Source organism: Paenibacillus chitinolyticus NBRC 15660 (assembly GCF_000739915.1).
GTDB lineage: Bacteria > Bacillota > Bacilli > Paenibacillales > NBRC-103111 > Paenibacillus_F > Paenibacillus_F chitinolyticus.
In genome coordinates, this window is sequence record NZ_BBJT01000003.1 from 111,870 (window position 1) to 169,540 (window position 57,671).

At 42.0% G+C, this 57,671-nt stretch carries 57 protein-coding genes (2 of these 57 cut by a window edge); 36 read left to right on the forward strand and 21 right to left on the reverse strand.

Translation table 11 applies throughout. From position 1 onward, the window contains the following. From PCH01S_RS06065 to PCH01S_RS06115, 11 genes are all read left to right on the forward strand, one after another. On the forward strand, positions 1–481 hold the 3' portion of the coding sequence (locus tag PCH01S_RS06065) for a hypothetical protein (protein WP_042227702.1). Its footprint begins 56 nt before the window's first position; the window shows 481 of its 537 coding nt (coding positions 57–537); its start codon lies beyond the left edge, outside the window; the stop codon is at positions 479–481. 37 nt (positions 482–518) lie between these two features. Beyond that, positions 519–1,511, forward strand: a complete 993-nt coding sequence (locus tag PCH01S_RS06070) for a hypothetical protein (protein WP_042227704.1) — start codon at positions 519–521, stop codon at positions 1,509–1,511. Positions 1,512–1,579: 68 nt separating this feature from the next. After that, the gene (locus PCH01S_RS06075; RefSeq protein ID WP_042227706.1) at positions 1,580–2,068 is read left to right on the forward strand and encodes a hypothetical protein; all 489 of its coding nucleotides are present in this window, start codon (positions 1,580–1,582) and stop codon (positions 2,066–2,068) included. Positions 2,069–2,081: 13 nt separating this feature from the next. Further along, on the forward strand, positions 2,082–2,540 hold the full coding sequence (locus PCH01S_RS06080) for a hypothetical protein (protein WP_042227708.1): 459 nt from the start codon (positions 2,082–2,084) through the stop codon (positions 2,538–2,540). Next, positions 2,540–3,766: an Ig-like domain-containing protein gene (locus tag PCH01S_RS06085; RefSeq protein WP_042227710.1), complete on the forward strand. Its 1,227-nt coding sequence runs from the start codon at positions 2,540–2,542 to the stop codon at positions 3,764–3,766. Before PCH01S_RS06080 ends, PCH01S_RS06085 begins: the two co-directional genes overlap by 1 nt. Positions 3,767–3,784: 18 nt before the next feature. Further along, positions 3,785–4,273, forward strand: a complete 489-nt coding sequence (locus tag PCH01S_RS06090; protein WP_042227712.1) for a hypothetical protein — start codon at positions 3,785–3,787, stop codon at positions 4,271–4,273. Next, entirely contained in the window at positions 4,273–4,992 is a 720-nt protein-coding gene (locus tag PCH01S_RS06095) for a hypothetical protein (RefSeq protein ID WP_042227714.1), read from the forward strand. Before PCH01S_RS06090 ends, PCH01S_RS06095 begins: the two co-directional genes overlap by 1 nt. A 43-nt stretch (positions 4,993–5,035) precedes the next feature. Continuing rightward, positions 5,036–5,770 carry a hypothetical protein gene (locus PCH01S_RS06100; RefSeq protein WP_042227716.1) on the forward strand — a complete coding sequence of 245 codons (735 nt, stop codon included), beginning with the start codon at positions 5,036–5,038 and terminating at the stop codon, positions 5,768–5,770. A 164-nt stretch (positions 5,771–5,934) separates the two neighbouring features. Then, the gene (locus PCH01S_RS06105; protein WP_042227718.1) at positions 5,935–6,468 is read left to right on the forward strand and encodes a hypothetical protein; all 534 of its coding nucleotides are present in this window, start codon (positions 5,935–5,937) and stop codon (positions 6,466–6,468) included. Further along, positions 6,452–6,877 (forward strand): hypothetical protein, encoded by a 426-nt coding sequence (locus PCH01S_RS06110; RefSeq protein ID WP_042227720.1) that lies wholly within the window; start codon positions 6,452–6,454, stop codon positions 6,875–6,877. The genes PCH01S_RS06105 and PCH01S_RS06110 overlap by 17 nt, the downstream gene beginning before the upstream one ends. 12 nt (positions 6,878–6,889) lie before the next feature. After that, entirely contained in the window at positions 6,890–7,873 is a 984-nt protein-coding gene (locus tag PCH01S_RS06115) for a tyrosine-type recombinase/integrase (protein ID WP_042227722.1), read from the forward strand. Positions 7,874–8,154: 281 nt separating this feature from the next. Here PCH01S_RS06115 and PCH01S_RS06120 read toward each other — a convergent pair whose 3' ends face one another. Next, positions 8,155–8,706 (reverse strand): hypothetical protein, encoded by a 552-nt coding sequence (locus PCH01S_RS06120; RefSeq protein ID WP_053228663.1) that lies wholly within the window; start codon positions 8,704–8,706, stop codon positions 8,155–8,157. A 127-nt stretch (positions 8,707–8,833) separates the two neighbouring features. Here PCH01S_RS06120 and PCH01S_RS06125 point away from each other — a divergent pair, with 127 nt between their 5' ends. The 16 genes from PCH01S_RS06125 to PCH01S_RS06195 all read left to right on the forward strand — a co-directional run bounded on the left by PCH01S_RS06125 (position 8,834) and on the right by PCH01S_RS06195 (position 27,895). Continuing rightward, complete coding sequence (locus tag PCH01S_RS06125) at positions 8,834–15,160, forward strand: phage tail tape measure protein (protein WP_053228664.1); 6,327 nt, start codon at positions 8,834–8,836, stop codon at positions 15,158–15,160. Between the two features lie 45 nt (positions 15,161–15,205). Further along, complete coding sequence (locus PCH01S_RS06130; RefSeq protein ID WP_042227724.1) at positions 15,206–16,060, forward strand: hypothetical protein; 855 nt, start codon at positions 15,206–15,208, stop codon at positions 16,058–16,060. Positions 16,061–16,071: 11 nt separating this feature from the next. After that, the gene (locus PCH01S_RS06135) at positions 16,072–17,250 is read left to right on the forward strand and encodes a DUF5048 domain-containing protein (protein WP_042227726.1); all 1,179 of its coding nucleotides are present in this window, start codon (positions 16,072–16,074) and stop codon (positions 17,248–17,250) included. 12 nt (positions 17,251–17,262) lie between these two features. After that, positions 17,263–18,606: a hypothetical protein gene (locus PCH01S_RS06140; protein WP_042227727.1), complete on the forward strand. Its 1,344-nt coding sequence runs from the start codon at positions 17,263–17,265 to the stop codon at positions 18,604–18,606. Positions 18,607–18,624: 18 nt separating this feature from the next. Further along, on the forward strand, positions 18,625–19,632 hold the full coding sequence (locus PCH01S_RS06145; protein ID WP_042227728.1) for a fibronectin type III domain-containing protein: 1,008 nt from the start codon (positions 18,625–18,627) through the stop codon (positions 19,630–19,632). Positions 19,633–19,636: 4 nt separating this feature from the next. Continuing rightward, entirely contained in the window at positions 19,637–20,254 is a 618-nt protein-coding gene (locus tag PCH01S_RS06150; RefSeq protein ID WP_042227729.1) for a hypothetical protein, read from the forward strand. 1 nt (position 20,255) lies between these two features. Then, entirely contained in the window at positions 20,256–20,585 is a 330-nt protein-coding gene (locus PCH01S_RS29635) for a hypothetical protein (protein WP_042227730.1), read from the forward strand. Further along, positions 20,582–22,162 carry a hypothetical protein gene (locus PCH01S_RS06160; RefSeq protein ID WP_042227732.1) on the forward strand — a complete coding sequence of 527 codons (1,581 nt, stop codon included), beginning with the start codon at positions 20,582–20,584 and terminating at the stop codon, positions 22,160–22,162. The genes PCH01S_RS29635 and PCH01S_RS06160 overlap by 4 nt, the downstream gene beginning before the upstream one ends. 16 nt (positions 22,163–22,178) lie before the next feature. Further along, positions 22,179–22,463 carry a hypothetical protein gene (locus tag PCH01S_RS06165; RefSeq protein ID WP_042227733.1) on the forward strand — a complete coding sequence of 95 codons (285 nt, stop codon included), beginning with the start codon at positions 22,179–22,181 and terminating at the stop codon, positions 22,461–22,463. Between the two features lie 21 nt (positions 22,464–22,484). Next, on the forward strand, positions 22,485–22,625 hold the full coding sequence (locus PCH01S_RS29640) for an XkdX family protein (RefSeq protein ID WP_084706542.1): 141 nt from the start codon (positions 22,485–22,487) through the stop codon (positions 22,623–22,625). An 80-nt stretch (positions 22,626–22,705) separates the two neighbouring features. Next, positions 22,706–23,107 carry a phage holin family protein gene (locus PCH01S_RS06170; RefSeq protein WP_042227734.1) on the forward strand — a complete coding sequence of 134 codons (402 nt, stop codon included), beginning with the start codon at positions 22,706–22,708 and terminating at the stop codon, positions 23,105–23,107. A gap of 13 nt (positions 23,108–23,120) precedes the next feature. Then, positions 23,121–23,909: a peptidoglycan recognition protein family protein gene (locus PCH01S_RS31265; RefSeq protein ID WP_053228665.1), complete on the forward strand. Its 789-nt coding sequence runs from the start codon at positions 23,121–23,123 to the stop codon at positions 23,907–23,909. 1 nt (position 23,910) lies between these two features. Next, positions 23,911–24,546: a hypothetical protein gene (locus PCH01S_RS06180; RefSeq protein ID WP_042227736.1), complete on the forward strand. Its 636-nt coding sequence runs from the start codon at positions 23,911–23,913 to the stop codon at positions 24,544–24,546. A gap of 205 nt (positions 24,547–24,751) precedes the next feature. Continuing rightward, on the forward strand, positions 24,752–25,861 hold the full coding sequence (locus PCH01S_RS06185) for a tyrosine-type recombinase/integrase (protein ID WP_084706543.1): 1,110 nt from the start codon (positions 24,752–24,754) through the stop codon (positions 25,859–25,861). Between the two features lie 1,008 nt (positions 25,862–26,869). Further along, the gene (locus PCH01S_RS06190; RefSeq protein ID WP_042227738.1) at positions 26,870–27,205 is read left to right on the forward strand and encodes a DUF3139 domain-containing protein; all 336 of its coding nucleotides are present in this window, start codon (positions 26,870–26,872) and stop codon (positions 27,203–27,205) included. A gap of 285 nt (positions 27,206–27,490) precedes the next feature. Next, a complete protein-coding gene (locus PCH01S_RS06195; RefSeq protein ID WP_053228666.1) occupies positions 27,491–27,895 on the forward strand; it encodes a C40 family peptidase in 405 nt (134 codons plus the stop codon). A 301-nt stretch (positions 27,896–28,196) separates the two neighbouring features. Here the strand turns inward: PCH01S_RS06195 and PCH01S_RS06200 are convergent, their stop codons facing one another. Together PCH01S_RS06200 and PCH01S_RS06205 are read right to left on the reverse strand one after the other, a co-directional pair. Continuing rightward, a complete protein-coding gene (locus PCH01S_RS06200) occupies positions 28,197–28,574 on the reverse strand; it encodes a hypothetical protein (RefSeq protein WP_042227739.1) in 378 nt (125 codons plus the stop codon). A 558-nt stretch (positions 28,575–29,132) separates the two neighbouring features. Further along, entirely contained in the window at positions 29,133–29,792 is a 660-nt protein-coding gene (locus PCH01S_RS06205) for a hypothetical protein (protein WP_129112482.1), read from the reverse strand. Between the two features lie 258 nt (positions 29,793–30,050). Here PCH01S_RS06205 and PCH01S_RS06210 point away from each other — a divergent pair, with 258 nt between their 5' ends. Further along, the gene (locus PCH01S_RS06210) at positions 30,051–30,527 is read left to right on the forward strand and encodes a hypothetical protein (RefSeq protein ID WP_042227743.1); all 477 of its coding nucleotides are present in this window, start codon (positions 30,051–30,053) and stop codon (positions 30,525–30,527) included. A 242-nt stretch (positions 30,528–30,769) separates the two neighbouring features. On the opposite strand, the gene PCH01S_RS06215 is transcribed toward PCH01S_RS06210, so the two are convergent. Next, on the reverse strand, positions 30,770–31,210 hold the full coding sequence (locus tag PCH01S_RS06215; RefSeq protein WP_042227745.1) for a hypothetical protein: 441 nt from the start codon (positions 31,208–31,210) through the stop codon (positions 30,770–30,772). A 191-nt stretch (positions 31,211–31,401) separates the two neighbouring features. Then, entirely contained in the window at positions 31,402–31,983 is a 582-nt protein-coding gene (locus tag PCH01S_RS06220) for an SUKH-4 family immunity protein (protein ID WP_042227747.1), read from the reverse strand. A 580-nt stretch (positions 31,984–32,563) separates the two neighbouring features. Between PCH01S_RS06220 and PCH01S_RS06225 the strand changes: the two genes are divergently transcribed. Together PCH01S_RS06225 and PCH01S_RS30300 are read left to right on the forward strand one after the other, a co-directional pair. Further along, a complete protein-coding gene (locus tag PCH01S_RS06225) occupies positions 32,564–33,007 on the forward strand; it encodes an OsmC family protein (protein ID WP_042227749.1) in 444 nt (147 codons plus the stop codon). A 536-nt stretch (positions 33,008–33,543) separates the two neighbouring features. Next, positions 33,544–33,930 (forward strand): hypothetical protein, encoded by a 387-nt coding sequence (locus tag PCH01S_RS30300; RefSeq protein WP_129112481.1) that lies wholly within the window; start codon positions 33,544–33,546, stop codon positions 33,928–33,930. 335 nt (positions 33,931–34,265) lie between these two features. Here PCH01S_RS30300 and PCH01S_RS06235 read toward each other — a convergent pair whose 3' ends face one another. Both PCH01S_RS06235 and PCH01S_RS06240 read right to left on the reverse strand, forming a co-directional pair. After that, on the reverse strand, positions 34,266–34,961 hold the full coding sequence (locus PCH01S_RS06235; protein WP_042227752.1) for a metallophosphoesterase family protein: 696 nt from the start codon (positions 34,959–34,961) through the stop codon (positions 34,266–34,268). 18 nt (positions 34,962–34,979) lie between these two features. Next, positions 34,980–35,354 carry a hypothetical protein gene (locus tag PCH01S_RS06240; RefSeq protein ID WP_042227754.1) on the reverse strand — a complete coding sequence of 125 codons (375 nt, stop codon included), beginning with the start codon at positions 35,352–35,354 and terminating at the stop codon, positions 34,980–34,982. A gap of 319 nt (positions 35,355–35,673) precedes the next feature. Here PCH01S_RS06240 and PCH01S_RS30305 point away from each other — a divergent pair, with 319 nt between their 5' ends. Continuing rightward, entirely contained in the window at positions 35,674–36,120 is a 447-nt protein-coding gene (locus PCH01S_RS30305; RefSeq protein ID WP_129112480.1) for a hypothetical protein, read from the forward strand. Between the two features lie 68 nt (positions 36,121–36,188). Here PCH01S_RS30305 and PCH01S_RS31270 read toward each other — a convergent pair whose 3' ends face one another. The 7 genes from PCH01S_RS31270 to PCH01S_RS06270 form a co-directional block, all read right to left on the reverse strand. After that, positions 36,189–36,314 (reverse strand): hypothetical protein, encoded by a 126-nt coding sequence (locus tag PCH01S_RS31270; protein WP_255246830.1) that lies wholly within the window; start codon positions 36,312–36,314, stop codon positions 36,189–36,191. A 17-nt stretch (positions 36,315–36,331) separates the two neighbouring features. Beyond that, complete coding sequence (locus PCH01S_RS06245; protein WP_042227755.1) at positions 36,332–37,360, reverse strand: LCP family protein; 1,029 nt, start codon at positions 37,358–37,360, stop codon at positions 36,332–36,334. A gap of 38 nt (positions 37,361–37,398) precedes the next feature. After that, complete coding sequence (locus tag PCH01S_RS06250) at positions 37,399–38,070, reverse strand: SGNH/GDSL hydrolase family protein (protein WP_053228667.1); 672 nt, start codon at positions 38,068–38,070, stop codon at positions 37,399–37,401. Between the two features lie 42 nt (positions 38,071–38,112). Beyond that, the gene (locus PCH01S_RS06255) at positions 38,113–39,237 is read right to left on the reverse strand and encodes an acyltransferase family protein (protein ID WP_042227757.1); all 1,125 of its coding nucleotides are present in this window, start codon (positions 39,235–39,237) and stop codon (positions 38,113–38,115) included. A gap of 210 nt (positions 39,238–39,447) precedes the next feature. Next, on the reverse strand, positions 39,448–40,587 hold the full coding sequence (locus PCH01S_RS06260; protein ID WP_042227759.1) for a hypothetical protein: 1,140 nt from the start codon (positions 40,585–40,587) through the stop codon (positions 39,448–39,450). Next, the gene (locus PCH01S_RS06265) at positions 40,584–42,047 is read right to left on the reverse strand and encodes a HAMP domain-containing sensor histidine kinase (RefSeq protein ID WP_042227760.1); all 1,464 of its coding nucleotides are present in this window, start codon (positions 42,045–42,047) and stop codon (positions 40,584–40,586) included. The genes PCH01S_RS06260 and PCH01S_RS06265 overlap by 4 nt, the downstream gene beginning before the upstream one ends. Before the next feature lie 5 nt (positions 42,048–42,052). Further along, a complete protein-coding gene (locus tag PCH01S_RS06270; RefSeq protein WP_042227761.1) occupies positions 42,053–42,742 on the reverse strand; it encodes a response regulator transcription factor in 690 nt (229 codons plus the stop codon). Positions 42,743–43,085: 343 nt separating this feature from the next. Between PCH01S_RS06270 and PCH01S_RS06275 the strand changes: the two genes are divergently transcribed. Continuing rightward, a complete protein-coding gene (locus PCH01S_RS06275) occupies positions 43,086–44,285 on the forward strand; it encodes a DUF418 domain-containing protein (protein WP_042227762.1) in 1,200 nt (399 codons plus the stop codon). A gap of 783 nt (positions 44,286–45,068) precedes the next feature. On the opposite strand, the gene PCH01S_RS06280 is transcribed toward PCH01S_RS06275, so the two are convergent. Continuing rightward, complete coding sequence (locus PCH01S_RS06280) at positions 45,069–45,446, reverse strand: winged helix-turn-helix transcriptional regulator (RefSeq protein WP_042227763.1); 378 nt, start codon at positions 45,444–45,446, stop codon at positions 45,069–45,071. Positions 45,447–45,702: 256 nt separating this feature from the next. On the opposite strand from PCH01S_RS06280, the gene PCH01S_RS06285 reads away from it, so the two are divergent. The 4 genes from PCH01S_RS06285 to PCH01S_RS06300 all read left to right on the forward strand — a co-directional run bounded on the left by PCH01S_RS06285 (position 45,703) and on the right by PCH01S_RS06300 (position 50,207). Then, positions 45,703–46,242 (forward strand): NAD(P)H-dependent oxidoreductase, encoded by a 540-nt coding sequence (locus PCH01S_RS06285; RefSeq protein WP_042227764.1) that lies wholly within the window; start codon positions 45,703–45,705, stop codon positions 46,240–46,242. Between the two features lie 215 nt (positions 46,243–46,457). Further along, a complete protein-coding gene (locus tag PCH01S_RS06290) occupies positions 46,458–48,002 on the forward strand; it encodes a spore germination protein (protein WP_042227766.1) in 1,545 nt (514 codons plus the stop codon). Continuing rightward, positions 47,983–49,086, forward strand: a complete 1,104-nt coding sequence (locus tag PCH01S_RS06295) for a GerAB/ArcD/ProY family transporter (protein WP_042227768.1) — start codon at positions 47,983–47,985, stop codon at positions 49,084–49,086. Before PCH01S_RS06290 ends, PCH01S_RS06295 begins: the two co-directional genes overlap by 20 nt. Continuing rightward, positions 49,083–50,207: a Ger(x)C family spore germination protein gene (locus tag PCH01S_RS06300; RefSeq protein WP_042227770.1), complete on the forward strand. Its 1,125-nt coding sequence runs from the start codon at positions 49,083–49,085 to the stop codon at positions 50,205–50,207. The genes PCH01S_RS06295 and PCH01S_RS06300 overlap by 4 nt, the downstream gene beginning before the upstream one ends. Positions 50,208–50,320: 113 nt before the next feature. Here PCH01S_RS06300 and PCH01S_RS06305 read toward each other — a convergent pair whose 3' ends face one another. The 6 genes from PCH01S_RS06305 to PCH01S_RS06330 all read right to left on the reverse strand — a co-directional run. Continuing rightward, complete coding sequence (locus PCH01S_RS06305; RefSeq protein ID WP_042227772.1) at positions 50,321–51,598, reverse strand: Gfo/Idh/MocA family protein; 1,278 nt, start codon at positions 51,596–51,598, stop codon at positions 50,321–50,323. 113 nt (positions 51,599–51,711) lie between these two features. Continuing rightward, complete coding sequence (locus PCH01S_RS06310) at positions 51,712–53,388, reverse strand: response regulator transcription factor (protein ID WP_042227774.1); 1,677 nt, start codon at positions 53,386–53,388, stop codon at positions 51,712–51,714. A gap of 13 nt (positions 53,389–53,401) precedes the next feature. Continuing rightward, the gene (locus PCH01S_RS06315; protein WP_042227776.1) at positions 53,402–55,132 is read right to left on the reverse strand and encodes a histidine kinase; all 1,731 of its coding nucleotides are present in this window, start codon (positions 55,130–55,132) and stop codon (positions 53,402–53,404) included. A gap of 36 nt (positions 55,133–55,168) precedes the next feature. Next, positions 55,169–56,035 carry a carbohydrate ABC transporter permease gene (locus PCH01S_RS06320; RefSeq protein ID WP_042227778.1) on the reverse strand — a complete coding sequence of 289 codons (867 nt, stop codon included), beginning with the start codon at positions 56,033–56,035 and terminating at the stop codon, positions 55,169–55,171. Positions 56,036–56,065: 30 nt separating this feature from the next. After that, entirely contained in the window at positions 56,066–56,971 is a 906-nt protein-coding gene (locus PCH01S_RS06325; protein WP_042227779.1) for an ABC transporter permease, read from the reverse strand. 110 nt (positions 56,972–57,081) lie between these two features. Next, positions 57,082–57,671, reverse strand: the final stretch of a protein-coding gene (locus PCH01S_RS06330) for an extracellular solute-binding protein (RefSeq protein WP_042227780.1). It continues 1,036 nt past the right edge of the window; 590 of the gene's 1,626 nt are visible here — the last part of the coding sequence; its start codon lies off the right edge, out of view; its stop codon occupies positions 57,082–57,084.

Here is a 57,671-nt window from a genome sequence, read left to right on the forward strand (position 1 = left end):
AGCAGTTAAAACAGGTGAAATTAAAGCTCAATTCCCTTTGAATACAACTGATTTTGCATCTACACCAGCAGAAAATGGCATGCTATTAATCGTTGACGAAGTAATTGAAGACATCAAAAAACCAACTGGAATCACTAACTATGTCTATCTTCATGCTTCTGTAGAAAAAGACTACGAAGGCAAAGGGCGCAAACACTTCAGTGTAAAACCCGGTGAATTTCTTCCTAAATTGTTGAAATTGAAAAGAGGTGACACTTTCGAGACAAACAGCTTTGAATATGACACAGCGACCTATGCCAACTATGTGGCCATCACTGCGGCCATTAATAGCACTACAGTTTACGGAATTCCTTCTACATCTGGATACATTCGCATTGTTGCATCCCCCGGTGGTACCGAGGCAGTAACTCTAAAAGTTGTTAAAGGTGTTACTCTTCCCAACGGTGAACTCGGTCTTAAATTTGTCGTAGATAAAGGGTAGTAAATAAAAACTTAAAATACTAGGAGGATAATACACAATGGCAGATATGACAATTAAACAACTTGCGGTCGCTGTTTATAAAAAACAAGCCCCCACTAACTTCTCTTTGAATGATATGGAAGGCGCATTGCGCGATAAATTCCGCGAACTTGCTTCAGATTTTAATACTTATCGTCGTAATAAAATTGAGATTTTTGAACTCATTGAGCAAGTAATCGATGAAGTCGCACCTAAAAAAATTATCGAAGCAATTGGTATGTTCGCAGAAGTCAAAACTTATGGTCAAGGTGAGCGCGCGCGCTTCAAACGTAAGCTTGGTCGTAATAATGTTAGACGCTTCATCACACGTGTTGGACTTGGTGGAATTTACGAACGTGTACGCTTGGATAGCGATTATGTAGACGTTGCCACACATGCTTACGGCGGGGCTGCATATGTGGAATTCGAACAATTCCTAGATGGAACGATGGATTTCACCGATTTGGTCAATCTCATCATCGATGGAATTGAATATAAAATTTTAGAAGAAGTACAAGCAGCACTCATCGCTACTTTTAATGGCCTTCCCGCAGCCAATAAAGCATCGGGTGCAGCTTTTGATGCGGCAGAAATGAGACGCTTGATTACAACTATTAAGGCATATGGCGGTAATGCGAACATCATTTGTACACCAGAATTCGCCGGTACAATTACGCCTGCATCTGGATTTGTCGGTGACCCAGACAAGGCAGATATGCGCAATCAAGGATATATTGGCCGTTTTGAAGGTGCGAATGTAATCGTACTTCCACAATCCTTTACTGATTCCAGTAACACAACCAAAGTTCTCAATCCTCAATTTGCTTTCATTGTACCTACCGGTGGTACAGAAGATGAAAAAATTGTAAAAGTGGCTCTTGAGGGGCAGACAGTTGTAAAAGAAGTACAAAATGCCGATGATTCCATGGAATTCCAAGCATACAAAAAAATCGGTAGCAATATTTTGTTCACTAATTACTTTGCGGTTTATAAGAACACGGCTCTACAATAACATCCATTTTTGAGGACGGATAATCCCGTCCTCTATTATTAAATTATAAAGGGAGCGAATATTTCAATATGGCAAATCGAAAACTAACTGATAAAACTATGGTCTCAGTCTTTAATAATAACGGCGGTGTTGTATTCTATTATTCTGAACTCAATAGAGTAAAACGAAGATGGGATAAGCCAAACGTAGACAAGAAAATATCTCTTGAAGAATTGAAAGAACTAGTAAATACCGCGGGTGGTTATGAACTTCTACGTGATGACCTTTTAATCACAGACATTGATGTGCGCGAAGAATTAGGTCTACCCGTAGAAAAAGAATATATGCTTGATGATCAAGGAATCAAAGAATTGCTCTGTAGATCACAAGAAGATTTGGAAGAAGTTCTTAGTAATGCTTCAGACGCAATCAAAGAAAAAATTGCACATGTTGCGATACTAATTCAACTTGCCGACTTGAATAAAATTGAAGTCATAAAGGCCAATACTGGCATCGATATTCTTTCTGCAATCCAACAAGGAAAAGAAGATCAAAAAACAGGCGTAAAGACTAAATAAAGGAGAGGTATGCTTGCCCACTCCATTTTCTAAGGTGTTTTCTATTTTCACTGGTAAAATTCAAGATGACCTCTACTCTATCCTTTCTGTAGAGGAAGCCGAACTTGATATGATAGATTTGTTAAATGAATCAATCGTTAAATTTGAATTCCCTAAAGAGGATATAAGAAATAAAGACGACTTAATTAAGGAGTTCATAGAAGATTTATCATTAGGCACTATTAGTATTCTTGGTAATCTTATGGTACTTGAATGGCAAGACCGCCAGATAAACAATATTTCCCTAATTAAACAGCGTATGTCCAGTAAAGACTTTAAGTTTACTTCTCAAGCTAATCATTTAGAAGCTCTTCTAAAACTTAGAGAAGAAACGGAGAGACGTGTGTTCAAACTAAAAAGGCAATACTCATATCTTCAAACAGGAGAAAATTATAATAAACCTGATTATAGTGGTTTAGGCGGTGGCACCTAATGAGTTGGCAAGAAAGATTTGCTCTACGTATGAACGCCATCGGCACAACCATAAGACAGCGTGAGATAAATAATGAAATTCTTAGAATAGGTGAAATTTTTAGCGACTCTCCTTCTTATGCATTAGTTTATCAGAATGACGCCGCTACTCCTGCTGATGTATGGATAACAGATAATTCAGATTCGAAGGGAACAAAAGACATAGTTTCCCAGTTAAAAGTTCCACTCTATGCCGGGGACTTAATTGAATGGAATTATGAAAAATGGCTTATTACTTCAATGGAAAGCATATCTACCATTTATTATGCTGGAACGATGTCAAAGTGCCTTGGAAATTTAAAATGGCTTAACGGCGATGGTCTTATGAGAGACACATGGTTTACATTTAATAGCATATCAAATGCTAATTCAGGCGTGAATGAGGGCCAGATCATCAATTTAGGTAACGAGTATAGGCACATTCTTATTCCTCTTAATGAGAATACAAAGTTAATAAGTAAAGATAAGAGATTTATTTTAGATCAACGCGCTTGGAAGGCAATAGGAGTAGATCGAATTAGCAAACGAGGTATTATCAATTTAACCTTAAAAGAAGATGCCGTGGCTAACTCTGATAATTTAGAGTTAGAAGTTGCGGATTACAGAGGTAATACTGCCAATTACTCATTAGCAATTATCAATGACGACCCATCTTCTATCTCCGTTGGTTTCACATTGCAACTTCGGTCAGAAGTAAAAAATAACGGAACTCTAGTCAGTAAGCCTATTATATGGTCTGCTAATAATGAAGCAGTGGCAACGGTAAATGAAAGTGGAATTTTATCAGCTCACAGTGTCGGTCAAGTAATAATTACAGCATCTTTAGCAGACAATCCTTCAATCTCAACATCTATTGATGTGACTATTGTAGATATTCCTAAACTTTACACTATTGAAATTGAGTCCAATTCCACATTACCTCACGAGATTAAGAATGGTCAGTCTAAAACATATATTGCAAAAGTATATGAAAATAGTTCATTGGTTTTGGAAAATTTAGAATGGCAGTTATTTTCTGACGATCAGATCTCCCCCACCTCTCTCGGATTGATTAATTCTCAAACCAATGAATCCTGTATTGTAAAAAATAACAGATCAAATTCCGGCTACATCCAACTGAAGGTATCTTTGGTAAAAGATGCCTCAATATATAGATGGCTACGTCTGCAAATGAAACCTCTAGTATAAGATTATTGAGGTGAATGAATGGCAAAATTTGAACAACTTAATCAATATGTAACCAATATATTTTCCGTTCTCATTGAGAATCAGGATCTTTGTAAGTTACTATTCTACGCAGTAGATGATCCACTTTCTGAAGTGGATCTGACAGAAGATCAACGCTTTGAATTATTACATACACACATTTACCCCATGCCGAAAATTCCAGGAGAACAATCTGCACAATCTAGTTTTTTAAGCATCTATTTTGACAACTTCAAATTGGCCAATGAAAACAAAGGAATAAAAGACAGTAGCCTAGTAATTGATATCCTTATTCATAACGAAATATGGAATTTACATGGGACAGGTCTTTTCCGTCCATACTCTATTTTGAGTGAGATCGATAAGATGGTTAACAATGAACGAGTAGCCGGTATAAAAAAAATGGAATTTGACAGAGGTAGACTTATCCGTTACAACGCGGATTATTCTGGCTACCAGGTAACCTATAGTATGTCGAGCGTTAATTGATGGAATCCGTTAAGTACATATTGGGCAAACCTGAATTAGAAAAAGACGCCGGTTTTATTTACCCTGTCAAAGTAAAAGACTACGACGAGTTTAATGATTGCAGGAATGTCCTCTACATTAATAAGAATCATTTCTCTAACGAATATCAAGAATACCCTTTATTAGATCTTATAGTATACGGTTATAAAGATGTCGAGATGATACGACAGCTTAAGCTGCTTATTAAGTTAGTGACTGGTCACGATCCTCTACTTCACGAAGACAATAATGGCTGCTCGTTTGTCATAAGTGCTGATAAGAAGGTATATAGCGGTAACTATGAAAACTTTCGTAGAATTGTCATGCGACAGAACCTCCTGTTTGAGCAAAAGGTTTACAAAAATAAGCTCACTCAAGAATGGGCTAATAAGGCTATTGAAGCTAAAAGTAAAAACGGTATCCCTATCACCTTCGAAGACATGATTACAACGGTCTCTGTAATTACTGGTAAAACCTACGACCAAATTGGGGAACAAACCATCTATCAATTAACCGCTGATTTCAAACGCATAGCGAGAGATAAGAGTTATCACACTTCGATTGCGATGAAATGTGCTGGTGCTGAAAAAGTTTCTATCGAGCATTTTGCAGAGGAAATCAATATGTTTGAAAATCCATATGACAATTTGTTCGTCGGCAAGGAAAACCTAAATCAATTAAATAAAGCACTAAGAAATTAAAAGGGCATTTGGCTCTTTATTTTTTTTATAGGAGGAATAACTAGTGGCATTGATTGCAGACGTATTTATTGCACTTTTAGTTGACCCGAGTGGTCAAACTTTTGCATCAACTACTCTTCAAAGTGGAGATATTGATTTTAACGTAAAAGAAAATGAGGTTCGAGGTGGACGCGGTAATGCACTACAAGGCGTTCTTCATTCTGACAGAGATATTTCTGTCAAGATGACTGACAGTCTATTCCGTTATGATTGGATGGCCCGTCAACTCGGTCAGTCTATTGTAACAGGAGCAGGCAGAGCGTATGCTATGCCAGAATGGTACACTGCCAGCGGTTCAAGCACAATCAAAATTTCGCTTCCTGAAGCACCGATTGCTGATACTTTGGTAATTTACAAAGCTGACGGGACCCTTGTCCCAAAAGCCAATTATACACTCTCTAATAAAGATGTAACCTTTACAACAGGTGTTACTGCAGGTGAAAAAGTTGATGTTAGGACTTATCAATATGCAACTTCTGCAAAGACAGAAACCATTAACATTGACAACAGTGTATTTGCAAAAGGTACAAAACTAATTCTTGAAACTTTAGAAATTGATAACGATGAAACCCCTCTGTATAAGATCCAATACATTTTCGAAAGCGCAGTCCCTACGGGCAATTTCTCGATTAAGACAGCTTCCGAGCGCAACGGTCAGGCGCAGCAATTTGATTTAAAAGTGCTTAAACCTAAAGACAGTAATGTGATTGGACAAGTACTTCGTATTCCACTTACTTAGTCCTTATCTTCCTGGGAAGACGCCACTTCGGTTTCTTCCCATTTTTTTATCTTGACAATGAAATACACATTTTATGACTTATCGCCACTTGCCGAGCTCAAAACTACGAACGATTAGAATTTAAATACATAGTCCCCTACTTAATTAAATTGGAGGAAAATATAATGAATAGACTAACACTCACGAGTGATTCTATTAACGCCCTCGATACAGACTACGACATGCTTCAAAAAGTAGACTTTAAAGATGGAAGCTACACTGAAATTTATAAATCTTTTCGACCAACCAAGATAGATGAAATGGTAAAGTCGCTTGCAAACTTTATAACTCAATATGAGAAACATCAAGGAAAAATTAATGACAACAAAATGTTTTACAGTCTTTTATATCTTCACATAGTTATTTATTTTTCCAAATTGATCCCCGAGTTGCCAACAGACTTTCCTACTAAACTTGATCTCTTCCTTAAGCTACTCGATAATCAGTATGTCGTTGAGCTTGAAGAAAGCTTCGATGTAAGCGAGATCGCTAAAGTTTATTCGGTAATTGAAAAAAGCCTCCGCATTCACAAAGAGGCAACGAAGCAAATCAATGCAGCAAGAGAAGAAGTCAGAAATAATCTGGACAATCTTGAACTCCAAAATAGCGATATTTTTGAGAATCTAAAAGACACTGTATCCAATGAAAGAGTTCAATAATTTAACGGATACTCTATCTTTTTTGCAGCAACAGATCAATTCATCGCTCAAAGAAGAGGTTTCTGATTTAACAGTGAAGACACTTCAAGAGAATATGCAGAAAGAAGTTTACGATGTGTATCAACCCAAAAAATATGATCGATCGGGTTATCAAGGTGGATTAATTGATCCTTCGAACATCGAAGTTAAAATAAATGGAAGTTTATTATCTGTAGAATCAGTGAGAAATGATGAGGACCGAAATGTAAGTGAAATTGTTGAGACTGGTAAGGGTTACACTTACAATTTTGAGTATGCAGGTAAGCCACGCCCCTTCACTGATACAACAAGAGAAGAATTAAGAGAATCTAATAAATTAATTCATAGTATGAAGAACGGACTGCATAAAAGAGGCATCAAGACAGATTAAGGAAGTGAATGGATGGCAGAAGTTGAAAAATTGCCCGAAGTAACAGAGGAAGAATGGAATAGTGTAAACGAATATAACATAGAGATTGTGGATGAGTTTCTCCAACAGCAGCACCTCTCCCCTCAAACTTTAAAACAGTATGAATCAGCATTGAAAATCTTTTTCCGCTTTGTTAGAGAGAAATGTAAGAACGCACCTCTTTATGAATTGAAACCTAAGCATGCACTTCAGTATCAAAACTTTTTGATGAGTAGAGGACTATCTTCTAGTGCCGTTAAATTAAAACGATCAGCAGTCTCTTCCCTATGCGGCTATTTAGAAGTTTATTATGCAGACGAACATCCATTGTTCCGTAACATTTATAACAAGAAGATACCTAATCCACCCAAAACAGCAAGACATGAGAAAAAGCCGCTTTCTCAGGCTGAAATAGATAATTTGATACATGTATTAGAAGAAAGATCAGAGTGGCAAATGCTTGCGTATGTTTTATTTAGTTATGATTCAGGTTGTCGAAGAGGAGAAACACGTCAACTCCTAAAAGAAGTTGCCACTTACCAGTATTCCAAGGATATGAAAACTGGAGAAGAAAAGAATTACTACCTGACCCATAATATCCGTACAAAAGGACGAGGAAAAGAAGGAAAGGTCAGAAAGCTAATTTTTTCAGACATGTCGATGACTGCTATCAAGAAATGGCTTTCCGTACGTGGAGACGACGACTGCCCCTATGTTTTTGTACATAAGACAAAGGCTGGAAATACTAAACAGCTCAGTCCTACAGCATTTAACGATTGGTGCACAGACGTTTTTTCGGAAATTGTTGGACGCAGGGTTCATCCCCATCAACTTCGTTCTTCTAGAGCAACAAACTTAGTAGCTGTCGAAGGTAAGGACATCGAAAAGGTAAAGAATCTGCTTGGGCATCAATCGTCCGAGACAACAAAAATCTACGTTGTTAAAGAGGGCGAAGATGATGTGGATGATCTTTTTTAACCATAAAATCAGCATTTTATAGTAAGCAAAAGATAATAAAAGTAAAACTATTGTATATTTGAATGATAACTGGTATCATCTCTTTCAAAAGGAGGAGATTGTTATCAAAATACATATAAATATCGCTAAGCTTTGGAAGCAATTGTCGCTTAATGAACAGTCTTTAAAGTGTTTTCTGAAAAATCTATAGCATTATTATCAAAACAGCCTGCATCTATTAAGGTGCAGTGTCATTTTGATAATAATAAAACCGATCTTAAAGATCGGTTAAGATAGTCCAGTTATATTTCATATTGTAATTCTTCGACATTCGTTTCTCTGCCTGCAGACTCATTAAACAACCTGACAATACCTTTTGTAAAATCGTAACTATACCCAGTCAAGAAGAGTGCTTCTTTTTTTTCATTATTTTTATCAAAATAAACCACTTGAATATATGGCTGAAGAATTTCATCTTGTTTACTTTGGTTGGCAAGACCGCTCATACCGCCCACGATTGCACCAATAGGACCAAGCAGCATACCGCCAGTTACCGCACGAAGGATAACAGATTTTTGTTTTTCGCTTAATTTTAGCTCTCTTGCAAGCAGACATCTTGCTTGAACATACCTGTCAATAGGAATTATCTGTGTGTCATTTATGGTCAGTTTATCTGAGTAAATCTTTATGTCTGCCCCTACCCCGGAATCCAAATTGGGTATTCCGCATACGTGCTTTGATTGAAATTGTCCCAAAATTCCCTTAGATTTATTTGATTTTGAAATTATCAATCCGATACTTACAGTCACCGCAAGGAGACATGCCATTATCATTAAAATCCAAATTAGCGCCATAAGGAACCCCCAATTTAGTTATAAGGAAAATATATCATATTGATCCTTAACCTTCTACACATATAAATATTGAATTTTAAGAAGCGACTTTGTTCGCTTCTTTTTTATTTCACTTTTGGAGGTAATTATGTCCAATGATCTAAGAATATTAATATCTGCCGGACTTAATATTGGAAAGTCGACGAATGAAATTAATAATGCAGTAAAATTGCTTGAGAATAAAATAAATAATTTAAAACTAAATATTCAGATCGATAAGAATCTTAGCAAGGGAATTCAAGACCTTATAGTTTCCGTTGAGAAAATGAAAAGTATAAGTCAAGATCAAAATAAGGTTGTCTCGGAATCTCAAGTGGTTCATAAACGCTTAGATGGGTCTGTTCAAACCCTAACTCAAAAAGTATTAAAAAATGGCGAAGTAATCAGTAAAACAAGAACGATTCATGATGAAAATAAACGAGCAATTCAGGACGAAGAGACTGCTACTAAAAAGCTAACTCAGGGCGTTGAGCAGCTTAATAAAGCAGAGCTCGACTCTATTAAAATCAGCAAAAATAAAGCTGACAAGATAAATGGCTACACCGTTAAATCAACAGATGGGTATAAAACCACTACAAACCGTTTAGAATCAGACGGTTCAACTCTTATTAATTCTCAAGCAGTAACCAATTATAAGAAACAGCGTGAAGATTTAATTAAGGAGCAAGAGAGATTAAATAAGAAATCTGAGGAATTAGATCGTGCTCATTATTCAGCTCTAAAAGACGCTCGTAAGCGTGAAGAAGAGCTTGAGAAAACACACTATTTAGCACTACAGCAGAACCAAAAGCGCGACCAGGACTATCTACAATCAAAAGCTAATATGCAGAATAAACTTAATGATATTCAGCGTCGATTTGGGGCAGATTCAAATGTCAGCAATCAAATCGAGAATCTAAATAACCAACTCAGCAATGTATCCTCAATTGGAAATTATAAAAATGCTTTAAGTAGTATCGATACTGAATTGAAGAAAGTTGTAACATCTGCGAAAACTGCCGGTTCAAACATTATGGGATTCGGACAACAATTTGCTGTAGCCATTCAGAGAATACCACTATGGATGGGCGCAATGACCGCCTTCTATTTCCCTCTTCGTCAATTTCAGGAAGGGCTAAAATCAATACTTGAAATTGATACGGCGCTCACAAATCTTAAGAAAGTAACTGATGAGACGACTGCAACATACGCTCAATTTGTTCGTGAGTCTGGTGAAATTGCGAACTCTGTTGGTAACTTGACGGTAAATGTAATTCAATCTGCAACCGAATGGGCTAGACTTGGTTACAACATTCAGCAGGCTAAAGTCCTTGCTAAAGAGACGCTGGTTTACCAAAATGTCGGAGACATAAAGAGTGCAGAGGATGCCTCTAAATCGCTCATTTCCACAATTAAAGGCTTTGGTATGGAAGTTGACTCTCAAGGTAAGAATGTAAGAAAAATTGTAGATATTTACAATGAAGTAGGCAATAAGTTTGCTATTTCAAGTGCGGGGATTGGCGAAGCAATGCGAAGAAGCGCGGCGAGTCTTTCCGAAGCAGGAAACACAATTGAACAAGCAGTCGCATTAGCAACTGGAGCGAATAGCACTATTCAAGATCCAGCGAGAGTCGGACAGGCGCTTAAAACTATATCCATGAGATTACGCGGCATTTCCGAAGAAGGGGAAGATTTATCTAACCTTGTTCCCTCTTTAGAACAAAAATTTCAGTCAATTGGTTTAACATTGCAAAAAGACGAAAATACGTTTAAGAGTACTTATGAAATATTCCAGGATCTATCTAAAGTTTGGGGTAAGCTCAGCGAATTTGAACGAAGTGACATCCTAGAGCTTGTTGCAGGCAAACTTCAAGGCAATATTGCTGCCTCCCTCATTTCTAATTTTAAAGATGCGGAAGGTGCTCTACAAGCGGGCCTAAATAGCTTTGGAAGTGCCGCTAAGGAAAATGAAACTTACCTTAAATCCATGCAGGGGCATATCGCTAAGTTGAAGAATGAGGCAACAAACTTCTGGCAAGGAGTAATGGACTCGGGGGCTTTGAATCAAATAATTGATCTGGGAACAAGTCTTATAGGAGTACTAAGAAGTGTAACAGATACCTTCGGAGGATTGGGCTCACTAGCAGGAGTTGCCACTGCTGCCCTAATCGCTTTTAATGTCTCCGTTAGAAGTAACACTGTTGGAGCGCTCAGCCAGAGCCTCGCTAATGCAGCCCTCCAATTTAAATCGCTATCCTGGTTTACAAATTTATATACAAGTTCAGCGGTTGGGGCTAGAGTTGCTACCATAGCTCTGCAGGCTACTATGACAATGGGTTTATCTATCGCTGTAGCAGGTTTAATCAGTGGATTAACTTCTCTTTACCAGGCTCACCAAAAAAATAAAGATATACAAGATCAAGTTAAAGCACAGAATGAGCAGATTGCCGAATCATGGAACACGCAGCAGGATAAAATCCAACCATTATTGAGTCAGTATAGAGCCTTAAACGCTCTTACAAATGAAGGTAAGACATTTAGTAGTCCAGATCAAGAACAAAAGTATCTACAAACTGTAAACGACCTTTCTACCCTACTCCCTAATTTAGTGGCTCGTATAGATGAAAAAGGTCAAAAGCATTTGCTTAATGCAGATGCCATTGAGAGGGAGCTAAAATACACAAAGGAATTAGCTCAACTTGAAAGACAAGGAAAAGTCGATAATGCCAAATCTGACTTTTCCAGTACAATCGAAGAAATTGAAAAAGCTAAAAAATCGCTCAATAAATTAAAAGAAGATTTAGTCGGTGAGTATCTTTTTGTAAATAAAGACAACATCAAAAATATATACGGCGATGTTAATGCTGTTCAAATCAAAATACTAAATAAAGAAAATGAGATTGCATTAAAAACAGATGTCCTAAAAAACAAAATGCAAACAGTTGTAGAGTCTTTCCTAAAGTTAAATAACATTGACATACCGGCAGAAGCAAGTAAAAATATTGCCACTGTAATTAAATCTTTAGATGTGTCAAATTTTAAAGACTCTGAAAAAATGACTCAGACTGTTCAGAACTTCTCCTCTTTTCTAAAACTTTTAAAAGAAAATAGTGGTACTGAAGAGGCAAAAAATGCATTCAACGCTTTAAAAGACACTCTTGGCTTAACGGATAGCCAAGTATCTTTGCTTAGAAGCAGTTTTGATTCGGCTAAGGGATCTCTTGATAGCGCAGCTAATTCGGCTGTTAACCTGAATACTGTCTTTTCGAGCTTAACAGGAAACTATAAAGCGGCATCCGATCAAATAAAACCTTTAAATCAATTGATTGATGCGATGGGTAAAGGGAAAAAGATGACCGCAGACGAGGTTGCTCAGCTCTCATTTCAGGTTGAAGGTTTCACCGAAGCGATAATCGACGAAAACGGTCAAATCAAAAATAACGTCGATGCTGTAATCAATCTTCGGGATGAGAAAATACAGGCTTATAAAGATCAAGAGCAAGGAATGATTGATAACCTCAATAAGCTTGAACAGACCACTATTCAAGAGTTAAAGCTCTATGGTATACAGGTGGAAGGTATCAAATCTGTCGCCGAAGCCTTAGGGGAAATCTCTACAAAAAAGAGCCAAGTATCTGCTGATATTCGTCAAATGGGTAGAGAAAATGATATGGCTGGAGTCGAAGAGGCAACAAAAACTTTTGATGTTCTTTTTGATACCGAAGTGAAACTAGGCAAAATCGAAGCAATAAAGAAACGAATTGAAGGGTTGGCCAATACAACTAGGAGCGGTCTTGAACAGGTTGGTATGTCTGAGCCAGCAAAAGATAAGAAAGCTAAAGAGAAAAAAGCTAAAACAAAGTCCGAACCGTCCCCCTATGACGAATCGGAAAAGTATAAAATCAACGAATATGAGCGCGCTTTGCAGAGACTTGACGATGAACTCAGGGAGTCCGAAGCAATCATCAATCGTTATCCTGACACGTCAAAGGATTATAGGGACGAGTTAACAAAACAAATTGAGATTCGGAAGAAGATGCAGGCTCTCGCTCACAATGAGGCCGAACGCCTTCGTTCTGAAATTTCAGATGTTAAGAATAAAATCGCCGTAGGAAAACTTAATCAGAAACAGGAGAACGACCTGCTTAAGCAACTTGAACAAAAAGAAAACAATCTTAGCCAACTCAGCAATAAATGGTGGGACTATCAAGTTGCGGTTGAAGCGACTCAGAAGAAGATTACCGAAAGCATGGCTAAGTACAATAAAGAACAATTTGATATTTCTAAAAATTGGATCGATCAAGAGAAATATTATAAGCGGCTATCCTTAGACGATGAATTAGCTGCTTGGGAACGTGTTCAGGCTAGGTATGAGCAAGGTTCTGAAGAGCGGTTAAATGCGGATAAGGAAGTTTACCGCGTCAGGCAAGAACTCCTGTCCAAGTATGAGGAAGATTTCAACAAGGTAATGGAGAAAACTTCCCAAGCTACAGATGAAACGATCGAGAAGCTTCGGAAAAAGTTGGAGACAAAGGAAACGTTCAATCCAAGTGAACTAACGGATTCAGTAGATGCTATCATGGCAAGTATCGATATGATTGACAGGAAATATCCGAACGGATTCTCCCCTATTGATACATCCGACGATGCCAGAGTAAGATTGAATGCTTATAAGGCTAATGTTACCGCTCTCGCATCCAACATGAAAAGCATGATGGAGATGCCATACAATAACGCAGATCAACTTAAAAATATGATTGATGGACAGATCATGTTTGCTGGAAATATCAAAAAGCTTATGAATGAAACGAATAGTCTTATTAAGCAAACTGAAACGGCCTACCGTATGCAAGAGGCATCGTTAGAAAATCAAATCAAACTGCATCAGCAAAGAAACGATAAAATTATTGAAGGTTTGAACAAGGCGCTTGAAGTCAAGGATACCTTTAATACAACTGACTTTAGTACTTCTATCAACTCCATTCTGTCTGCTTTAGATGCATTAGATGGTAAGTATGTTAAAGGTAATTTCGTTGAATCCACTCTGGGTACACGGGAAGACTTAGAATCGTATAAGAAGAAAGTTACCGAGATAGCTGAAGCCATTAAGAATTATCAAAACAGTGCTGACTTCTCATCCTCCTCAATTACAGAGCAGACTAAATATATTAATGGGTTGAAGACTCAAATTGATTCGCTTAACGACTCCATCCGAGTCAAAGAGCTTCAGTACAAAAATGAAGAAGAAGCGCTTGTCCAGTTAATCAAAGCAAAAGAGAAATCTTATGACGATGAAATCAATAAGCAGAAAGAAACATTAAAGAATCTTGATGAGCAGATTGATAAAGAGGATCGCTTAAAGAAACTCAAAGATATCAATGACGAGCTTGATAAGGTTAAGAATGATAAGCGCTTTTCTTATATTAATGCCGATGGCAAGGAAATACTCACCTATGATAAAGGGAAGGTTGCTGAATTAGAGAAGCAGCGCGACGATCTTCTAAAGCAGTATGAGCGCGAAGATGTAAAGAAAGCTCTCCAAGATAGCATTGATCAACTAGAAAAGACCAAAAATGAAACTATTCAGAAACTGCAAGAACAGCTAGATAAAACTAAAGTTATTCATCAGAATGAACTTGAGTCACAGAAGCTTTATGTGAAGAGTTTAGAGGATCTGTATCGGATTGGTTTACAGGATGTACAGAACAAAATTGGTCAGTTAAAATCGCAATATGATACTGAAATTGCAAATGAACAGGCGCGATTAGATACGCTTAGACAGGTTCATCAATCCGAACTAGACAGCATGAATATGTATGCCGGTTATCTGTCGCAACTAAATCAATTTCTTACTCAGGATACCCAAACAAAGATAGATGCTCTTAAAACCATTTATGACAAAGAAGCTGAAGATCTAAAAACACATCTTAAAGAGATGGTTGAGAATACAGAAGCAGGTAAGATGGCGTTTCATAAAGTATTAGATGAATATAAAAACGGCGCCATATCAAGACTTGATTCAATGGTGTCGGCAGCTCAAGACAGGCTTCGGCAAATGCAGGCTATTATGGCGGCTATGGCATCCATGTCTGGTGGCGCAACCCCATCCTCTTCGAGCATTCCTAAATATCACACAGGTGGAACCGCTGGGCTTCCCCCTCTTGCCAATAATGAAGTCCCGGCAATCCTGAAACTTGGAGAGCAAGTATTCACACAGGATCACATAGCTAAACTAAAAAGTATCATTATGCAGCCAATTAATTTTGTTGGAAGCATTTTGGGAAATGTACGTAATGCTATTCCCGATTCTCCAATTAGAAACAATCAAGAAACCGCCGTACCAACATACAACTTGTCCAATTTTACAATTCAAGCTAATAACCCAACTGAGTTGTTTAGCGGATTGAATAACTTAATTAAATCAAATAGAACTTAATGAAGAGAGGTTTCGGCCTCTCTTTCTTTTTTATGGAGGTGAATTATGACAATTATCGGATACGATTTTTATGGTACGCAATTTTTCCGCAGTCCAGGAAACGCAATAAAAGACATCTTTTATGGTGAAATTAAAGGCGGAATTTATGATGAATTAGAGATTAGAGACCGCACAGATACGCCAACTGATAAAGGTAAAACCAAATGGGAGATTGACCATCGAGCGATATTTAAATTCGCTGGAGACCTGGAAGGCGGTAATATATCTAATAGTGGTCTAGAGATTGTATCCTTTGCAATTAAGCGCCGAAGAGTCAATGAAATTGATTCTGTTACCCTTGATCATATTCCTTTTGTAAATAATCTCAGCATCAACTACGAAGATTACACGCAACCAAATGATGAGCTAATTTATACAATCGTTCCTATCGCCCAAAATGATTTGGGAGGAAAGCCGGTTGAAGTCCATGTAAAATCCGATTTTGTTGGCTGGTGGTTAGTTGATAAAGAAACAGACGCAATACTCGGATTTGATTCGGCTATTGGAGAAATCGGTAGTGTCGAAACAGCTTTAAATCAAGGCAGAACGGTAATTGAAACACTCTCTCGATTCCCTTCTGTATATTATTTCGATAAGGATTATCACACTTTTTCTCTAAGCACCGCAATTATTCCAAGTGAGTTCGAACGTTCTGGCCAGAACTATGAGAAGATTGTGAATACGTTTATTCGCGACCATCGTCCTTTTATCGTTAAATCTGATACAGGTAGAATCTTTGTCTGCGACTGTAGTAATCCGAGGTTTAGTACGCCGCTAAATACATGGAGAGATTATGATTATGGAGTTTTAACGATTGATTTCTTAGAAATTCAAGACTACAACGAATTTATGAATGAGTAAGAAGGTGAAAAATGCAATATTGCTCATCTGAATATTTGGCTGCTTTAAAAAGCCCAATCAAACAAATGTATTTGAAATTTGAATTTTATGATTCTCAAATGAATTACATTAGCGAGTTTACAAAGCAAATCACGGCTCAAGATTCTGGTTCCATTTCTGTTGATGCTTCTCGTCCAGTTAGACGTAGTTTCTCCTTCAAGTTATTGAACAAGAAAAACGAGTTTAACTTTGGTGAAGATAATCTTATTTGGATTGATAAACGAGTCAAAGTGTATACAGGTCTAAAGCTTAGGACTGGCGAGGTTGAGTACATTCCACAAGGAGTATTTGTCCTGTCTGAGCCTGAAGATAGTCATACATCAGAAGGTAAACTAACTAGCCTATCGGGTATGGATAAAATGTTTCTTTGTACGGATAAGCGAGGGAAGTTTAGAACAGAAACTACAATTGAAGTTGGTGGAAATATTGGAGCTATCATAAAACTATTGGCTCAAAAATATGGCGAAACCCAATTTAACTTTGACCCTATCTCAGAAACTATTCCATACACGTTTACTTTTCAACCGAGCGACAATATTTATAAAGCAATGTCTGATCTGGCTCTACTTGCTAAGTGTGAGCTTTTTTATGATGTAAACGGGTATCTTAGGTTGCGCAAGATCGATCTGAATCAATTTGAACAATCGCCATCAGTTTGGAGATACACCTACGGCGATCTGAGTGAACGGTTTTATGCGGGGAACGTGAGAAAGTTTGATGAAAATCAATTAGCTAATCGAATATTGGTTTTAGGGGGATCGAGCCAAATTGCTGAGAGCAGATTTGAGTTAGTCGTTACAGAAGCCGATCCACTTTGGCAAGGCCACCCCTATTCCATTGAGAAGATTGGAGAAATTACCTATGAGCACAACAGCGGCAATCCGGACAGTCTTCTCTCAACGAACGAAGAATGTAAATGGAGAGCTAAATATGAACTTATGAATCGGCTTGGTTATGCAGAAAGAGTCTCTTTATCGCTTAGTCCAAATTATCTTCATGATGTAAATGATGTTATCGAGATAGAGGACGAAGAAAACTCTGTTACGGGAAAATATCTTATCCGTAGTTTCTCGCTACCTCTAAATCCTCAATTAATGAATTGTGAATGCATGAAGTATCGCCGCGTCATAACCGATTGGAATTTCATCTAAGGAGGTGATCGGTTGACGAATGAAGATTTTATAAAAGCAGTTAGGCAGATTGTGCAGCTTGAATTAAAAGAAATGAAACTCTTAAATGGTCATTGGCATTTAGGAACTGTAAACAAGGTAAAAACTAAAACGTTGCTCTCGATTAATATTGATGGTTCATCTCAGACTCAAGATGTCCCTTGTAACCCAGATGTAATTTTTAATGACGGAGATCTTGTATACGTTGTTTATGTAAACGGTGACTCTAAAAGCAAATTTGTACCCTACAAAAGATTTGCAGACAAAAATTATGAAACGATGGTTTTGGCGAATAAAGTTTTAGGCAATTTGGCAATTGGATCAAAAGAGGATTTCACCAAAAATGCACCGTTTAACTTTACCGTCATTGAAGGTATTCGGGGCGGTGTAGAATACTCAGAATTATGGATACTAATTAACGCTCACTACGATTTTGAGGCAAAAAGATTCAAAAGGAAGAACATAAATTACAACTCTTTCGGTCTGCAATTTCAGAACAAAGGGACGTATCCAGGAGAAGAAAATTACGGCGACTATACAAATCAAAGTATAGGAATCTGGAGAACTAGTGGAAGAAATCAATATTCACAAAACGATCCTACCAGAAATTTAGTCGGTGAGGAAATTGGTGCATTTGACGGAAACGGGAAATGGCAAGAGTTTGGAATTATGCTTGGCTGGAACAACACATTTATGTTCGACTCTTATGGTGGAACTACTGTAGGTGGAGCAGGCTTTGAAATCGACGGAAATGGTACTAGTCCATATAAACGGGTGTCGCTTGGAAAGTTTAATGGTGGAAGTCTGGACTCAAACAAGAAATACGAAGAATATGGATATGCTTATAACGGAGATTTGTGGAATTCGTTTCATGGGATGTTTGGAAGTGACCAGGGTAACAGAAACAGCTCTTTCTTTGGTCAAATATGCCCTATCGACTTCTATGACACAGGGCAATTCAATCCGTATTCCAATCAAGCCTCAATGGATAACTTACGACTCGCATGGATAGTAAAACCCAAAAATTTAGGACATCAAATTGAAAATTGGAAAGATATTATGTCCGTAGACATGGACGGCAACATGAAATTAAAAGAAAGAACTGTTTCAGCTACTCTGGTAGCAAATGCAACTGTTAACGGAACAGACTTTAATTTTAACTATCCCGACTCAACATGGAATAAGAGTAACACATTTATAGCAGGTGTAATTGGTGTTCAATCCAACGGTTCACTTAAACAATTTGGTGCAATAAATGCCACATTCACCGACTTTGGCGCTTATGGTTATCTAGGTGAAGGTTTTCAATCTGCGAAGATTCTTATATCCAAATACTAAAAGAAATGAGGTGATTTATTGGCCACACAAAAACCCTATAACATTAATTTAAAGGGTACAACTGTTGATGCAAAAGATTCGATTAAAGTATCTTGGCAAAGTTCAGGTGACATGAGTGTAGCTTTTGAGGTTCGGATTTATAGAAATCAAGATAACAATCTGCTCTATGATAGTGGTCGAATAACATCGTTTGCGAAGAACTATTCCCTTCCAGCATTTGCTTTGCCAAATGGATACGAATTGAAAGTTCAAGTCACGATATGGGATTCTGGTAATAACTTTGCAGTCTCGGACACAGAGATATTCCAAACATCGTCTAGGCCGAATGTTTTAGTATCTCCAATTGGAGTTGTGAATTCTCGGTCCTACGAGTTTTCGGCTAGTTACACTCAGACTGAAAACGTTCCATTCAGATCATGGATTGCGTTCTTATATGACAAAGATAAAACGCTAATTAGTCAATCTAACGTTAGGACATCGACCCCTCTAGTTTATTTAATTAATTACTTAAAAAGCGGTTCATCCTATTTTATTGAGTTCCAGGCAACAAGTAACAAAGGTTCCGTTGGCACTAGTGGTCTGATCCCCTTCTCGGTCAGTTATCTGCAGCCCGACATTAGCATTAATCTTGAAGCGAAGAACATTAAGAATTCCGGAATCCAATTGTCGTGGAAAACTATTCAGATTATCGGAAATACCACTAAACAGCCCATTTATTTGAATGGTGAGAAACTGGATCTACGCGATGATGTTTTTACATTTACAGATGGATTTCATGTGGATGCAAATTTTACTCTAAAGTTATGGTTAGAGAACATAAAGTCATACACAGATTTGTTAGTTCTAAAAGGACAGAACGGTATTATGACTCTGCAATATTGGGATGATGACCAACGATTTCACCTATTCAGAGAAGTTTACAATTACCGTTCGCATTACTCCAGCCAGCCGCTAACCGGCAATGGCTATTTTTTATGCATTCAACAGATTGGCGGAGACATGAATATATTTGGTGAGGTGAATTAGAAATATGGCAGTTAATCTATCGACCTTTCCTGTTAAAATTGATGAGTTTCAGCGTCATTATGAGTTGCAAGCTCAAGATATTCCAGGGATACAAAGATTTCAGGAATTAAAGCTAAAAGCCAATCGCACTCCTGCGGAAGAGACTGAACTGGCTAATTTAACTGTACAGTATCGGGAAAAGTTTATTTCAGCGGATGATTTTAACAGGTTCCAAGATGCCTTGGTTAACATGGAGATATTCATTAAAGATAATGTCGAAGGTTATATCTTAACCAAGCAAGGGGAGTTTACAACCTATGTCGATGCAGCCAAAAATACTGTTCAAGCAACAAAGGACTCGGCTCTACAAACCATTGAGCAAAAAAAAGAGAACGTAATCACCTACCTTGATGGAACTACAGCAGGAGCTTTAAGAAACGATATTGGTGTCATGGGAGATTTGGAGACAATTAATAAACAATCTCTTGTTAAAGTGGCCAATGAGCTCCGATCTGACAATATAAAAGTAGACAATAAAATCGGTATTTTATCGGGGTTAAATTCCACTGATCAAAGCAATATTGTAAAAGCAATTAATGAAATCAAGTCTAATTTAGAGATTGCTTATTGGATGGGGGTATAAAATGATTAATACACCAAAGAGATTATATGTAAATCTGCCAGGCACAACAATTACTACTGCATATACTGTGCCAGCGTTAACAACAACTATCGTTAAAAATATTCATATTGCAAACAATACTTCAGTTGTTTCAACTGTAACTATTCATCTGGTTCCATTTGGGCAAACGGCAGCTAATTCGAATAAGATTATCGCCTCCTACCCAGTCAAGCCAAACGACAGTATTAGTGTCGATCTCTCCTCTGTTCTCCATTCTGGTGACACGATTCAAGTTTCTCAGGGTACAGCAAGCGCTATATCAGTCTATATCTCTGGAGTTGAGTGTGTATGAGTATTCGCCGTTTAGGAGACATGAGGATCAAGCCAGGGGCGTCTGGCGATGTTCAATCGAGCGATGTAAGAGCAGGTAAAACATTTTCATCTGAAATTGATACAGATCAAGTTGGAACCTTACCCGACCGTGGCGCTATGACCTTGACAGCGAGTGGAACAGGACAGGTTGTAATTCCAGACGGTATTCATTCTAATAGCAAGATTGCTCAAGTGAACGTACCTGCAGATAAAGTTTTGACGGGAACAGCAATTGCAAGTGTAGCAGGTACAATGCCTAATAGAGGCGCTCCAACTTTTAACGTCTCTCCTAATAATCAAACGATTACACCCGGCTATTATACAGGCGGCACAGTAGCAGGGGATGTGAATATTCGGCCTGAAAATATTAAAAAGGGAGTTTGGATTGGTGGAGTACAGGGAAATTCTCTAGAATATGGTGCAGGAGATTGGATTTCATTTGGACGTATCCAAAAATACCGATTGCTGCAGAGATGGGAGAAGACCTTTGCAGGTTCTAACTATGTACTCGAAGGACGCCCTTCTTGTGTGGATAACCGCTATGTGTGTAGCATGAGTTATTACGATGGCACCAACAGATTTACTCTGCTGATCTGTTGGGACGTTACAGGTACTGAGGTATGGCGACATACTGTACCGGCTGGGGGTAGCAATTATGCATTGGAGGGTACTTCGTTAATCTCTCGGGATCGTGCCCACGTATTTTGGTCTTATGGTAACAGTTCAGGTAATACATATTCTCCGAAATTACGGAAGATTAGACTTTCAGATGGTGCTACTATTTGGGACAATGTGGAATATATCGACCAAACTGCTGGGGCATTACAAGAAACCGCGGACGGAAAAATTTGGCTCATTGGTTCATTTTATACTAGTACCACTTACTCCGCCATTACTCGATATTCAGCATCAGGCACTTTAGAAGCCAAGCAAACACATAGTCCGGGCAATGGCCCACAGATAGTCGTCCAACCGGACGGTCAGTATTATTACCTTTTCGATGACAACAGGAGACTCCGAAAATTTCAAGCTACTGGTACCACATCAGTCGATGCTGGTGGTAATTACTTTGGCAAAGAGCAATGGTCTCTTTCCTTATCGGCCATATTCAGATCTGGTCAAGGGGCTTTCTGGGCGCCTGCCTTGGGTCAGGTATGTGTAAGTGGTGGTAGCTATGCCTATGCAAACAATGGTGAAGCTGTGAATACTGGAGCATTAGCACCACAACTTGCTTTTGTAAATCAGAGCGGTGTTCTGCAGGGAGTGTCAGGTGTGCCTTGTACATCGAGTACTGGTGTATGTACGCCTATAAATGACGGCGAATTTTATTTTATGGGAGATTCATCTGTTGTTACTCCCTACATACTAAGGACATCAGACAAAGCTGTTGTGGCTAGATTTGATCCTGGCGACCCTAATGCCTTTGGAGCCAATCGTAGTGGTAAGAGTTTCTCGTGGGATTTCGGTAACTGTGCATTCGCTATAACAAGGCCCATACCGAATAACGGCACAACCCAGTATCTATCTTTGCACTATCTAAATACTTACTTTGGCTAATTAGGAGGAATACACAATGGAAAAACGTTATATCACATTAAACGCCGATGGAGAAATAGGTACTATTTATGCGTCCTTAAAATACGCGCCTAAGGATGCAAAGCCTATTGAAGTAGACTATATTTTACAAGATCCAGAAAAAAGTAAAACACATGTAGCAACTTTGAAATTTGATCCCGATAAAAAATGTCTGTATTATGAATATACACTAGCACCACCTTCACAAGAACAAATAATTCAGGATATGCAAGCAGCACAAGCAGTAATGATGTTAGCCTTAGTGGATGCTGGCCTCATATAATATGAGAGGAAAGGAAGACTAATGGACTGGTTTAAAACAGTAAAAGTTTATTACGACAAAGGATTCTACACCAATGACAATGTAAAAGTGTTTGTGGTAAAGAACAAAATTACATCTGAACAATACGAGCTTATTACAAATGAAGAGTTTTCAGTTGAATAAAAGAAAACAATAAAATGATTATTTTATAATTATAAGGGACCTCTTTTCTGGGTCTCTTTTCTACATTAGGAGGACAAAAAGTGAACGAATCAATTTTGAAACTAATTTTTAGTACGGGAGCAACTATTACTACATACGCATTTGGGGGCTGGTCTGCAGTATTGGGGGTCCTTGTAGCACTTGTAGTAATTGACCAAGTAACAGGTATTGTGGCATCGATTAAAGACGGAACTGGACTAAGCTCTCGTGTAGGTTTTATTGGTATTAGTAAGAAGGTATTTATCTTTGTAGTTATCGCAATGTGTCATTGGTTCGATGGCATTATGAATCTGAATGGGATCTTGATGGATGCAGCAATTTATTTTTACATTGCGAATGAAACCATCTCTATTATCGAAAACCTTGGACGCATCGATGTACTCATTCCAGAACAACTCAAACAAATCATTACTGTGCTTCGAAATAAAAACCAAAATAAATGAGGTGTACTGTATCATGAGTTTTAAAATGAAATACTCCATTACTCCCCTATATCTTCCTACAAAAACAAAGAGACGGACGGGAATTACTGCTAATAAGATAAAGTTTATGGTTGCTCATGATACCGGAAATCCAAACTCGACTGCAAGAGGAAATGTAAAATATTATAATAATTCCGCCAACCAAATTGAAGCATCTGCTCATATTTTCGTTGATGATAAGGAGATCATCGAATGTGTGCCATTCCTTACTGATAAACCCGAGAAGGCTTGGCACGTTTTGTATAATGTCGATGTAGATAATAAACTATTTGGATGCGATGCAAACGATGCTGCAGGAGGTATTGAATATTGCTACGGAACCAATATAAATTCCAATGAGGCTTACAAGCGATTTGTTTGGGTTTTAGCTTATTCATTTTACAAATTCAACATTCAACCAACAGAATTAATAGGACATCACATTCTCGATCCTAAGCGAAAAACCGACCCTGAAAATGGATTATCAAAATCGGGAAGATCTTATGCACAACTTAAAAAAGATGTGATAAAAGAATACTATGATTGCTTAAATTGTGAGGAGGCTGATGAAAACATGTCATTGCAATTGAATGATTATGAATGGAAAATGCTTAATAGTATCTGGAGTCAACGATATAACAAAGGTGAAATTACAGATTGGAAATGGATTGATAGAATTAGATGTAGGCAATTGACAGCAGGAGAACTGGCCTTTCTAAACTCGGTTGTTGCGGCCAAACAAGATTGTTTAAGTGTAGAAGCCGAATCCGCAGGTATGCAGTGAATTGAAGAAAGCTAATGAAGGAAAAAAATTTGAAAAAAACTACGAAAATTCTGTAAATAGCACATCTCACTTTTTCCTTAGGCTTAAAGATGCACCAAAATGGCTTAGAGGCTCTAGCGCAACTTTTACACCCGAGAACCCATGTGATGGGATTCAGTATGCTGCCCCCTTTCTTTGGCTAGTAGAATTAAAAAGTACCAAAGGGAGTTCGATCAGTTTTAATCCTGAAAGACCTGAAGAGAAACCTCGAAATAAAACCACACATGTAATGATCAAAGCTCATCAGGTTAAATCGCTCATGAAATTTGCAACTAAAGATGGATTGATACCTGGATTCATATTTAACTTTAGAGAAAGAGGTACAAAAACCAAATACTATCCACCCGAAACATTCTTCGTACATATATATGATTTCGTAAAATGGACAAGGAATAGTAAAAAATCAGGTATAAACAGAGATGATTGCAGGACAATTGGGTTTCCAATACAAACAACTTTAGATAAAGATTATGACATTTGTAAGTTTATTGACGATTCTCTACCTTCTTTTATCAGTCGAGGATACTTAAAGATTGAGTTTCTTAAAAGTGTAGTTAATCGATTGAACTTATTAATTGGTGATAGTAAAAAGAAATAATATTAGGGCATCCAGAATAGATCAAACGATCAAATATGGCTGTCCTATTTTTTTCAACAGCCCTCTCTCTCCTACAGTTCGCAGGTGTTATCTAAACAGGAACTCCATAACACCGCTTTCTATCATAAATAATAAAAATAAATGTTTACTATAATTATAGATCATAATATAATACAGATAACCATATAACAAAGGAGGTGAAAAATTGGCTATTTATGAATACAGCAAACGAGGGAAAATTCACTATTTTTATTCTTTTGAAGTTAAAGATTTTCATGGAAAGAGAAAAACCATAAAACAAAAAGGCTTTACTGGAAAGAGAGAGGCGCGCGCGGCAGAAGCAGAAGCGCGCGTAGAATGGGAAAAGGGGTTGTTTGTAGATCCTTCCACAATTACTTACGCAGAATATTTGAAATCTTGGATAACAAATAAGCACAACATATCTCCCCAAACCCGGGAAACAAATGAAGGACAAATTAAAAACCATATCAATCCAGTGATTGGCAATGTTTTGCTGCAAAAGCTTACAACACAACATATTGAAATTTTGATAACATCATTAAAAAATAAAAGTTTATCATCTGGAACTGTTAAGAAGATTTTTAATTTGGTCAACACCTCTTTGAAATCAGCAGTAAAAAAAGAGTTAATCGTTAAAAATCCAATTGATTTAATGGACGTTGGCTCTAAGCCTGCTGTCAAAAAAGGAAGAGTTGATTTTTGGACAGTTGATGAAGTTAAGGATTTTCTAGATGGACTTGAGCACCGGCACAGAATAATATTTGTTCTTGCTATTTACACTGGAATGAGGCGTGGTGAGATACTCGGACTACGCTGGAGAGATATTGACTTAGAGAATGGTCAGATTAGGATCAGCCAAATATTAGCTTTTAAAGGTGAAATTAAAGATGGTGCAAAAACCGTTTCTGGCAATCGCTCAATTTCTATCCCTCCAATCGTAGTATCGGAATTACGCAAACACCGGTCTACAATAATTAAAGAAAAGTGGGATGCTCAAGAGAAGTATAAAGATCATGACCTAGTAGTGTGTCGCAAAAATGGATTGCCTGTAAGCTGGAGTAATTTTCATAAGTTTTGGCTAAGAATACTTTCTAAATCAAATGTCCGTCCAATACGATTTCATGATTTAAGACACACCTGTGCCTCACTACTTTTGAGCGGTGGAATTCACCCGAAAATTGTTCAGGAATTGCTTGGGCATTCGTCCATTAAAATCACCCTTGATACTTATTCTCACATGATGCCAAACATCCAGGCGGATGCCGTTAAAACGCTTGAAAAAATGTTAAATTGAATCTATGTTAACTCGTTTCCCTTGAGTGTATATTGTTACTTATGGTTTCCTGCCGTAAATACTGCCAGTTTATAATTTTTTCAAAACAAATAAGGCTAAAACCCTTGATAATACTGGGTTTTAGCCTTATGGATTATTACGTGGATATATTCCTACCCCGAAGGTTCAATATTCAATTTCGTATGTTCTTCTGGAGACCTTTAGCAGTCGTTTCGGTGCTGAAACCCTTGATATTGCTGGGTTTTTGGCAATATTGGTTTTCCGTTGATGACCTATTGTTACCGCTAAGATCATCCGGTTTCAGAACGAAATCCTGCCTAAATCCTACCAAGATTCCTGCCAAAAAACTCACCTTAGAACACTTAACTGTAATTGAAATATTAACACTCTAAAATAAAAAAAGCAAGGGCTTATGTCCTGCTTTCTTTGCCTTTTAACCGATTGAAAATCACGTCTTTAAATATGTTTATCGTATCTCTTTTTCTCTATCCGACTTACTGAAAAAAGAAGGTCCTTCAAAATTCAGAGTCGTTCCTTCTTCCAAAGCCTAGAACCTGAATAATTTGTTCTGCTGTTAAAACTAAAGGCAGATCTGCTTTGTTGATATGAAATGTTGGATTTTTATTTTCCATTTGTATCTCCTTTTAGCATCTTAGCACAAAATATAACGCGCGCTATCGCCCCGTCCTTTTTATATTTGGGCTACTGATCAAACTTAGTCGTAAAATCCATAACCATGCTTGTTGTTGGATTGCTAAGTTCGCTATTAAGATGATAAACAGTGAGTTACCTTTCAGTAAAATTGCCTTTTTGATTATCATGTATCGCATATTTTTATTTATATCAATGGCCGTGTATCAATTTATCTTTTCATTAACCATTATATAACTTTACATATTTTACTATATATAGTATATTGATTGCGTTTCAAGAATCATCTCTAAGCCCTGTGAGTGCGTTTCACAGGGCTCCCTCTATTCGAATTTTTATTCTATTCCACCAAGGAGAGTGAAAACTATTCGTAAAATTTGGCTTATTGTGTTAATTGTCTTCATGTTGGCTGTAGGTTTTTTTATTGGAGATTTTTATGGAAGTGAAATAAAAATTAACACTGCAATTAGTCAATCTCTTGAAAAAAGAACAGTAGAACATCTTAGTATTAAGGGCTTCGAATCAAAGGATTACACATTCAAAACAGTTAAGGCGCAAAAATTTGTTGGTATTAATGATTATGCAGTTGCGGTTCAATTTAACGATGAAGCTGAGAATACTTATTACTATAGTGAAGATACAGATGGAAAGATATATCAATCAAGTAGGAATGGACAAAAACATATTGAGTAATAACCACAAGGAAAAAATAAATATATTTTACTCAATAATATTACTATAGTAAGTTTATCTATCTGTCCGGCGAATAAGATATATGGGAGAGTTAGACTGTCTAAAAATATTTCAAAAATACTATCTTTAGTAATGGCATTGATTCCTGTTACTATATTTGCAAACGAGTCCACTTCTGATAATAGTACAGTGTACGCTGTCCCTCCTGGTGGTGGACGTGTTTATCCTGGAACCAACGTCAGTGTAATTCCGGGAGACGTTTTAGTTACAAACGATACTCGTAGTATGGGATTACACGGGCACGCAGCTATTGTAGGCGACTGGGATGGTGTAACGGTTAGCATTGAAGGCTCGGGTTACAGTCCAGGACTCACATCTTTAGACGATTGGTTTAAGAAGCGCCCTAATACTAAAGTAATGCGATGGACAGGTGCTTCCTCTCAGGCTATTAATGCCGGGTTTTGGGCAAAGAGCTATGTAAGCACTCATCCGAACGCAACATTCAGCCTAATCAATACGTTAGGAGACCAAGATAAAGTTTATTGTTCAAAGATACCTTGGATGGCTTTTTATTATGGTTCTAATATAGCTATAGATGGTCATAGTTATATTGCCGATATGGTATACAGCCCGTACGCCTGGCTATCTGCTAGTAAAATGAGTGCGGTTGCTGCAATTGGTGCTATGTAAATACAATAAAGACTTTAAAGCCCTCAAATAGAGGGCTTTCTTCATATCTTCGTACAATAAAATCATAGTTTTATCGTCTAATTATTAGTTTGAATTAGCAGCTTGTATCTTCTCATTCGAAGGTATAATAAAAGTGCATCATATTATTTATTATTTCACACTTTTATTTTATATTATTTTTTGAAGATCGCCCCCTTACAACTAGTAGGAGGCGATCTTTTTACAACAGATATTGTTACGGTTGTATTCTTTCTTTGCTAACTAATAAACGCATACCCTTTAATTTTTAAGAACCTAAAGGCTAGTAATTAAACAATTCTACTCCAGCTGAAACACTACCTGACCCATATAAATCTGCCTTATACGTGCAACCATTTTTTAAATAGACATCTTTGGACTTCTTAGCGTACCCAGTTGTCGATTCTTGGGTTGCGCTAAGAGATTCTATTTGCGACCAATTATAAGTACATTTTTCATATAAACGAGCGTCTGCTGTACCGCCACTGGCTTTGATTATAAATCTTCCAGTTTTATCTTGCCCAGTAATGTATTGTGTAGAGGCTGTGTTATTTCCTTGAACTGCTGCATATGTCCCTTCATCAATAGCAAAAGCCACACTAGATAAAGTAAAAGTAAGTGCAGCCGACAGAATTACAATAGCCAATTTCTTATTAAACATAAAAAACCTCCTAGTGTTAATACGAATTAATTCAAAATCTACACCCGGTATGTATTGATAAAAGTATACCATTTTTTGTATAAAACATCCATATGATTACATTAAGATTTTGTTTTCTGTGATGTTGTACAGATAAAATATGCGTCTTCAGATAACGTTTTCAGTTGCCTGAAATAAAAATAAGGTCTAAATGGTCCGCTCTGAATACTGATTACATTTGTTGCTTGTACTATGAATATAAATACAGATCGGTATGATAAAACGCTGCACTTATGAACATTTTAGTCAAAATATATACGAATTGGCCTCCCAATAAGTTAGTCTGTTTTCACTGAGTGACAAGAAGTCGATCCGTCAATATCAGGTATCGAGATAACGTTTCGATAGCAAAAACGATGGAAATTTAGGGTGAAAATTAAAATAAGTTTAGTGTAGGAATAAAGTGCTGCGGACTCTTTTGGAAAATAACCAGTTTTCGGATGTAAAATCCCCCCTCTAACTACCATATAAAAATAATGCTTGTCCCTCGTAAAAAAAGAAATTCCAAGTTTTTTTGTGCTATCTATTTCCTTTCAAGGTCAGTTCAGTTGGTGGATTTCCACTTCCTTCAAATCCGTTACGAGTCATTTTGTCCCTACCATTCCAATTAAACTTAACTCTCCCCAATCCCATATCTGGAGTAAAAGGACTCCCAACCTGAATCCAATATCCTTGGCATACGAATGGACTTGATGGTGCTCTGTTCGTATATAGCACACTCATAGGTTTTCCATTTTGAAACATACCCAATCCAGCAGTCACAAGATTGAATTCGCTCCAAGGGCCTTCGTTCGTTTCCCATGTCATGTAATAAGTCCCACCATCATTGCCATTCCAAACCGAGTAGTTCACGCCTCGAGTTTGTTCAAACTCGCTTGTTCCGGACATTGGTATAGGTAGACGAGTTGATTGAAATTTACTCCACTCCGTTGCCGGAAAATCATTTCCCGATTCTTTAAATAGTTTTGTTTGCGTATCATTTGATCGCAGCCCTAGTCGCCCAAGAGTGCCGCCACCCGAAGTATATGGAATATCTACCCACGATGTCGTAATTATTTTTATCTCTGGGTTTGCTTGAGAATAACGTACTGCACCGATGTTGATATTTGCACCTGTAGGTCCATCAAAACCCGCCCAACAAAAAGATGGACCTATTCTTGGCAGTTGAAACTGTCTCATTATGTATTGCTTCCCATTATTCGCTATCCATTCTCCTGTCAAGTCTGTCGCTCTTTGTGGGTAATTTAAGTTCAACAATTCGCGCACCTCCATCTTTTATAATGAAGATTATTCATGTAGAACTTTGTCTTATTCCTCACTTCTGCCAATACAAAGTCAATTCATTTATGTCCATAATGTGTCTTTATATATTATTACAGTTAATATTTTACTATAATTAAATAGTATGGATTTTATTAAACTAATAGGAGGTTTACTATGAAAAAATCTATTGTATCATTTTTGTCGGCTGCCTTACTTCTCAGCTCTGTATCTTCCGTAGCTCTTGCAGAACAAAATGTTATGGATCCACAGTCACTAGTTACTCCTCAAGCAGTTGGTGCTGATTCAGGGTGGCAAACTCAGAATAATATAAGAGCAAGGGTTTATACGGACGATACTTTTTATGGCACTGGGGCAAATACTATTTCAGTTACGGTAGAGAAATCAACACCTGGTTCACAATTTTATTTAGTCTATTTCAAAAATGACACGCATATGGTAGAGGTTGCAAGAGGAACGCTAACTACAAAAGCCACTCACAATATATCCAAGAGCAGTTTAAACTCGATTCTGCCGCAGAATAGTCAAGGTAACTTCAAGGTATTGTTGAAATTTATGGAGCCAGGACCTGAGGCACCAAAATGGTTAGGTGACTGGTTTACAAAAAATACGTTTACAGCCGTCAGAATATAGTCATTTTTCTTGAGTTCTTGTTGGTCTTACAGCAAGGACTCTTTTTATGTAAGCCGACCGCTCTAACCAACTGATCTAAGGTATCAAATAACCATAATATTTCATTCTTTTATTTTTATTGTCAACTCTTAATTATCTTGATTAATGATTGAAGAACGGGTCAGACAAATTTAGGAATATGCAAAAAAACTCAAAGAATTTTTAACGATCATTCTAAATTCGTCTAACCTAATGCGTAAGCTTTACTTAACATGCACCTTTATTGCATATTGAGCGCTTCCTTCAGACCAGTCTGCACTAATACTATACATATAAATTCCTTCTGAGGACGGTACTGTTATTTCGTTAGAATTCTTTGTTTCTATATCTCTATTGTCATTGTCAGTAATGACTTGTCTAATAATCGGAGGACCATCCGGTTCTCTCTTAAAGGAAATCTTAATTACTGAATTTTTAGGTACGATTATAGCTTCTTTATCTTTGACTGCATACCAAGGGGACATGTTCTTTTCTTTACCAAATTTCCAATAATACGATGCGGTTTCCACTGGTATATCTATGCTCGCACTTTTAATGTAGGCTCTAGGTGCTTCTGGTAATGGTTTCCCATTAAACAAATTTAAAAAAGATAATACATAAATACATACTGCAACTGATAAAAATAGGACTATCCATTTTTTCATTTTTGCCTACTTTCTCAATGTGTAAAAAAGTTTATTTTTTATGTGCCATCGATAATTATCTCCTTATAAAATCAGTTTTTTATCGCATCAATATACACCAGCCCCTAGCCCTTAAAATGTCGATTCTTTTTTCACCCCCGACCATCGAAACCTTCAACCCTGTTCAGACGGAAAGCCCCGTCTTCAAAGCCCTATAACAAGCCATCTTCCAGTTGCTCAAGCACGCAGCTCCACCAATGGTTTTCGTCTGCCAGGCTGGCCGCGTCCTTCTCTTCAAACATAGCCCGCATGCGGGTCAACTCCGCCTTGCGATTGAAGACCGGCCGATTCGGACGCTTAGGGACGATCTCGCCACGTTGGAAGGCGGCCAATCGTTCGCGCATTTCCTCCGCCGTCCATATTGTCGCTTGATCACTTTCGGAGCGACTTGCTATAAACGATCGGACGCAGGATAAGAACAACAGAAACAGACAGATGTCCGAGTTAACGAATCCTGATTGCCCGGAGGCTGGGTGGAAGGAATATAGATGCCCCGAACCTTGAGCCAGCCCCAGAATGGAGCTTTCCGGCTCCCATTCGTATCCGATGGGCAGAAGCTTGCGTTCGCCATCGTACAGAAGTCCCATATCCGTGAACGATTGGAAGCGAACGCCCAAGACGGCACCCGCAAGCTCGATAAGAGGAAGCCCTTCCTTAAGCAAGAATGCCTCTATCTTTTCAGGCAAATTGACGGATCTGACGAGATTCGGATCGTAGAAGACAGCGTTTTTCAAAGCTCTATTCCCTCCTCTTATTTCAAAAAATACTTCGAACTGCACTTGCAATTCTTCTTTTCAGATGTCGCAATTCTTTCTCTTTCCTATGAAATCCGTGTTTTATAAATATCAAATATACTGTACTGAAGTAGATGCTCCTTAATTATTCACCTTCCTCTATTTTAACCAGCAACCCTACAGTTACACTAATCGTTTCTCCGTTATCAAATTCAACGTAGGCTGCGTCAGTTTCTGTAGTGAATCCATCAAACTCGTATTGTAGGAATGAGCCGGTTTCCCAAAACCGATTCGAATAAGTGGTATTAGCTGATGGCGAATGGATTTCATAGTGTCACTTCGCCTTTGTACTCTTCAATAACCGCACAGCTTCCCGTACATATTTTCATTTTCTATTCCTCCCATAAAAGTAACATTTTATTGTATGAGTGGATTCAAAACAACACTATAAAAGCCGTACTCTTCGGTTGTGTTGGAGTCTTTAATTCCTCTAACTATTGATTTTAAAAATCCTAATAACTAAGTCGGAATTATATGGTATTATTATCTTGAATCTTTTTAATCCAAAGGAGTGAGTAAAATGGCTACTACAACATTTAAGGCATCGGCACACTTGCAAGAAGGTGTAGTTGTAAAAGTTAGTTCAAGAAATTTTGAGTTTACTATTGACGAACCTAAAAGCCTGGGAGGAACGGACACTGGGATGAATCCAGTTGAAGTGTTACTTGGATCGTTGGGTGCGTGTCAATCAATTGTAGCCAGAGTATATGCTAAAAAGTTTAATATAAATCTTGAAGACTTTCGAGTAGAAGTTGAAGGCGATTTGGATCTGGATGGATTCTTTAAGAAGGCAGATGTTCGTCCAGGATACTCTGACATTCGTTACACTTTTTATATCAAAACAGATGCGCCTAGAGAACGAGTTGAGGAATTCGTTAAGTTCTTAGAAGAAACTTGCCCTGTAGGAGATACAATTGCAAACTTGGTCAATCTCAAATTAAACGGTATTGTAATCGAAAATTAATCTTAAGATACATTTACTTAGCACCCTGTTTGGGTGTTTTAGTTTCCAGTCTATTCTATAAAATTAAAATTTCATAGTGATCTATTAGTTTTCGACATTATTTCACCTCGGTCTTATCTGCATCTTGTTCATTTATCAAATGATTTTGTATACGGTTTTTAGGCAACCGCAATAATGCGAATGCGCTAAAATCGGTTAACGCGTCACTTCCTTTAATTACTTTTTCGGGAATCCAAACTTCACATTGATCCTGTGGCAACCCTTGCTCTTTCCTTTTTGAGTAGGAGCATGCATAGACATATTTCCACTCGACGGAATAAGTACTAGCGCATTATCCTGGCGCCGCTCCACCATTACCTTCGATAATTGTTTACTCACTCGATGCATCAAGCACTACTCTTTTACTCCGTCATATAAATGTTTAAAAAAACGGACAGTTGATAAGATTTCCGAATAGTTATCATTATCATCTATATGCTCAGACACCAGCTACGTCAGATTCCCAGAAGCAGATAACTGCACCAAAGATTTCTGAATTGGTAGCCCCACAAGATGTGACCGGGTTTTCTTATGAATTTTCCGATTTTGGAAGAGCGTCTGATCCATTACTTACTAAAGGGACAACAACCTTCAACACAACGGCGGCGGTCTATATTATTCTAGTACAGTGGTCTACCGATTATTATAATGGTGCAACTGGAAAAGTAGATATGCTCTACGAACTTATTGATGTAAAAACTAATAAACCGGTTCAATCGGAAAGAGTATATGAACAATTAACATCTCAAAATAAAACCATTGGCTGGTCAAATGTACCAGCCGGGTCTTATAAGGTTAGATTAACAAACAAAGGTGCAGGATATGGCCATGGTAATGGTTTTGTTCGCGTTCTGGATGAGCCGCGGAAAGATCAGTTTCTCTAAGCCTGAAGAAGTGTTTGATACGAAGAATAGTGTTGTTGTCGAGTTTTTAGTGAGTGGGAAAAAAGATTCTGGTTTATTTACCAGTTCAACTAAAGACAACTCATATGAAGGTGCGATGGTAAACAGTGTCCAGAAGAACACTTTACACAATAAAATGAGTAGGCCAACTCTTTTAAGCTTTAATAATCAAGCTTTATATGAAAACCATATTGTTGCAGGGATTATAAAGCTGTGAAATTTATAGACCTGAAAAATGTTTATGATGCCCTTTTTATTATGATTTCTGGAAAATTCATTTCAATACACTGTCGACTTCTTATCATAAATGATTCGTTTTATTGTATTTTTATCATGTCTGAATAGATAAGACGCTTGTTCTTCGGCAATTCAACGTTTTGATGAAAGTGGCCGAAATACCACCGTTTGTACTTCAGTTTCTGTTCAACCTCATAAAAATAAGGATGCATTTCATCCTTCTCCATGTGAATATTGAATACCGATGAAATATAATCTAGATCCGAAGTAGAACAAGTATGAGTGATCACATAGTCAACAATCCAATTGTTCCTGTTAAGATTTTCTAAGCCTTCTTCGTATTCATCTTTAGAAGGCATTTCTCTCCTCCACCAAGACTTCCCTTCTTTACGATACTCTTTGTCATGTGACGCAGCTCCACCAAACGTAAAAAACTTCTTATTTTCTATCGTGAATACCTGTCCCCTCATTAAGTGAATAACGCTGCTGTTGATTTTATGTACCTTTCCGCCATTCCAAATTTCAACCGGGTACTGCTCCAGCAAATCAAAGTTTTCATGATTCCCGTCAATAAACAGAGTCGTAAAAGGCTTTTCTTTGTGGAGCCACTTTAGCCAGTACTGGTCCTCTCTACTCCCATCCCATATTAAACCAAAGTCACCGGCAATGATTACACAATCTTTTTTCGTTAAGTATTTTTGTTCTGGAAAGTTCTTCTTATTAAGCCGACTACCCACGCTTACGGTTCCATGTATGTCTCCGGTTATATAAATCATGTGTTACTCACCGTTACTCTAGTCCTCCCATTTAAGTCCAACTGGAATCGGAACAATAAATTCGTGCTCACAAATTGGACAAGTGGCAGGTATTATAGGATCTTCATCTTTATTTATTTTCAGGTATAAATCTCGCAAAAATGCAAGGTCAGCTATAAATAATTGTTCAATCACTTTCGTGTCAATCATTGGAAGGTCGCCTAATCTAGTGATAACTCTTGTAAGGATAATTACAAATAAATATTGTGGATTTGCTTGAACGCGCGAATCTCTCATGGGTAGAATTTCATCGGCGGCTGTTGCAAGTCTCATTACTCCTTTTTTATGTGTATTCCCGCTGCTGTCTTCAAACCCTCTCGGTAATTCAAACTCATATTCTGTCTTAAATGCCATTAAAAATGCCCCCTTCGAATTGTTTTCTTGCAATGGTGTATTTAACTTTTTTCAAGAAAAAGCACGGTCTTAGAATTGTAACAGCTAAAGTTAATCTACAAACTATACTTAACACAATATTATAGGCATTGTAAAAGGATTGTTTTATCGTACTTATCTAATGAAGATTGATTCATAAATGTCCTTCCTTTTTTTCTCACTACTATATACACCTCTAATAAATGTTAATTATTTGTATATTTGGTAACTATTTTAATTCCCGCTATGTCTATATATATGACCGTCCTAAGATGGTACAAATATATTTGGAGGGATAGGAATGAAGAAAACTTTATTTTCCACAACAGCAGCATTTGTTTTACTTGGATCAGCTTCTTCTATTAGTTATGCATCTCCGATGAACCTCACCACAATTAAAAATCCACCCGTAATCAGTGGTGTTACACCGCTTGATCTGATTAAGGACGAGCACACTAATTTTAACGGAGAATCTTCTAGCCGGTTCTATTATACAACTGGAAAAGATCTCCGTATTTTTCTAAAAAACGAGGGAAGCACAAGCTTCTCATATACGGTTAAACTCCCCAACGGAGATGTATTGGACAGCGGTAATCTTGCCCCAGGACAGCAGGTAACAGAAAATCATTACTGGTATACCTCTCCAGAACCATCTCCACTCCAAACTGGAAACTACACCGTATATATTCGGAACAGCGACGGCTCCTATGGTTCATATTGGATTGCTGTTCGCAGCCTTGAGTCCTAAAATCAACAAAATCCCCGCTCAAATCAGAGTCGGGGATTTTCTATGTAATGCCTCTTTTAAATTGCCGATTAGCCTTCGATTTGTTTTATGCGACTAATGGGTTCCGCCTTAACATCGCCTGGAGCCACGGTACCGATCATTAGGGAAAATGAAATCATTAAGCCAAGGGCATGTTTGTTTAACTTCTTCTTCAACTTCCGCTCCTCCTCTTTCATTCGTTCATCCCGGCAGTAACTCCTGACTCCCCGGACTTCAAAGAATCGGGAGTTTCAGCAGGAATAGATTTTTCCGCTTCCATTATGTTCTGAACAAAGTCTTTCAGCTCTTTGCGGCTCGATACATCCAGAACGGCTGCTTGGCCCCTATAGGTCTCCTTAATCAGCTTCATTGGCGGAATCTGTTCGCTTCCATCCAGTGTGCTCTGATACCCTATCGACGCCAGCTTCCACATGTCATTTACCGTTAGATTGGTATCCATATAAGGACTAACTTTCTCAAGAATGGAAGGGAGTTTCATAATAGAGGTTGTGCTTTTCATTTTCCGGGCCACCGCATCGGTGAAGTCCCGTTGGCGTTTCGTCCGGGAGTAATCCGATAAGGCGTCATGACGAAAGCGAACGTACTGTAAGGCTGCTTTCCCATCCAAATGCTGCTGTCCTTCGGTAAGATGAATATCATATGCATGCTGATCGGCTGCGCTCTCATAGTTCATGTCCTTCTCGACATAGAAATCAACTCCCCCTATTTCGTCCACTAGTTTTATAAAACCCTGAAAGTCTGTATACACGTAGCGCTGAACAGGGATTCCAAGCAAATCGCTTACCGCTTTCATAGCCGTGTTAGGCCCATACGTGATTGCCGTATTAATCCGATTTTTGCCGTGATCGGGAATATCCGTATACGTGTCGCGAAGAATTGAAAACAAATGAATTCTTTTACGCTCAGGGTCTAGAGAGACAACCATCATGGTGTCTGATCTGGGAATCTCTCCTTTTTGGACTCCACGAGCATCTACCCCCATTAATAAAATATTGACCGGCTCAGTTCCCAACCATTTAGGGGGCTCTGTGTACTCGGCTTCCGCTGCGTTAACTCCCGCAAATAGAGACTTTTGGCTATCTGTTTTATTTAAACCTTCCAACCCTCTATATAGAGAGTAGAAATAGCAGACAACCGCACCGGAAAGCACAATCAAAATCAAAGTGAGAACGGCTGCTATCCTCTTCGTTTTTAATGACATTTGGTTCTCCTTTCTTGAACGATAACAGGAGGCTGCGCTTATTGTTTTTGCAAGGCTTCGATCAGAAGAGATGCATAATATCTCGATCCGTCAGGCTTTAAATGAACCCCGTCTTCATAAAAAATATCTTTTTTCCCTTCACTGGCTGCATACCAGTCAACAATTTTAACATGGTGGAATTCACCGGCTACGTCCTTGATAGTTGTATTGACCGTGTCCTGCCATCCTTTTGAAACTCTCGTGGTGACTACAAATACCTGCTTGTCCGAGAGAGACTGAAGCAGACTGCGAAGACTCTTGTTGTTAAAAGGTCCATTGGTGCCGAGTTCGATAATAATGCGATTACCTAATTTCCCTTCGTCTTTTAAATCATCGATTAGCTTCTGGGCTTGGGACATTTGTCTTCCAACCTTGCCATCGACCGTAATTTTGGGTAGTTTTTCTTTCAAATAAGGCTCAATACCGACTATGACCGAATCTCCAATGACCGTAATTCCTTCTCCATCGAGAGATTGAGGAGGTTTCTTGTTCTCCGTTTTTTGGGGAGCAGATTCTGAGGATGCTTTGATCTGCTGTGGTGCTGTGATTTGTTGTCCCCCTAGTTCTCCCTGCTCTGTTGTTTTCGACCTCTGATGACGCTGACTGAAATATCCAGCGGCTAGTATGATAATGATAAAAACCCATGTTATCCCTACTTTATGTTTCTTCATTTTCATTTCATCCTCTCAAAAATAGATTCAATTTGTTGGTGTTTACAAGGTAGATTTGTTCAGTTCCTTGGAGCGAGTCCACCATGAACGTCCTCTTCGAATCGGTTCTTCAACAAACCTGTAGGACAGAGCGGACAACATAAAAATGAGCGTTAGCTGCAGCAAAATGTCAACGAATCCGGGTTCCCCGACATTCGCCGCCGGACTTGATAATATAATGACCGGATAATGCCATATATAAAGACTATAAGATCGTTTCCCGATCCACCTTAGAGGTTTGGCTGCCAGGATGGATCCCAATTGACTGGCTGGATGCACCAGCACGGCAATGATAACCGCAGTAACTACAGACAGAAACAAGAAGCCAACCGGGTACAGTGAAGAATCATATTCATTCGTTCGGTTCATCATGATAAACAAGATCAACATCGCCACCGCTCCCAATAAATCCAAAAGCAAGCGGGCCCCTGAGGAAATTCGGTCCGTTAGCCTCCAACTTGGCCATACAACGGCTAACGCCGCTCCAATCAGGATAGCGAATGCCCGGGTATCCGTTCCGTAATAAACTCTGCTAGGATCCGTCCCTGGCTCATACAGGAGCGCCATTGCGATGGCGGAAACGGCAGCCCCTGAAAGAATGAATACAGCAAGTCTACCCCGGCGCCCTAAAAGCCTGACTAGAAAGAATAACAGAAGCGGCCATACCACATAAAATTGCTCTTCAATAGACAGCGACCAAAGATGTCCGATTGGAGAAGGTGAACCGAAACTTTCAAAATACGATACCTGATGAAAGATGAGATACCAGTTATTCACATAAAAAACGGAGGAAAGGAAATCTCCTCTCAATGTTTGCATTCTGGATGGATCTATGAGAATCAACCCTAACGCCACGACCAAAAGCATGCTGACCATCGCCGGCAGTAGTCTGCGTATTCTTCTAATCCAAAAATGCAAGAAAGAGATTTTGCGTTGAGTTTTCAACTCCCATAAAAGTTGATCCGTGATCAGGTAGCCGGATAGAACAAAGAAAACTTCTACTCCCAGCAGCCCGCCCTTAGCCCACTTCAAATTGAAGTGGTACGCAATAACAGCTAATACGGATATGGCTCTTAAACCGTCTAATCCGGGTATATAACGTTTCAATAATTGTTTTTGCTTCCCCATCCTTTATGTTTCATCCTTGTCTGTATATGGGCTGTTTATTACTCTTTTAATATAGCTGCCTGATGTCGCTAAAGTTTGATCAGGATGTAAACAAGTTGTCACAAACTCCGCTCCTTTTTGGACAAAAAAATAACCTTATTTACGATTTGATCCGTAAACAAGGTTATTTTGTAGGTATTCAGGCTCATTAAATTGAATCATAAACGAGGCTTATTGGAATTCGATAAGCAGTACCTGTCCATCCGTTGTCATCGTTTGGGTATTTGATGAAGGTGAATAAAACTTTTGCCCATAGACAAGTAAACCTTTTTCGCCAGGACTCCAGTACATTTGGGATGGTTTCAAACCATGATAAACAGGTTCGTTAGACAGCACATTATTCCCTTGAATCTTTCCTGCGTAAATCGTGTCTTGGTCATAAGTTGAATAGGCAATACATTTCCTGTCTTTTGACAGTTTAAATCCCTCCACTTTTTCCAGCAGCACAGATAGTTCTTTGGTACGTTGATCATACTCGAATAACGTACCATCGGTTCCAAGGAATACAAACTGATCGTTATTCAGCCAGGCCACTTGGTTTTCATCACTCTGATGTTCGTATTGTATATCGATTGAATTTCCATTGACCGTTCCCAGCATGATGATGTTTTTCTTGGTCTTACCGGTTTGAAAGGCGGTTAACAGTACACTGTGTCCGTCATCGGATACGTTGATTTTTGTAAGGTTGTTTCCCTTTCCGTAGTTTTTTATCGTATAGGTTGTGGAGGATTGGTTACCGACGTTCAATAAGTGAACAAAGGCTTTTCCACTTTCAATCGGATCAATGACCAAATAACAAAGATATTGGTTGTTGTTGGACCATGCGGCATTCTGAAGATACAGATCCTTCGTATTGCTGAAATTCGCTACCTCGGTTTCTTTGCCATCCTTTAGTGATATCAGCTTCAATTTAGTTCCAAACCTTGTGATTGAGATCTCACGGATGAGTGAACCGTCAGGAGACAGTTCGATAACGGGCGAATCCATTTGAATTCCGGAAATAATCTCACTTTTTTCGTAAGGAGGAGCCATACGTTTTAATACGGTTTGTTCGGACATGTTAACTTGCTTATTCGAAGCAATTACGGAATCTTTACCGGACCATCCTAATAGTTGACCGGCGTTTGTGAATTCATCAGGCAGCCGATAGATGGTCTTTACCTTGAAGGGTTGTATCCCTTCATTTTCGGTCTGCTTCTCTTCCTGACTCGGAATTACAATCGTCTCTGTTTCGGGTTCGAATAGAGCGCAGCCGGATAAAACCAAGATTAGAAACAAGAGTACTGCTATTGCGAAAAGTGCATTCTTCATATCGGCTTTCCGTCCTTTCGGACATTCATATATTCTAATTCTACCGAAACTACCGTTTGATTGTTTTCATTCGTCATACGGATGTTCCCGCCGTGTTCATCGACAATGGATTTGGAGATACTGAGCCCCAGTCCGACACTTCCCTCCTCAGATATTTGACGGTTACCCAGATTAAACGGCTGAAATAAATAAGCAATTTGATCGGCCTCGATCGGATCGCTTGGGTTGCTAAAAACAAATTGAATTTTCGTGTCGGCCCTCTTCGCCGTTACGAATATTTCTGCTTGATCCGTACTGTATTTGATAGAGTTATCCAGTAGATTTATAAACAGCTGGCGTAATCGGTTTCCTTGACCATATACGAGCAATTCATTTTGGACCTCGTACCGAATGCTTTTCTTATAGCGTTGAGCCCGGATGCCCATCGATTCGCACACGTCTTTCAAAATGCTTCCCGCATCGACCCTTTCAGGCTCCATGATCTGAATGTTTTGGCGCGTCGCCTCCAACAGTTTCAAAACCATATCATGAAGACGTCTGCTTTCCTCGATGATATGGTTCATGCCCTTTTCGAAAAAATATCGGTCCGTTTCTCCTTTTTTACGTATAATCTCAGCGTACCCTAATATCGAAGTTAACGGAGTCTTAAGTTCATGGGTGATGTTGTCAAAAAAGCGCTTCTCCTGTTCATGAAGAGCCTGAAGGTGATCCCGGTCTTTTCGGATAATCGTCATCTGCCTGCTAATTTGATCGATCATTTCGTTAAAGTTGTCTGCCAGCCTTCCAATCTCGTCCTTCCGTCTGAACCGGATCCGCACTTCCAGGTTTCCGCTTTTCACCTCATTAGAGGCTCGAGTTAGTCTGACAAGGGGGATGGTAATGTGCCTGGAGAGGATATAGGAAAAGAGGAATGCTGCCGCGAAAATAGCCATCGCAATGTAAAAGATGATTTCCCTAATCCGTCCGCTTTGTTCATAGAGCAGACTGAAATCTCTGGAAAACCGTAAAATTCCAACCTTCGTTCCATCAATGAAAACAGGGTACGAGAATAGCACGGATGCTTTGTTCCGATCGTAAGTGATGCTGTATGCAGTCTTCCCCTCTATTGCTTCTTTTAAATCACCATTTGTTAGAGGCGGAATTGACTTATCCGATGAATACAGCAGTTCCCCGTCCACTGTATATACGCCGACGCTGCTGCCGGTGGCATGATTCAAGTCGTTAGCCATTTCCTCAGCCATTTGGCCAAAGTAAAGCCTATTGTTCGAAAAATGATTGATCAGAAAAGCTTGTCGTACATAAATGTTACTGTTGTTCTTCAGCCCAATTAACTCAGAGGTCACTATTTTTTTGTTACTGGTCTGAATAGACTCCTTCACGGTTTGATTTAACACCAGAAAAGAGAGCGAAAATATGAAGAAGAAACCGATAATAAATTTGACGCTAATATTTCGAATCATACGTTTTACCGCCTATTTTCGAATTTATAGCCTATTCCAAATACAGTGGCGATTAGATCTCCGGCATCCAGCTTTTTACGAAGCCTTTGGATGTGAGTATCCACCGTACGGGTATCTCCGTGAAAATCATACCCCCATACGATATCTAACAATTCCGCACGTGTGTAGGTTTTTCCTCGATGTCCAATCAGTGTCATCAGTAAATCAAACTCTTTTGGAGTCAAATCAACTGTATGACCATCTTTTTGAACAAGACGTTCTTCCACAATGATCTCGATATGCTCAAGCCGAATCACTTCCCGCTGATCGTCATGTCTTTTGTTCGCTTGATCAACCCTCCGCAGGATGGTCCGTATTCTAGCAACTACTTCCCGCAAATCAAAAGGTTTTGTTATATAATCATCCGCGCCGAATTCCAGTCCGAGTATTTTATCCGTAATATCCGATTTCGCGGTAATCATCATGATCGGTAAATTATGGCTTGCCGTTACCTTCTTGCAAATATCCAGCCCGCTTTGGTCCGGCAGCATCCAGTCGAGAAGCAGGAGATCGGGTTGAAATTGCTGAAGCTCCATCATTCCCTCGGCTCCGCTTGCCGTCGTTTTCGTTTCGAACCCTTCCATAGAAAGTCCGTAGGATAGTAAGTCCGCTATTGCCGCGTCATCTTCAATGATGAGAATTTTTGCTTGATTCATCGTAACCCCCGTTTTTTTGTAAGGATCATCCATACCTTTCCCTAAAGCCAATGACTCAATTAGTGAACATTCAAATCGTAACAAATTATAGTTCGTTATGCCCCAAAAACGCGGACTTGAAATGAGAATGGCCTTCTTTTGGGATTATTAAAATGAGGATTAGCCCCATTTTTCAATATAACAGGCAGATGTCACTATCGTTTGATCAATTTGTAAACAAATTGTCACAGCATTGGTTTGTGACACTTTGTTTACATCGTGATCAAACTTTGGCGACATCCTCCCGATATAGTGGAAACACATTGCGACAAGCGAAATCAGCACTAGTGAGGAGGAATCGAATTTGTCAGATCGTTTCAAAATGCCGGATGAGAACGGCAATGAAAAGGAGAAAGGAACGGGCAGCGGACACAGACGACCGGAAAACGCCTTCCCGAATCGACGAGGCAACCCACAGGGAGCCGGGCGTCTTCTGGCGCTGGATGCGGCGAGAGGTTTGGCGGTTATCGGTATGTATTTGCAGCACTTTGCATCGAACGAAAGGATTACTACCATCGTTTCCGGAAACTCAACGTTATTGTTTGTACTCTGCGGCGGGATTTCCTACTCCATCATGGCTCAGCGCATGAAGGATCGACAAAAGGATGCAACCGCCTTTCGGGCAAAGATGCTGGCTCGCGCGGTATTCATCGATATTATGGGATATTTGCTCATCATGTTGAATACCCCTTTCGGAGTGATTTTGCCCGCCTACGCTGCCATGTTCGTCTTGGCATTGATACTGGCGGGTCATTCAAACCGCACACTCGTTACGACTACCGTTGCACTGATGTTTCTAGCCCCCCCGCTTATGCTTCTGGGCATGAGTGCCTTATCCGGAGCATTCCTGCTTCGAGACGTTGCCGGCGGTCCGATGTCCACCCTAGCACTCGCCCCTGCTTTCGTAGCGGGTATGGCAATCGGGAGCCTTGAGCTGACCAAAAAACGAACCGCATTTTTACTAGCGATCGTTGGCCTCATGCTGCTCATTATAGGTAAGACACTGGCCGCAAATGTCCTACCTGAGCTTAACCGTTCATTTGAATCTTGGCTTGTCACTGTTCAAGGTATCGCCGCTATGCCGGACCCGTATGCCATCTGGCCGCTTAACATGGAACAGCCGATGTGGCATATGCTTCTATGGACGGTTCCGCATAGCGCTTCAACGTTCCAGACGCTGACCGGGCTCGGGTTTGCACTGCTGGTAGTGGGAATCGTATTCCTCGTACCAAAGAAAACCGACGCCATATTGGTCCCTTTTGCGGGAGTAGGACGCGTGGCGTTGACCATGTATGCGGCTCAGTTCGTCGTCGTTTGGCTGCTTACGCTATCAAGTATCGACTATAGTTTGGCTGGAGTTCCCCTCGGTGATCTGCTAGTTGCCCTAATAACATTGGTAGCAGGCTGGTTAATCTCACGGCTGCCCCAGGGTCCGCTTGAGTCATCTATGCGGCATTTTGACCGGTTGTTCAGTGTCCCTCGCTCGATAACTGCACCGAAATAGGAGCCCTTATTAGAATCTACTGTATGGAATTTTGCTCAAATATCCCACCTATCGGTGGGATATTTTGGCGTACAATATATGGAATAGGCGGAGGCAACAACGTGGCTATGGCGTCTCGCGACTGCAGTTTATTTTCCTTATTCTGATGGCTTTGGCTTGTGAAATATCAAGGAACCATTACTTACTACGCAGATTAAACTTTGAAGAGACTATGACTGAACAAGTCATAGTCTTTTTTATGTGTCAAAGAAAATATGTACAAAATGACCCCTGGAAAAGGTTTTGATCCGCATGGCCGGTTATGAGTACTGGTGAGATCGTATCCTATCGTTTTTTTGACTCCACCACATTACCATATATTATAATATATGTAAGATGTTTGCTTTCAAACAAAGTCATCCCTGCATGTTTCCTATCTGAGGTGATTTTATGAAAAAGGTTGCCGTATTTCTAGCCGTCTGCATTCTTGTGATAGCCGGATATATTTACAGCACCGGAGCCTACACTTTTAAAATGTCTGAAGAAGGATTCCCTCTCCCGGTAAAAGCCGTCTTTAAAGACAAAATAACCAAATCGCCAGGCACCCTTTATAACTACACATGGCCGGGACTTCATCAGACGGACGGCCTGCCGTCCAGCTACAGAAGACAACTCGAAAAGCAGGGCTGGGACTACTTAAGCGCCCAAAGCAAAGGAGCCTCTTTTATATTCCCAAAACCGGACGGTTCCACTCTAAACGTTTCGGTGTACGAAGAGGAATTCTCCATTTTCCAAACGCCGGCCTCAATCGCTCTCCCCCGTCCTGCTCCGCTCAGCCTGACCGCCGCTTTCAATCACTTCCCGATGCATAAATCCCCAGCCGCACATATCCGCGAGTACAGTGCTCAGCGTACGTCCGTGATCGGACATCGAATATTCTACTTTGGGCGGAATTTCCTGATAGATTTTGCGTACGATCAACCCGTCGCGCTCCAGCTCGCGAAGGTGATTGGTTAGCATCCCTTGGGTAACGGACGGAAGGAGTTTCCTGAGTTCTCCGAAACGCTTGGTGCCCTGATGAAGCAGGATAAACAAAATCAGCGGCTTCCACTTGCCTCCGATCACATCCAGCGTGGTCATAATCCCTTCGGTCGTCCCCGGCTGTCGGTCATTTAGCGGCATCCGATTCCCCTCCGTCATCTTTTTAATAACTTCCCTGTTTTCTGTTACTTTACCAAATCGGTCCCTTTAATAAAAGTACTTCTCTTTTTCGTACCTAGTCCTATTTTTCGTACTATGCGCGGCTGTTCAAGGTATGAGTTTACAGACTAAGTCCGATTAAAGATCCTACTTCTCAAAAATAAGAATCTAAACAATAATGAGATGGTGATTCAGATTTCCCCACGGTCTCCAATATATTTTGAAAGGATGTTCGTTCATGAAAATAATGGTGATTACAGCTCACCCCGACTTGACTGCTTCCAGAGTTAACCGGGCATTTGCCCGCAAAGCTTCTACCGTCCCCGGCGTCTATGTACGCGACCTTTACCGGGAATATCCCGAATGGACGATTGATGTGGAAAAAGAGCAGCGGCTGCTCACTGAACACGACCGGATTGTTTTCCAGTTCCCTCTTTACTGGTACAGCTCTCCGGCCCTGCTGAAAAAATGGTTTGACGATGTGCTCACCTACGGCTGGGCGTTCGGAACGGATGGCGTCCATTTGACGGGAAAAGAATTTATCGTCGCCACGACAACGGGCGGAACCGAAAATCAATATCGTTCCGGAGGCTCCAACTGGCACACGCTAAGCGAGTTCATGAAACCGATTCAGAGCACGATTGAGAAATGCAACGGCGTTTTTCTCCCCGTGTTTGCAGCCTATCATTTGTCGGATGCGCCCGAGGCGGAACTTGAGGCGGAAGCCGATCGTTACGCGTCGCACATCGTCAGCCTTCAAGCGGACCTTGCCGATTAACCTGAAAAAGAAAGGAGAACAAGTTCGTATGAACTTGTTCTCCTTTCTTTTGTTTGAATATGCTCAGCCAAGTTCGAGCCCGCCGTTGTGACGCTTCCCGCTTGAGTCCTGCACGGCATGGTGTGACTCTTCGGCTGCGCTCTGCTTTATTGGTATAAAGTGACAAGTTCGGGGAAATCTACAGACAAGTTTGCGAGAAGGAGGGAGGCACGCGCGTGAAGCTATTCAGACATTTATTCCATATGAACAAAAAATCCGCTCCAACTCCGGCTTCGGTACAAGAAACAGCGGATACCGTCACCATCAAATCCTCCCTTGCGGAAAATGAACGGTACCTCGATCAGGCGCTGTTTCATACCGATGATTTGGTGAAGCTCACGCTTACGTACCAAAACCAGAACCTGCTGCTCTGCTACCTAGATCCGATGTGCGATGAGGTTAAAATCCGGAGCTTTATTCTGAAGCCTCTCGCGGAATCTGAGGAAGAAAATCTGGCCGATGTATTCACCGCTCCAAGGGTTTACGCACAAACTTCGCTGGACGAAGCCGCCGATACTTTGCTGCAGGGGCAGGCCGTTCTTTTCAAGGAAGGCAGCACGGAGTGCTATACGATTACGGTCAATGCGGAAGTCAAGCGGACGACGGAAGAGCCTGAGAACGAAAAAACAGTCCGCGGCTCCCATGAAGGGTTTATCGAAAATATGACGGCTAACCTGCATCTGATCCGCAAACAGATCAAAAACCGCCACCTTGTCATCCGCCGGTATACGCTCGGAAAAGAAAGCCGCACCGAGGTCGCCTTGGCTTATCTGAACCATGTCGCCAAGCCGGAGCTCATTCTGGAAATCGACAAACGCCTCCGTACTATTGCGGGTGCCAACACACTGTCAACTGACCTGATGGAGGAATATATCGAAGACCGGACGCTGTCTCCGTTCCCCCAGATACTAAAGACGGAGCGCCCTGATAGGGCGGCCGCTAACCTACTCGAAGGCAGAGCTGTGCTGATATCCGCCGGGACTCCCAGTGTACTGATCATGCCGGTGACGTTTTTTTCGTTCTATCAGTCCCCGGACGATTATTACAGCCGCACGCTTGCCGGCTCGTTCATCCGGTTCATCCGGCTGCTGAGCTTCGTCATTGCGATTACGCTGCCCGCTTTTTATATCGCGGTCATTACGTTTCATTACGAGGTCATTCCCGCCGAGCTCTTGTTCCAAATTAAAGGAAGCGTGGAGATGGTGCCTTATCCGCCGCTTCTGGAGGCTATGTTCATGGAACTGACGCTGGAGCTGCTGAGGGAGGCGGGAATCCGCCTGCCGGGACCGATCGGACAGACGATCGGCATCGTAGGAGGTCTTGTGATCGGGGACGCGGTCGTGCGGGTCGGACTCGTATCGTATCCGATGATTATCGTCGTCGCTCTCACCGCCATTTCTTCCTTTATCGTCCCTTCCCACGAGATGAGCGCATCCGTGCGGCTGCTCAGGTTTGCCGTCATGATCCCGGCTGCCCTGCTCGGCTTTATCGGCATCGTTTTCAGCCTGATTTTCATCCTGATCCATTTGTGCAAGCTGGAGTCGTTCGGCACTCCGTACCTGGCACCGGCGGCTCCTTTCCGCCTGAAGGACTGGAAAGACACTATTTTCCGGTTCCCGCTATGGAAAAAAGACAACCGCGTCAACATGGCAAAACCTTCTGTGAAGAAGGACAACGCGGATTCAAAGGAGCTGCAGGAGAATGACACACAATTCGAATAAAATAAGTCCGAAGCAGATGCTTTTTCTCGTTCTCCAGACCCAGATCGGCGTCCAGGTGCTTTTCATGCCTTCCCGGGTACAGGCGTTTGCCAAAGGCGACGCCTGGATGTCGGTCCTGCTCGCCGGTTTGTTCAGCCAACTGCTTATTCTGATGATGTGGGCCCTGAACAAACGCTTTCCCTCGGCTACTCTGTATGACTTTATGCCCCGCTTGACAGGCAAAGCGGCCGCAGCGTTCCTTCAGGTACTGTATATCGTTTATTTTACCGTCCAGAGCAGTCTCATTCTGATGTTTTTTTACGAAGTGATCCGCGATTGGGTCTTTCCCGAGACGCCGGAATGGCTCATTACCGGTCTCATGGTGCTCGCCTGCATTTATCTGACCCAGGAAAATCTGCAGATCATCGCCCGGTTCTTTCTGCTGGTCAGCATCGTGATTCTCGTCATGATCTTTATATCCGTGTATGCTTATACGCATTCCAATCTGCTGTATATTTTCCCGATCGGGCAGGCCGGATTTCTCCCGGTTGTACGGGGGGCGCACGAAGCGATGAATACGCTGACCGGCTATGAATGGATTCTTTTTTGCTATCCGTTCGTGGAAGGGACACCCCGGCGGAAGCTGGCTGCGGCATCCGTAGCCAACGCTTTCTCAACCCTGTTGTACACGTTTCTCGTCTTTACGAGTATCGTTGTATTCAGCCCTTCCGAACTTGGCCTGCTGCCCCATCCGGTTCTGTATATGGTTAAAGCGCTGACGTTCACGATCATCGAACGTCCCGACCTGTATTTCCTCTCCGCCTGGATCGTCGTGGTCGCGACGTCCATTATGGCTAGTCTGTATATGGCTTCGACGGGTATCTCCCATTTGTTAGGCATGAGCAACCACCGCAAACCTGTTCTGTTTACGGCCATCGCGTTCTTGGCGATTGCGCTGCTGATTCATGACCAGGATGTAATGAAAACTTTGGGCAAAATCGTATCGCTGTCGAGCTATTTTTTCCTGGGCTTCGTTCCCCTCCTTTTACTTCTGATTTCGCTTGCTTTGCATATTCGCGAGGGAGGGAGGCGGCTCGTAAAATGAACCGATTTTCCAAAACCGCGGCAAGCCTGCTGACTCTTCTCCTGCTCGGCGGATGCTGGGATCAGCAGCTTCTCAAAAGCTCCCGTATCATACATATCGGGGGATTCGACCGGGGAGAAGGAGATGAACTGAAAGTTACCGTCGCCTTTCCGGACGTATCCAGTACTGAAGGGGGGCGAAGCGAAACCAACGAACTACACACGGTAACGAGCAATACGACTCAGCAGGCCCGCGGATTTCTCGATCATGAAATATCGGGGAATTATTCCCCGTCCAAGCTGCTTGTGCTTCTGCTCGGCGAAGAATGGGCGCGCGCCCAAAATATTATGCCTTACATGGATGTGTATTACCGCGATCCCAAAAGCCCGTTGAACGCCCGGCTTGCGGTAGTCAACGGAACAGCGGAAGACTTGATCGGATTGAAAAAGGTCGGAACGAAGCTCCTCGGACGCTTTCTGGATGCACTGCTCGAAAACATGGAGGACGGTACCGTCATCCCGCGGATCAATTTCCAGTCGATCGGCCCTGTCAAGCCTGGACAGGACTTTGCCCTCCCCTATGTGTCGATTCACAACAAAAAACCCGTTGTTCAAGGTGTAGCGCTGTTCCACAGCAATGTAATGACGGCCTCCCTCAACTCTGAAGAATCTCTCATCTATCTGCTTCTCAAGGGACAAAGGGGAAAAACGGCGCGCCTCACACTTCCCGTGAACATCGAGGAGGAGGAAGAGCATGAGACAAAGGCGGACCGCTACATTACAGTCGATCTCCATAAGTACTCACGGAAAATAAAAGTGGAGCTGACGGAGAGCGGCGGGGTCAGAGTCAAAATCCAGTTGAAAATCAATGCCGCGATTATCGAGTACCCGCTTGACCGGCTGAACAAAAAAGAAACGCTTCAGAAACTGAATGCAGAACTTTCCAGACTGCTGACTGCCCGGGCCAAAGCCGTTACGCGCAAAATGCAGGAAGCCAATCACGACGGATACGGTGTAGCGCTGAGGCTGATGGCTTTTCATCCCGAAGCCTGGAAGAAGATGAACTGGGAGGAAGACTACAAGGAAGTGCAGTTCGAGCCGGACATCCGGCTGAAAATCGAACGTAAGGGGATTACGTTCTAGGAAGACGTCTTGAACGATTAACCGCAATAAAAAACCAGGAAGCTCCCGAAAGAGTTCCTGGTTTCTTTATTGCAGCCGTGCCGTTTCAAGTGCGGCTGAACCGGTCCCCGCCGCTACACGATTCCGGCCGCGGATGCCCGCTTAAAGTCGGCCAGGCTCACACTCTTGCCGCCGTTCAGCCGCGATTCTTCCGCGCCGAACGCCATCAGGTGGCTCTGCAGCGAAGCGGAGGCGGATGTCCGGCTTGCGGCAGGGGCGCGGCCGTACTCGCGGACGTCCTTCAGGAAGGAGGCGACCATCCGCTCGTCTCCGCCTCCGTGTCCGTCCCCGGCGATATTGCAGCGGACTTCCACCGCTTCTCCGGTAGTGAAACGGTGCAGGGTGTACGTGCCTGTGTCCATATCGCCCAGAATTTCGCCTCGGGTCCCCATGATCTGGACCCGTCTGCCGCCGCCCTGTGTAAAACCGGACATCGTGAAGGCCGCGGTCGCTCCTCCGGCAAACTCCATGTTCACGACCTGATGATCCACGACATCGTTATCGCAGCGGTACACGCAGCGTCCGAACGGCCCTTCCTTCAGCGCCTTGACGATGCCTTCATGGGACAGGTCGTGTGTCATGTAACGCGCCCACGGATGATCCGGCGGCTGAATGTAGAGCTTCAGCGCGGAGAACGGGCATTCTTTTTCGACCACGCAGCCTTCGATGCATCTGTCGGTCGATCCCGCGGGGGCGTTCTCCTTCTTGAAATGAAACAAGGAGCCGAATGAACTGACGCTCGTGCACTCCCCGCCCATAAGCCACGAAATAATGTCCAGATCGTGGCACGATTTGGCCAAAATCATCGGGCTCGTCTCTTCGGCGCGGCGCCAGTTGCCCCGCACGTAGCTGTGAGTCATATGGGCGTAGCCCACATTTTCGGTCAGTTGGATGGACGCGATATCACCGAGTTCTCCGGCATCCAGGTGCTGTTTGATTCCCGCCCAGAACAGGGAGTACCTCAGAACGTGGCTGACGACGAGAAGCCGGTCATGGGCTTTGGCCGCCCCGACCAACTGCACGCACTCTTCCAGCTTGGGCGACATCGGTTTTTCCAGCAGAACGTGATAACCGAGCTCCAGCGCCTTCATAGCCGGCACGAAATGCATCCGGTCCAGCGTGCTGATTATCATGATGTCGGCGATTTTACCCCGCTCGAATGCTTGCTCCCATGACGAATATACATAGTCGGGCTTGATTCCGTGTATCCGCGAAATGAGTTTCCGTCTGCCTTCATCGGGCTCCGCTACGGATATAATGTTGAGCTCGTGGGGATATTTCTCCGCGTACGGTCCGTAAATGTAACGCCCCCTGCTTCCGGCACCGAGCAGTACCGCTGTTAATGCTGCCACTTTACTTCCTCCTCTTGCTTCGGCTTATGTTCCGATTGTACAAGAGAGAGACTTCGGCCTAAAGAGATCGTTCGTTACTTTCATATACTTCTGTTGACGTGTGTGCCTCCCGATCAGCCGCTGTCGCCGCTTGCCCGCCGGCTCCGGTATTCCTGCGGGGTGGATTCGTTCTGCTTTTTGAAAAAACGGATAAAAGCCAGAGCCGAATTGTAGCCCAGCATAGAGGCGATCTCCCCTACCCTCATCGGACTTCCGAGCAGCAGCTCCTTGGCCTTCAAATTCCGGTAATCGTTGATGTAATCGGACAATCCGATCCCCGTCATTTGTTTATAAAGCCGCGAAAGGTAAGAGGGGTTAAGGCCGACGTGATCGGCTATGGCATTCAGCGAGATATCCTTCGCGAGATTGTCCGCAATGTAAGTATGAACCCGCTGGACAAGCTCATCCGGAAAATGAGCCGCCTGCTCGCCGTTCCAGTCGAAGATGAGCTCCGCCGTCTGCAAAAAATACGCTTTGAGCGCAGCCGCGGTCATATCCGCTTCACTGTGGAACAAAGTCGACAAATCGTGGCTGCTGTTCAGGTACGCCCTCAGCTCGTCATTTTTGTTCACATAGGCGAGAAAAACGGCGGAAAGCGAATGATACACTTCTCTCTTCCGTTCAAACGGCCATTCGTCGCTTTCCCATAGATCGCTGATCTCCTTGTACACGTTAAAAAATTCGCAGCGGTGGCCGTTCTCCAGGCATTTTCCGAGCAGTTGCACGCGGGCGGCCGTAAAAAACTCGCTCCGCTTTTGCGCGTGGCCGGTTTCCCCGTGATTGTCAGGCGCGGGTTCCGTTAAAATGATTTCATTTCCGAGGCCCGCTCCGAACAAAAAGTTATATTTCAGCTCATGAAATTTGTCGGAAATATCGTCCCAAGGAACCGGATTTTTGCCCACTACAAAAGAAACCGGCAGCTTAAGCAGCTGTTTACAGGCCCGCTGGATCGTTTCAAGAGCATTTCCGACGAAACGCCGTGTACGGTCCCAGTTGTCCCCGGAAACGTTCTTTTCGGGACAAGACGATTCCGCCGGCTGAATGAACCAGGCGATTTTCACCTGGTCGTACACGTAAGTGTACACGCGTGCACCCGGCGACAAAATCTCTTCCGCGATATTTTGTACGGCATACACAAAGAGCGCTTTATCCGGCGGCGTCAGCATTTCCCGCCATACATCCACTCTTCCCAGAAGCAGCAAAACCGGCTCTTCCCCCTGAAGCGGAATGCCGATCTCCCGGAAATGCCGGTCAAGCTGCTCCCCGGCCGGCTTTTTTCCCTGAAGCAGACTGCTCACATATTCTTTTTGGAGAGAAGGGAGCGCCCGCTTCATGCTTTCCTCCGCGCGTTCAATCATCTCTTCACGCGCTTTTTCTTCATCGAGCTTGCCGATCGCCCGGGTCACGGCAGCGATGATTTTCTCGTCGCTTTCAATTTTCAGCAGATAATCGAAGCCGCCGTATTTAACCGCATTCTGCACATATTGAAAATCGTTATAGCCGGTCAGAAAGATCACTTTGCACGAAGGCCAATTCGTTTTGATTTCCCGGAGCAGGCCGATACCCTCCAGCCCCGGCATTTTAATATCCGAAATGACAAGATCGATCCGCTTGTTCCGCAATACTTCCAGCGCCTCTTCTCCGGAATACGCGGTATGAATCTCCAGGGAAAGCTCCGGGGTTTCTTCGAAAAGATCCTTAAGGCCCTCCACGATAATCGGGATATCGTCTACAATCAGCAATCGGTACATTCGGTCTCCTCCTCTAGCTGTTTCCGATGTGAATGCCTGCTTTCAGGCCGCCCAGCTCCGATCGGTCCACCGTGATCCCGTAGCCCTGCCCGTAGCGGAGCTGGATTCTCCGGTGAACGTTCACAAGACCGGTTGTCTCTTCAAGCTCGTGATTTCCGTCCGCAAGACGTCTGCGGAGTTTGCCGAGTTCCTCGTCCGTCAATGTCGTACCGTTGTCTTCCACATAGATGGTAATACCTTTGGCGTCCATCCTGCTCCAGACCCGGAGAAACCCGGCGCCCGGCGTGCTTCCGAGCGCGTGTTTGTAAGCGTTCTCTATAATCGGCTGCAGGATAAGCCGGGGGACGCGCGTGTCAAGCTCCTCTACCTCGAACACCGCTTCAATGCGGTCTCCGTAGCACACTTTTTGCATATCCACGTAGGTACGCGAATGGTTGATTTCTAGCGAAAGCGGAATTTCATCCTCGTCGTCGCGGGTAATAAAATGAAAATAATCCCCGATGTATAAGCAGAACTGGTAAGCTTTCTCCTTATGCTCCGATTTAATCAGGCGGCACAGGACAAAGAAGCAGTTATACAAAAAATGCGGATTAATCTGGGACTGCAGCCGTTTCAGCTCCGAACGCTGACTGCGGATTTGCTGCTCGTAATTTTGCTCGATCAGCTCCCGCAGCGAATGGATCGTCTGATTGAACGCATGGTACAAATACCCGAATTCGTCGTTGCCCCGGTCGACCGCAATGAGCTCCAGCCGGTTTTGCTGGACGCGTCTGAACGACTGCACCAGCTTTAATAACGGCCGGTAAATGAGCCGGAACAGGAAGAACGAGAAGAACAGGACCACCGCAACCGCCAGAACGCACGCCCACCTGAACCACACGCGGTAAGTCTGTATGGGGCCGAGCAGCGTTTTCTCGGGAATGCAGCTGACCGAATACGAGTTCCACAGGGCCGAGTAGTTGTAGACCGCCATATACCGGTCGCTGCCTACCGTAATCGTCTCGTAGCCCTGTTTGTTCCCTTCCGCGCTTTTCTCCCCGACAAAAGCTTTCGCCGCCGTCAGCAGCTGCGGGTCATTCCCGCTCTGAAAATTCCACCCTCGATCCGTGTTGATCAGCAGGGTTTCCCCGCCGAAGGAGCCGCTGATCTGCGCCAGCGACTGTCTGATTTTGGCCGTCGACAGCTCGACGCCGACGATATACAAGGGCTCCCGGGTCGAATTCGAGGGCACCTGCATGCTCAGGAACAGCCGGTCGTCCCAGAAGACAAAAGGCTCATCGGCCCGTTTATTCCGCAGTTGAAGTGCTTCATATTCCGCCAAATCCACGAAGGTATCGTACTTGACGCTGAGCAGCGTCCGCTGAATGAGCGGCACGTAGGCCTTCACTTCCTGGATGAACGCACTGGAGTCTTTCGTCAGATTCAGACGCTTCTGGATGGCGAGAATTTTCTGGGAACGGTCGTAATCCGACAGTTCATTGCCCATGGCGGCGATTTCCTGCAAATCGCTGTCCGTTACGTAATTCGGCAGAAACCGGTTGATCCGGTCCGCTTCCTTGTCCAGCGAATCCAGATAATACCCGGTCGTATTCAGGATGGACTGGGACCTTTCCTGGCGGATGCTCTCCGACCCCTTCTCGTTAATCAACCAGGTGATGGCCATAATCGGAAGCAGGGCGGCCATAAATACCGCCATAATTTTTTTGAAAATGGAGGAGTCCTGCAGGCTGAGATTGAGTTTCATGAATACCGCTCCCCTTACGCTCGAATGCCCGTCCCGTTATTCTTTGACACTCCCCATCACAATTCCTTTAATGAAAAAACGCTGAAGGAACGGATACACCAGCAGAACGGGAAAAGCGGCGACGAAAATCTGAGCGGCTTTGCTGGTGCGGTCCGATAGTTTAACCAGCAGTTCGGCGTCCTGCGCTTTGATAAACCGGAAATCCATGTTAATGATAATGGTCTGCAGGAAGGTCTGAAGCGGATATTTATCGGGATGGTTCATGAGAATCATCCCGTCAAACCAACTGTTCCAATGGCCGACCACCGTGAATAAGCCCGTCGTCGCCAGTGCGGGAAGAGAAAGCGGAGCATAAATTTTCCACAAGGTCGCAAAATGACCGGCGCCGTCGATCCGGGCCGATTCCTCGAGTTCCTTCGGCAGACTCCGGTAAAAGTTCAGCAGGAGGATCACATTAAATACGGGCAGCGCGCCCGGAAGAACCAGCGCCCAAACCGTATCGATCAGGCCGAGCGTTTTGATCGTCATGTACCACGGAATAAGCCCTCCGCTGAACAAAATCGTAAAGACGAAGACCCAGACGTAAAAGGTGCGCAGGCGGAACACGCGAGGGTCCTTCGAGAGCGGATACGCCGTGAGGATCGTCAGAAACATGCTGATCGCCGTACCCAGCACGACCCGCTGAACCGATATCCAGAACGCCCGCAAGTATTCGGGTTTGCCGAACACGTTATCGTAGGCGGCCGTCGTAAAGTCCACGGGCCACAGCAGAACTTTTCCGGCGGAGGCCGCCGCTCCCGAACTGAGCGAGATGGCCAGAATGTGAATAATGGGCATGAGGCACGCGAAAGAAATCAGGGCCAGGAACACGACATTGCCGATCAGAAACAGTCTCCTGCCCATGGTCAATTGGTGGCGCAAGGCAATCCCTCCTCAGAAGATCCGGTAATTGGCGAAACGGTAAGCGAGCAGGTACGATACCGAAATCAGAACGAATGAAACGATCGACTTCAGAAGTCCGACCGCCGTAGCGAAACCGAACTGCGACTGCTGCACCCCCATGCGGAAGACGAACGTGTCGATAATGTCCGCGCTTTCATAAACTTGAGGGCTGTACAGATTGAAAATCTGGTCGAACCCGGCATTAAGCACGTTGCCGATATTCAGCGTAAGCATGAGCACGATAATCGGCATCATCCCCGGCAATGTGATGTAAAGGGTCTGCTTCCAGCGGCCCGCTCCATCCATCTCCGCAGCTTCATAGAGCGACGGATTGATGCCGGTAAGTGCAGCCAGATACACGATGGTGCCGAAACCGAACTCCTTCCATACGTCCGACACGACCATCACATAAGGAAACCAGGCGTTATCCCCGAGAAAAAAAACGGGCTGCACCCCGAAGACGCCGAGAAGCTGGTTGACGATCCCCGACGACGGCGAAAGCACGTCGATCAGAATGCCGCTCAGCAGCACCCAGGACATAAAATGCGGCAGATAGACGAGCGTCTGAAACGTCCGTTTGATCCACTGCCTGCTCAGTTCGTTGAGAAGAATGGCGATCGTAATCGGCACGATTAAACCCGCCGCTATTTTCATCGTCGCAATAAACAGGGTGTTGAAAAAGATTTGTCCGATATCCGGGTATTCCATCAGGAAACGGAAATTTTTCAATCCCACGAAAGGTGAACCGAACAGCCCTTTGGACGGGATAAATTTCTGAAAAGCCATCATAATCCCCGCCATCGGGATATAACTGAATATAATCACGATAATCAGACCCGGAACTACCATCAGATGAAGAGGCCACTCCCGCCTCCAAGTCCGAAACCTCGTATGCATACCCTCACCTGCCCTATTAGCTTCATGTAGATAGAAAAAGAGGGATCGCATCCTTTCCGATCCCCCTTGAAGGATTTTGACTGAACTCACCCGTATGGGCGGCGTGCGCCCTATTTGTTCTTGCTGTACCAGTTGTTGACTTCTTTCGTGATCTCGTTGCCGCCCATGCTTTTCCAATCCGCAACGAATTTGTCGAATTCATCGACCGGCACCTGATTCATGATGATTTTGACGAACACTTCATCCCGTTTTTTGTTCAAAATCGCACCTTTTTCCACCATAGTCGGTGTCGGCGCTCCGTAAAACTTGTTCTGCTCGAACTGGTTGTTTTTCTTCATTTCCGGATACAGCGAGACGGCGCCATTGGGACCCGAAATCAAGTATTCCCACCAGAGACTCGTATCTCCGTTGACGTATTTCATGGCGCGTCCGTAGCGGGTCTTCTGATCTTTGGTCTGCAGTTTGCTTTCGTCTTTGTTCGCGATCGCGTCGGGAAGCACTTCCCCGTTATTGTTCGTCTGGTTATTGACGAAGATCGGGTTCAGCAGCCAGTAGTTGCTCGATTTTTCCACTTTGTCTTTGCCGAACTCGTATACCTTGCTCTCTTCGCTCTGGCTGTTGTTCACGACAATCCAGTGGTTCAGCAGCTTGATGACCGCTTCCGGATGTTTCGCTTTCTTGGATACGACGTAGTATTTAT

What these genes read in the sequence shown, in the direction of transcription:
- PCH01S_RS06070 (WP_042227704.1), top strand. Translation starts at nt 519, where the DNA reads ATGGCAGATATGACAATTAAACAACTTGCGGTCGCTGTTTATAAAAAA.
- PCH01S_RS06075 (WP_042227706.1), top strand. Translation starts at nt 1,580, where the DNA reads ATGGCAAATCGAAAACTAACTGATAAAACTATGGTCTCAGTCTTTAAT.
- PCH01S_RS06085 (WP_042227710.1), top strand. Translation starts at nt 2,540, where the DNA reads ATGAGTTGGCAAGAAAGATTTGCTCTACGTATGAACGCCATCGGCACA.
- PCH01S_RS06090 (WP_042227712.1), top strand. Translation starts at nt 3,785, where the DNA reads ATGGCAAAATTTGAACAACTTAATCAATATGTAACCAATATATTTTCC.
- PCH01S_RS06095 (WP_042227714.1), top strand. Translation starts at nt 4,273, where the DNA reads ATGGAATCCGTTAAGTACATATTGGGCAAACCTGAATTAGAAAAAGAC.
- PCH01S_RS06105 (WP_042227718.1), top strand. Translation starts at nt 5,935, where the DNA reads ATGAATAGACTAACACTCACGAGTGATTCTATTAACGCCCTCGATACA.
- PCH01S_RS06110 (WP_042227720.1), top strand. Translation starts at nt 6,452, where the DNA reads ATGAAAGAGTTCAATAATTTAACGGATACTCTATCTTTTTTGCAGCAA.
- PCH01S_RS06115 (WP_042227722.1), top strand. Translation starts at nt 6,890, where the DNA reads ATGGCAGAAGTTGAAAAATTGCCCGAAGTAACAGAGGAAGAATGGAAT.
- PCH01S_RS06120 (WP_053228663.1), bottom strand. Translation starts at nt 8,706, where the DNA reads ATGGCGCTAATTTGGATTTTAATGATAATGGCATGTCTCCTTGCGGTG.
- PCH01S_RS06125 (WP_053228664.1), top strand. Translation starts at nt 8,834, where the DNA reads ATGTCCAATGATCTAAGAATATTAATATCTGCCGGACTTAATATTGGA.
- PCH01S_RS06130 (WP_042227724.1), top strand. Translation starts at nt 15,206, where the DNA reads ATGACAATTATCGGATACGATTTTTATGGTACGCAATTTTTCCGCAGT.
- PCH01S_RS06135 (WP_042227726.1), top strand. Translation starts at nt 16,072, where the DNA reads ATGCAATATTGCTCATCTGAATATTTGGCTGCTTTAAAAAGCCCAATC.
- PCH01S_RS06150 (WP_042227729.1), top strand. Translation starts at nt 19,637, where the DNA reads ATGGCAGTTAATCTATCGACCTTTCCTGTTAAAATTGATGAGTTTCAG.
- PCH01S_RS29635 (WP_042227730.1), top strand. Translation starts at nt 20,256, where the DNA reads ATGATTAATACACCAAAGAGATTATATGTAAATCTGCCAGGCACAACA.
- PCH01S_RS06160 (WP_042227732.1), top strand. Translation starts at nt 20,582, where the DNA reads ATGAGTATTCGCCGTTTAGGAGACATGAGGATCAAGCCAGGGGCGTCT.
- PCH01S_RS06165 (WP_042227733.1), top strand. Translation starts at nt 22,179, where the DNA reads ATGGAAAAACGTTATATCACATTAAACGCCGATGGAGAAATAGGTACT.
- PCH01S_RS29640 (WP_084706542.1), top strand. Translation starts at nt 22,485, where the DNA reads ATGGACTGGTTTAAAACAGTAAAAGTTTATTACGACAAAGGATTCTAC.
- PCH01S_RS31265 (WP_053228665.1), top strand. Translation starts at nt 23,121, where the DNA reads ATGAGTTTTAAAATGAAATACTCCATTACTCCCCTATATCTTCCTACA.
- PCH01S_RS06195 (WP_053228666.1), top strand. Translation starts at nt 27,491, where the DNA reads ATGGGATTACACGGGCACGCAGCTATTGTAGGCGACTGGGATGGTGTA.
- PCH01S_RS06200 (WP_042227739.1), bottom strand. Translation starts at nt 28,574, where the DNA reads ATGTTTAATAAGAAATTGGCTATTGTAATTCTGTCGGCTGCACTTACT.
- PCH01S_RS06205 (WP_129112482.1), bottom strand. Translation starts at nt 29,792, where the DNA reads ATGAGACAGTTTCAACTGCCAAGAATAGGTCCATCTTTTTGTTGGGCG.
- PCH01S_RS06210 (WP_042227743.1), top strand. Translation starts at nt 30,051, where the DNA reads ATGAAAAAATCTATTGTATCATTTTTGTCGGCTGCCTTACTTCTCAGC.
- PCH01S_RS06215 (WP_042227745.1), bottom strand. Translation starts at nt 31,210, where the DNA reads ATGAAAAAATGGATAGTCCTATTTTTATCAGTTGCAGTATGTATTTAT.
- PCH01S_RS06225 (WP_042227749.1), top strand. Translation starts at nt 32,564, where the DNA reads ATGGCTACTACAACATTTAAGGCATCGGCACACTTGCAAGAAGGTGTA.
- PCH01S_RS06235 (WP_042227752.1), bottom strand. Translation starts at nt 34,961, where the DNA reads ATGATTTATATAACCGGAGACATACATGGAACCGTAAGCGTGGGTAGT.
- PCH01S_RS06240 (WP_042227754.1), bottom strand. Translation starts at nt 35,354, where the DNA reads ATGGCATTTAAGACAGAATATGAGTTTGAATTACCGAGAGGGTTTGAA.
- PCH01S_RS30305 (WP_129112480.1), top strand. Translation starts at nt 35,674, where the DNA reads ATGAAGAAAACTTTATTTTCCACAACAGCAGCATTTGTTTTACTTGGA.
- PCH01S_RS06245 (WP_042227755.1), bottom strand. Translation starts at nt 37,360, where the DNA reads ATGTCATTAAAAACGAAGAGGATAGCAGCCGTTCTCACTTTGATTTTG.
- PCH01S_RS06250 (WP_053228667.1), bottom strand. Translation starts at nt 38,070, where the DNA reads ATGAAGAAACATAAAGTAGGGATAACATGGGTTTTTATCATTATCATA.
- PCH01S_RS06255 (WP_042227757.1), bottom strand. Translation starts at nt 39,237, where the DNA reads ATGGGGAAGCAAAAACAATTATTGAAACGTTATATACCCGGATTAGAC.
- PCH01S_RS06260 (WP_042227759.1), bottom strand. Translation starts at nt 40,587, where the DNA reads ATGAAGAATGCACTTTTCGCAATAGCAGTACTCTTGTTTCTAATCTTG.
- PCH01S_RS06265 (WP_042227760.1), bottom strand. Translation starts at nt 42,047, where the DNA reads ATGATTCGAAATATTAGCGTCAAATTTATTATCGGTTTCTTCTTCATA.
- PCH01S_RS06270 (WP_042227761.1), bottom strand. Translation starts at nt 42,742, where the DNA reads ATGAATCAAGCAAAAATTCTCATCATTGAAGATGACGCGGCAATAGCG.
- PCH01S_RS06280 (WP_042227763.1), bottom strand. Translation starts at nt 45,446, where the DNA reads ATGCCGCTAAATGACCGACAGCCGGGGACGACCGAAGGGATTATGACC.
- PCH01S_RS06285 (WP_042227764.1), top strand. Translation starts at nt 45,703, where the DNA reads ATGAAAATAATGGTGATTACAGCTCACCCCGACTTGACTGCTTCCAGA.
- PCH01S_RS06295 (WP_042227768.1), top strand. Translation starts at nt 47,983, where the DNA reads ATGACACACAATTCGAATAAAATAAGTCCGAAGCAGATGCTTTTTCTC.
- PCH01S_RS06300 (WP_042227770.1), top strand. Translation starts at nt 49,083, where the DNA reads ATGAACCGATTTTCCAAAACCGCGGCAAGCCTGCTGACTCTTCTCCTG.
- PCH01S_RS06310 (WP_042227774.1), bottom strand. Translation starts at nt 53,388, where the DNA reads ATGTACCGATTGCTGATTGTAGACGATATCCCGATTATCGTGGAGGGC.
- PCH01S_RS06315 (WP_042227776.1), bottom strand. Translation starts at nt 55,132, where the DNA reads ATGAAACTCAATCTCAGCCTGCAGGACTCCTCCATTTTCAAAAAAATT.
- PCH01S_RS06320 (WP_042227778.1), bottom strand. Translation starts at nt 56,035, where the DNA reads ATGGGCAGGAGACTGTTTCTGATCGGCAATGTCGTGTTCCTGGCCCTG.
- PCH01S_RS06325 (WP_042227779.1), bottom strand. Translation starts at nt 56,971, where the DNA reads ATGCATACGAGGTTTCGGACTTGGAGGCGGGAGTGGCCTCTTCATCTG.